At 69.1% G+C, this 40,946-nt stretch carries 36 protein-coding genes; 21 read left to right on the top strand and 15 right to left on the bottom strand.

Features of this window, described 5'->3' with window-relative positions; genetic code table 11:
* Window positions 1-153 precede the first annotated feature (153 nt).
* Window positions 154-1,272 carry a phosphoserine transaminase gene (gene serC, locus C1J00_RS05315; RefSeq protein ID WP_102907858.1) on the top strand — a complete coding sequence of 373 codons (1,119 nt, stop codon included), beginning with the start codon at window positions 154-156 and terminating at the stop codon, window positions 1,270-1,272.
* 60 nt (window positions 1,273-1,332) lie between these two features.
* On the opposite strand, the gene C1J00_RS05310 is transcribed toward serC, so the two are convergent.
* The gene (locus C1J00_RS05310) at window positions 1,333-2,004 is read right to left on the bottom strand and encodes a formylglycine-generating enzyme family protein (protein WP_102907857.1); all 672 of its coding nucleotides are present in this window, start codon (window positions 2,002-2,004) and stop codon (window positions 1,333-1,335) included.
* Window positions 2,005-2,217: 213 nt separating this feature from the next.
* Here C1J00_RS05310 and C1J00_RS05305 point away from each other — a divergent pair, with 213 nt between their 5' ends.
* The 3 genes from C1J00_RS05305 (at window position 2,218) to C1J00_RS05295 (ending at window position 5,549) form a co-directional block, all read left to right on the top strand.
* Window positions 2,218-2,592, top strand: a complete 375-nt coding sequence (locus C1J00_RS05305) for a hypothetical protein (protein WP_146046137.1) — start codon at window positions 2,218-2,220, stop codon at window positions 2,590-2,592.
* A gap of 84 nt (window positions 2,593-2,676) precedes the next feature.
* A complete protein-coding gene (locus tag C1J00_RS05300; RefSeq protein ID WP_245936215.1) occupies window positions 2,677-3,360 on the top strand; it encodes an ABC transporter ATP-binding protein in 684 nt (227 codons plus the stop codon).
* The gene (locus tag C1J00_RS05295; protein WP_102907855.1) at window positions 3,348-5,549 is read left to right on the top strand and encodes a hypothetical protein; all 2,202 of its coding nucleotides are present in this window, start codon (window positions 3,348-3,350) and stop codon (window positions 5,547-5,549) included. The genes C1J00_RS05300 and C1J00_RS05295 overlap by 13 nt, the downstream gene beginning before the upstream one ends.
* Before the next feature lie 166 nt (window positions 5,550-5,715).
* Here C1J00_RS05295 and C1J00_RS05290 read toward each other — a convergent pair whose 3' ends face one another.
* From C1J00_RS05290 to C1J00_RS05280, 3 genes are all read right to left on the bottom strand, one after another.
* A complete protein-coding gene (locus tag C1J00_RS05290) occupies window positions 5,716-7,326 on the bottom strand; it encodes an alpha/beta hydrolase (RefSeq protein ID WP_102907854.1) in 1,611 nt (536 codons plus the stop codon).
* A gap of 227 nt (window positions 7,327-7,553) precedes the next feature.
* Complete coding sequence (locus C1J00_RS05285) at window positions 7,554-9,071, bottom strand: cellulase family glycosylhydrolase (RefSeq protein ID WP_102907853.1); 1,518 nt, start codon at window positions 9,069-9,071, stop codon at window positions 7,554-7,556.
* A 148-nt stretch (window positions 9,072-9,219) separates the two neighbouring features.
* A complete protein-coding gene (locus C1J00_RS05280; protein ID WP_245936214.1) occupies window positions 9,220-10,005 on the bottom strand; it encodes an arsenate reductase/protein-tyrosine-phosphatase family protein in 786 nt (261 codons plus the stop codon).
* Between the two features lie 414 nt (window positions 10,006-10,419).
* On the opposite strand from C1J00_RS05280, the gene C1J00_RS05275 reads away from it, so the two are divergent.
* Window positions 10,420-10,719 (top strand): LPXTG cell wall anchor domain-containing protein, encoded by a 300-nt coding sequence (locus C1J00_RS05275; RefSeq protein WP_102907852.1) that lies wholly within the window; start codon window positions 10,420-10,422, stop codon window positions 10,717-10,719.
* Between the two features lie 247 nt (window positions 10,720-10,966).
* Here C1J00_RS05275 and C1J00_RS05270 read toward each other — a convergent pair whose 3' ends face one another.
* The 3 genes from C1J00_RS05270 to C1J00_RS05260 all read right to left on the bottom strand — a co-directional run bounded on the left by C1J00_RS05270 (window position 10,967) and on the right by C1J00_RS05260 (window position 14,775).
* Entirely contained in the window at window positions 10,967-11,959 is a 993-nt protein-coding gene (locus C1J00_RS05270) for a GDP-L-fucose synthase family protein (RefSeq protein WP_102907862.1), read from the bottom strand.
* Between the two features lie 707 nt (window positions 11,960-12,666).
* On the bottom strand, window positions 12,667-13,530 hold the full coding sequence (locus tag C1J00_RS05265; RefSeq protein WP_180989419.1) for an FkbM family methyltransferase: 864 nt from the start codon (window positions 13,528-13,530) through the stop codon (window positions 12,667-12,669).
* A gap of 135 nt (window positions 13,531-13,665) precedes the next feature.
* Window positions 13,666-14,775: a glycosyltransferase family 61 protein gene (locus tag C1J00_RS05260; protein WP_102907850.1), complete on the bottom strand. Its 1,110-nt coding sequence runs from the start codon at window positions 14,773-14,775 to the stop codon at window positions 13,666-13,668.
* Window positions 14,776-14,986: 211 nt separating this feature from the next.
* Here C1J00_RS05260 and C1J00_RS05255 point away from each other — a divergent pair, with 211 nt between their 5' ends.
* The 9 genes from C1J00_RS05255 (at window position 14,987) to C1J00_RS05215 (ending at window position 25,227) form a co-directional block, all read left to right on the top strand.
* A complete protein-coding gene (locus C1J00_RS05255; protein ID WP_102907849.1) occupies window positions 14,987-16,267 on the top strand; it encodes a nucleotide sugar dehydrogenase in 1,281 nt (426 codons plus the stop codon).
* Between the two features lie 245 nt (window positions 16,268-16,512).
* Entirely contained in the window at window positions 16,513-17,340 is an 828-nt protein-coding gene (locus C1J00_RS05250) for a glycosyltransferase family 2 protein (protein WP_439333385.1), read from the top strand.
* A gap of 4 nt (window positions 17,341-17,344) precedes the next feature.
* On the top strand, window positions 17,345-18,661 hold the full coding sequence (locus C1J00_RS05245) for an O-antigen ligase family protein (RefSeq protein ID WP_102907847.1): 1,317 nt from the start codon (window positions 17,345-17,347) through the stop codon (window positions 18,659-18,661).
* On the top strand, window positions 18,604-19,617 hold the full coding sequence (gene gmd / locus C1J00_RS05240; RefSeq protein WP_102907846.1) for a GDP-mannose 4,6-dehydratase: 1,014 nt from the start codon (window positions 18,604-18,606) through the stop codon (window positions 19,615-19,617). Before C1J00_RS05245 ends, gmd begins: the two co-directional genes overlap by 58 nt.
* A 3-nt stretch (window positions 19,618-19,620) precedes the next feature.
* On the top strand, window positions 19,621-20,520 hold the full coding sequence (locus C1J00_RS05235; protein ID WP_102907845.1) for an FkbM family methyltransferase: 900 nt from the start codon (window positions 19,621-19,623) through the stop codon (window positions 20,518-20,520).
* A gap of 38 nt (window positions 20,521-20,558) precedes the next feature.
* Entirely contained in the window at window positions 20,559-22,001 is a 1,443-nt protein-coding gene (locus C1J00_RS05230; protein ID WP_180989418.1) for an oligosaccharide flippase family protein, read from the top strand.
* Between the two features lie 21 nt (window positions 22,002-22,022).
* The gene (locus C1J00_RS05225) at window positions 22,023-23,168 is read left to right on the top strand and encodes a glycosyltransferase family 4 protein (protein WP_102907843.1); all 1,146 of its coding nucleotides are present in this window, start codon (window positions 22,023-22,025) and stop codon (window positions 23,166-23,168) included.
* 83 nt (window positions 23,169-23,251) lie between these two features.
* Window positions 23,252-24,097: an FkbM family methyltransferase gene (locus tag C1J00_RS05220; RefSeq protein ID WP_245936212.1), complete on the top strand. Its 846-nt coding sequence runs from the start codon at window positions 23,252-23,254 to the stop codon at window positions 24,095-24,097.
* Window positions 24,094-25,227: a glycosyltransferase family 4 protein gene (locus C1J00_RS05215; RefSeq protein ID WP_102907841.1), complete on the top strand. Its 1,134-nt coding sequence runs from the start codon at window positions 24,094-24,096 to the stop codon at window positions 25,225-25,227. Before C1J00_RS05220 ends, C1J00_RS05215 begins: the two co-directional genes overlap by 4 nt.
* On the opposite strand, the gene C1J00_RS48170 is transcribed toward C1J00_RS05215, so the two are convergent.
* The 4 genes from C1J00_RS48170 to C1J00_RS05195 form a co-directional block, all read right to left on the bottom strand.
* Entirely contained in the window at window positions 25,219-25,749 is a 531-nt protein-coding gene (locus tag C1J00_RS48170; protein WP_102907840.1) for an acyltransferase, read from the bottom strand. The two genes, C1J00_RS05215 and C1J00_RS48170, sit on opposite strands and share 9 nt — an antisense overlap.
* A gap of 81 nt (window positions 25,750-25,830) precedes the next feature.
* The gene (locus C1J00_RS05205; RefSeq protein WP_219728324.1) at window positions 25,831-26,484 is read right to left on the bottom strand and encodes a methyltransferase domain-containing protein; all 654 of its coding nucleotides are present in this window, start codon (window positions 26,482-26,484) and stop codon (window positions 25,831-25,833) included.
* Window positions 26,485-26,767: 283 nt separating this feature from the next.
* Window positions 26,768-27,703 (bottom strand): WecB/TagA/CpsF family glycosyltransferase, encoded by a 936-nt coding sequence (locus tag C1J00_RS05200; protein ID WP_102907839.1) that lies wholly within the window; start codon window positions 27,701-27,703, stop codon window positions 26,768-26,770.
* Window positions 27,700-28,701 (bottom strand): UDP-glucuronic acid decarboxylase family protein, encoded by a 1,002-nt coding sequence (locus C1J00_RS05195; protein WP_180989417.1) that lies wholly within the window; start codon window positions 28,699-28,701, stop codon window positions 27,700-27,702. The genes C1J00_RS05200 and C1J00_RS05195 overlap by 4 nt, the downstream gene beginning before the upstream one ends.
* A 192-nt stretch (window positions 28,702-28,893) precedes the next feature.
* On the opposite strand from C1J00_RS05195, the gene C1J00_RS05190 reads away from it, so the two are divergent.
* The 4 genes from C1J00_RS05190 to C1J00_RS05175 all read left to right on the top strand — a co-directional run bounded on the left by C1J00_RS05190 (window position 28,894) and on the right by C1J00_RS05175 (window position 34,194).
* Complete coding sequence (locus tag C1J00_RS05190) at window positions 28,894-29,553, top strand: sugar transferase (RefSeq protein ID WP_102907837.1); 660 nt, start codon at window positions 28,894-28,896, stop codon at window positions 29,551-29,553.
* A gap of 111 nt (window positions 29,554-29,664) precedes the next feature.
* A complete protein-coding gene (locus C1J00_RS05185) occupies window positions 29,665-31,581 on the top strand; it encodes a DUF4012 domain-containing protein (RefSeq protein WP_245936210.1) in 1,917 nt (638 codons plus the stop codon).
* Between the two features lie 134 nt (window positions 31,582-31,715).
* The gene (locus C1J00_RS05180) at window positions 31,716-33,245 is read left to right on the top strand and encodes a tyrosine-protein kinase domain-containing protein (protein WP_180989416.1); all 1,530 of its coding nucleotides are present in this window, start codon (window positions 31,716-31,718) and stop codon (window positions 33,243-33,245) included.
* Between the two features lie 130 nt (window positions 33,246-33,375).
* Entirely contained in the window at window positions 33,376-34,194 is an 819-nt protein-coding gene (locus tag C1J00_RS05175; RefSeq protein WP_102907859.1) for a glutaminyl-peptide cyclotransferase, read from the top strand.
* Between the two features lie 247 nt (window positions 34,195-34,441).
* Here C1J00_RS05175 and C1J00_RS05170 read toward each other — a convergent pair whose 3' ends face one another.
* Together C1J00_RS05170 and C1J00_RS05165 are read right to left on the bottom strand one after the other, a co-directional pair.
* A complete protein-coding gene (locus C1J00_RS05170; protein WP_102907835.1) occupies window positions 34,442-35,263 on the bottom strand; it encodes an ABC transporter permease in 822 nt (273 codons plus the stop codon).
* Window positions 35,260-36,219 (bottom strand): ATP-binding cassette domain-containing protein, encoded by a 960-nt coding sequence (locus C1J00_RS05165; RefSeq protein WP_102907834.1) that lies wholly within the window; start codon window positions 36,217-36,219, stop codon window positions 35,260-35,262. Before C1J00_RS05165 ends, C1J00_RS05170 begins: the two co-directional genes overlap by 4 nt.
* A 108-nt stretch (window positions 36,220-36,327) precedes the next feature.
* Between C1J00_RS05165 and C1J00_RS05160 the strand changes: the two genes are divergently transcribed.
* Window positions 36,328-37,110: a TetR/AcrR family transcriptional regulator gene (locus C1J00_RS05160; RefSeq protein ID WP_102907833.1), complete on the top strand. Its 783-nt coding sequence runs from the start codon at window positions 36,328-36,330 to the stop codon at window positions 37,108-37,110.
* Between the two features lie 100 nt (window positions 37,111-37,210).
* Here the strand turns inward: C1J00_RS05160 and C1J00_RS05155 are convergent, their stop codons facing one another.
* A complete protein-coding gene (locus tag C1J00_RS05155) occupies window positions 37,211-38,185 on the bottom strand; it encodes a hypothetical protein (RefSeq protein WP_102907832.1) in 975 nt (324 codons plus the stop codon).
* A gap of 132 nt (window positions 38,186-38,317) precedes the next feature.
* Between C1J00_RS05155 and C1J00_RS05150 the strand changes: the two genes are divergently transcribed.
* Entirely contained in the window at window positions 38,318-38,992 is a 675-nt protein-coding gene (locus C1J00_RS05150; RefSeq protein ID WP_102907831.1) for an SGNH/GDSL hydrolase family protein, read from the top strand.
* On the opposite strand, the gene C1J00_RS05145 is transcribed toward C1J00_RS05150, so the two are convergent.
* Window positions 38,980-39,732, bottom strand: coding sequence for an aminoglycoside adenylyltransferase family protein (locus tag C1J00_RS05145; RefSeq protein WP_102907830.1), 753 nt, complete (start codon window positions 39,730-39,732; stop codon window positions 38,980-38,982). The two genes, C1J00_RS05150 and C1J00_RS05145, sit on opposite strands and share 13 nt — an antisense overlap.
* 136 nt (window positions 39,733-39,868) lie before the next feature.
* On the opposite strand from C1J00_RS05145, the gene C1J00_RS05140 reads away from it, so the two are divergent.
* Window positions 39,869-40,861: an aldo/keto reductase gene (locus C1J00_RS05140; protein WP_102907829.1), complete on the top strand. Its 993-nt coding sequence runs from the start codon at window positions 39,869-39,871 to the stop codon at window positions 40,859-40,861.
* Window positions 40,862-40,946 lie beyond the last annotated feature (85 nt).

The raw sequence follows: 40,946 nt of genomic DNA, 5'->3' as shown, positions 1-40,946 counted from the left end.
GTCGCCACCCGCCCCCTCCGGATGCCGGACCCGCATCGCGACGACGACTCGGCCGTCTGGCCCGGCCCGCCGACCCACTGATCGGTCCAAACTCCGTCTCACCCGACGGACGACGTTTCGCCCACGTTTCTGGAAACGGCTACGCTCCCCTGCGTGGCTGAGATCCAGATTCCTGCTGACATCAAGCCCGCCGACGGACGTTTCGGCGCGGGTCCCTCCAAGGTGCGGACGGAGGCGCTGGACGCCCTCGCCGCGACCGGCACCTCTCTCATGGGCACCTCCCACCGCCAGGCTCCCGTCAAGAACCTGGTCGGCAAGGTACGCGAAGGCATCAGCGAGCTGTTCCAGCTCCCCGACGGCTACGAGGTGATCCTCGGCAACGGCGGCTCCACCGCGTTCTGGGACGTCGCGACGCACGGCCTGATCGAGAACAAGTCGCAGCACCTCAGCTTCGGCGAGTTCTCCTCCAAGTTCGCCAAGGCCGCGAAGCTCGCGCCCTGGCTGGCCGAGCCGGACGTCATCTCCGCCGACCCGGGCACGCACCCCGACGCTGTCGCCGAGGCGGGCGTGGACGTCTACGCGTTCACCCACAACGAGACCTCGACCGGTGTCGCCATGCCGATCAAGCGGGTGGCGGGCGCCGACGAGGGCTCCCTGGTCCTGGTGGACGCCACCTCCGGCGCGGGCGGCCTCCCCGTCGACATCGCCGAGACGGACGTCTACTACTTCGCCCCCCAGAAGTCCTTCGCCTCCGACGGCGGCCTGTGGATCGGCGTCTTCTCCCCGGCCGCGATCGAGCGCGCCGAGCGGATCCACGCCTCCGGCCGCCACGTCCCGGAGTTCTTCTCGCTGCCGACGGCGATCGACAACTCCCGCAAGAACCAGACGTACAACACCCCGGCCCTGGCCACCCTCTTCCTGCTGAACCAGCAGCTGGAGTGGATCAACGGCCAGGGCGGCCTGGACTGGTCGGTCCGGCGCACCGCCACCTCCGCCCGCACGCTGTACGGCTGGGCCGAGGACATCAAGTACGCCAACCCGTTCGTCACCGACCCGGCCAAGCGCTCGCAGGTCATCGGCACGATCGACTTCACGGACGAGGTCGACGCCGCCGCCGTCGCCAAGGTGCTGCGCGCCAACGGCATCGTCGACACCGAGCCCTACCGCAAGCTCGGCCGCAACCAGCTGCGCGTCGCGATGTTCCCGGCGATCGACCCGGCGGACGTCGAGGCGCTCACCAAGTGCGTCGACTACGTGATCGAGAAGCTCTGACCTTCCCGCGCGGGTGAGTGTCGAGGGCGTCCCGCTCGTGCGGGGCGCCCTCTCCCGTGGTCAGGCCGGCCCCGGGCCGCGGGCGGCCGGCGTCGAACGCGCCACCCGGAACCCCACGTCGTCGATCCGGAACGTCGGATGGCTGCGGCGGCGCACCGAGGCGCGGCAGCTCCAGTGCTCGTCGGACCAGCCACCGCCGCGCAGCACCCGGTACGTGCCGTAGACCTCGGCGTCGTAGAGGTCCCAGCACCAGTCCCAGGTGTTGCCCAGCATGTCGTACAGGCCCCAGGCGTTGGGCTGCTTGCCGCCCACGGGGTGGATGCGGTCGCCGGAGTTGCCGCGGTACCAGGCGATCTCGTCGAGCGGGCCGTAGCGGGGGCCGGTGCTGCCGGCCCGGCACGCGTGTTCCCATTCGGCCTCGGTCGGCAGCCGGTATCCGTCGGCGGTGGTGTCCCGGTCGGCGGCCCCGCCGCCGGGCCGCACCTCGTACGCCGGGGTCAGGCCCTCGCGCCGGGACAGGGCGTTGCAAAACCGGACCGCGTCCCACCAGGACACGCCCTCGACGGGCAGCAGCTCACCGCGGGCCGTGCCCGGACGCTCGCCGGTGACCTCGGCGTACCAGGCCTGGGTGACCGGGAACGCCGACAAACGGAACGCCTCGACCTCGACCGCCCAACGGCGCTCGGTCCGCCGGTCGGACAGCGTCACGGGCCCCGCCGGGACGGCCACCATGTCGTTCAGCAAGTCGCCCCCAGCGTGTGTCGAAATGCCCCGAGTAGCCGCCGGTCGCTCCAAGTCGCGGGCGGGGCAGGGACGTTGTCAACGTATCAAGTGGACAACCTGTGGAGAGCCTGTCATGATCCTTTGGCTCTGGGCCGGGGGTCTGGGGCCGCAGTACAGGTGAAGTCCTGGAGGAACGATCCTCCGGGGGAGGGACGGAACGGAATGAAGAGTCGAATAGCAGGCAGAGCTGGGCGCCTCGCCGCCACGGTGGCCGGCGCCGCTCTCGCCATCGGGCTGAGCTTCGGCAGCGCTCCGGCGTTCGCCTACATCGAAGCCTGGCAGGGCGACGACAACGCCAAGGGCTTCGAAAGTGATCGCCGTCTCAAGGCCTGTGACATGGAGGCCGACACGAACGCGGTGGAGGGCGAGTACTTCCGCGTCTACGACAACAGTTCGAGTCACCTCTGGGACAAGAACGGCGCCGGCCCGGACAACTGCGTGAAGAGCGGCGCGGGTGCGGTCCTCAACAAGGTCCGAGTCTGTGAGCAGCAGTTCGCCAAGCCGGATGCCTGCGGCTCCTGGGCATACCGGATCTGAGGCCGTCTGCTGTGCGCCCGTCGCCGTCGAGGCGACGGGCGCGTTCTCGTGTTCAACCACTGCCTTCCTCGCAAGGGACCCCTGGTGCGCAATCCCGTCCTCCACCTGCGTGACGTCCGGCTCGAACTGGGCGACCGTGTGCTGCTCAGCGGCGTAGATCTCACTGTCGCGCAGGGCGAGTCCGTCGCGTTGATGGGGCCCAGTGGCAGCGGGAAGAGCTCGCTGCTCTCGTGCGTCCTGGGGCTCATCAGCCCGGACAGCGGAACCATCGAGGTGGCGGGTGAGAACGCCATGTCCCTGCGGGCCGGCGCGAGGGCACGACACCGGTCACGCCATATCGGCATGGTCTTCCAGTTCGGTGAACTGCTCCCCGAGCTGACGGCACTGGAGAACGTGATGCTCGCCGCCATGCTGGGCGGCGTCCGAAGCTCCCGCGGACGGAGCGCTGCCGAAGAACTCCTGCACGACCTCGGCATCTTGGACACCTCGGTGACGACGGGATCGCTGTCCGGTGGGGAGCGCCAGCGGGTGGCGATCGCCCGGGCACTGGTCAACAGGCCGTCCTTGATTCTCGCCGACGAACCCACCGGCGCCCTCGACGACGAAAACCGCGACCGCGTCAGCCGGCTGCTGTACGCGCTGCCCTCCCGCTGGGGCTGCGGGCTTCTGCTCGTCACGCATGATCAGGACGTGGCAGCCGGCGCCGAGCGCGTCGCCCGGATCGCGGACGGCCGGATCAGCATGGGGGTTCAGGCGTGGGGCGGCTGAGCGGGCGCGGCCTGACGCGGCAGCTGACGACCATGGGCCTGCGGGCCTCCAAGGGCGGTCCGGGACACCGGCTGCGGAGTCTCGCGCTCATACTGGCCACCGCGTTCCTCTGCTGTGCCGTCGGCACCGTGGTCATCACCATGGCGGCAGACAGTGCCGAGCAGAGCCACGCCCAGGCGAGAGCGCCCCGGTTCACCGGCAAGTTCCCGGGAGAACGTGCCGTCGCCCACTGGCGGGAGAGTGGTGACACGGTCGGCGGACTCCAGCACAGTGTCATCTTCGTCGAGCCGCTGACTCCCGGCGCCTCGCCGCCCCCCGGCCTGTCCGCGTGGCCACGGCCGGGGGAGGCCGTTCTCTCTCCGGCGCTTGCGGCGGCAGGGCAGCGAGAGGGGGTTTCCGAGCGCTACGGACGGGACGCGGGGAGGATCTCCGCCGAAGGTCTCACGTCCCCCTCGGAGCGGTTGGCCTACGTCAGACCGATGGCCGGCAAGTCCCCCGAGTGGGACGAGACGATGGAGATCTCCGGCTTCGGCGACCCCGATCCCACGCCGTTCGGCGACTCGATCAGCGTGGTCGACGCCGATGCGTTCATGGCGGCTGTGCTCGGCTTTCTGGGCCTTCCGGCCGCGGTCCTGACCGTGGTGGCCCTGCGCTGCGGTTCGGCCGCACGTGACCGTCGTACGGCATTGCTCGACGCGCTGGGCGGGACGTGGCGGCACCGGGCCCTCGTCTGCGTGGGCGAAGCACTGGGGCCGGTGGTGGCAGGCGCCTCGATCGGCACGGTGCCGCTGCTGGTGGCGGCGTACACCGACGTCGCCATCCCGCTCACCGACTACACGCTCTCGGCGGCGGCCGTTCGTGACTGGCTGCCGGCCGTCCTCCTCGGCGCGGGCGGTGCGGCTGCCGCAGTGCTGCTCGCCTCGGTGCTGCTGCACCGGAGGAGGGGAGACGGCCGATCCCCACGCACGCTGACCGAGGGCCGGGTGAAGCGGCGTTACGCGCTGCTGTGCGCGCTCGGCCTCGTGATGGCCATGCCGGTCGATCTCGGGCCGCTCGCTCCGGACTACCGCGTCAGCATCGTGCAGTACGCGATCGGCATCGCTCTGACACTGGCGACCCTGCCTGCGCTGATCGCCTGGGCGATGACGGCCCTCGGGCGACGGCTGGCCGACCGTTCCCTGACGAAGCGGTATCCGGGCGGGCTCATCGCCGGCCGTTGGCTGCACGCGCATCCGGGAGTCGTCGCGCGTCTGGTCGTGGCGGTCGTGGTGGGCCTGGGGTTGGTCAGTCAGGTGCAGCTGTGGGTGAGCCGGACGACGGTGGCGGCCACGGAGGCCAGGCAGACGTTCGATGCGCTGGGGAACAGCGTCCTGGTCGTCAGAAGCCGTGTCCAGCCGACCTCGCACATCAAGGCGTTCCAAGAGGACATGGGACCGGAACGCGCCGTGTTCGCTCTGCTCCAGGACCGGCAGGAGCCGGCCGTACTCACGGGTCCCTGCGCGAGCTGGAAGGCCGTTCAAAGGCCCTGTCCGCCCGCTCGGTCCACCGTCCTCCGCGCCGGCGATCGTCGGCTGAGCGAGCTGGGACTCTGGGAGACCGGGACACCGGAACTGCGCGTCGCCACGGGCGACATACCCACAGCGGGGAAACGCGGGGGTGTCGCAGAGGTCAGACTCGTCGTGATCTCCGACCCGGGTGACGCATCGGCCGCCGGCACGGTCCGGGAAGCGGCCTACCGCCATCTGGGTACGGCGCCCCTGGTCAACGTCCTTGCCGGCGCGCAGCTGGGCGGCGCACTGCTGGACGAGACCATCGCGGACTGGGTGACCCTGCTCGGGCTGGGGGGCATGCTCATGGCCGTACTCGCCGCCGCCTTCAGCGCCTTGGCGGAGTTCCAGGTCTTCGGAAGCCGGCTCGCTCCCGTCGGCGTCCTGGCGGGAGACACCCGCGTGTTCCGGTCCACCGCACTGTGGTACCTGTCCGTCCCGATCGGCGTGGCCGGTGTCGCGGGCGCCGTCGTGTCCGCCGTCCTCGGATATCCGATGGTGACCACGGGCGGGGCCCGCTGGGCTCCCGAGCTCACCGCGGTGACGGTGGTGGGGAGCACGCTGCTGGCGGTCTGCGTCGGCCTCGCGGGAGGCCAGGGAGTGGTCGCCCGGGCCAGGAGCTGGAGACCGGGCGCCGACTGATCGGCCTGCTGGGCGTATGGAGCTCCATGTGCCCAGCGCCCGACACGCGGAGCACGCGCATCGCGCGAAGCGCCCGCCGCCGCCCGGGCCCACGCGCGCGCAAGAGGCGCCCGGGAAGCCCCGGGCGCCTCTCCCGTCAGGTCAGCCGCTGCTCAGTCGGCCGAACTCACCGACCGAACCCCAGGATTCCCCGCAGGCCGTCACCGACCGCCGCGACGGCGGGCTGCAGCGTGCTCGGCGCCTTCTGCGTCGCCGGCTGCGGCTTCGGGTCGGGCGTCTTCTTGCACACCGCGTCGGCCACGCCGTTGCCGTGCGGGACCTTGCCGTTGGTCAGGTACGTGGCGAGGTGCTTGTCCAGGCAGGCGTTGCCGCTCAGTGTGATGCCGTGGTTGCCGCCGCCCTGCTCCACCACCAGGCTGGAGCCCTTCAGCAGCCGGTGCATGGTGACGCCGCCCTGGTAGGGGGTGGCCGCGTCGTCCGTCGCCTGGAACAGCAGCACCGGCGGGAGCTTGCTGTTGGCGACGTTCACCGGCTTCAGCGTCTTCGTCGGCCAGAACGCGCACGGTGCGTTGTACCAGGCGTTGTTCCAGGCCATGAACGGGGCCTTCTCGTACACCGCCCAGTTGTCCTTGCGCCACTGCTTCCAGTCGCGCGGCCAGGACGCGTCACGGCACTGCACCGAGGTGTAGACGCTGTAGCCGTTGTCGCCGGAGGCGTCGATCGCCGCGATGTTGTCGTAGGCCTTGACCAGCGCGGCGGTGTCGTGGTCGTTGACGTAGGCCGCGAACGTCTTGGCGAGCGTGGGCCAGTAGCCGTTGTTGTACCCGCCGGGTATGAAGATGTCCTCCAACTCGGAGGCGCCCACCTTGCCGCCGGCCGACTTCTTGGCCAGGGCCGCCCGCATGGCGTACCACTTGGCCTCGACCTTCTTCGGGTTCGTGCCGAGCTTGTACGTGGAGTCGTACTTGGCTATCCATGCCATGAGCGCCTTGTGACGCTTGTCGAAGGCGTAGTCCTGCTGGATGTTGTCGTCGTACCAGACGCCGGTCGGGTCGACGATCGAGTCCAGCACCAGGCGCCGCACCCGCTCGGGGAACAGCTTGGCGTAGACCGCACCCAGGTAGGTGCCGTACGAGTAGCCGAAGTAGTTGATCTTCCGTGCGCCGAGGGCCTTGCGGATCGAGTCCATGTCCTTCACGGCGCTGACCGTGTCGATGTAGGGCAGGACGTCCTTGTACTTCGCGCCGCAGGCCTGGGCGAAGGACTTGGCGCGCGCGAGGTTGGCCTTCTCGAGGGCCGGTGTGCTGGGTACGGAGTCGGGGCGGACTGGGTCGAAGTAGCCCGGCTTGCAGTCCAGTGCGGGCTGGCTCTCGCCCACTCCGCGCGGGTCGAAGCCGATCACGTCGTACTGGGCCGCGACCCTCTTGGGCAGGGACGACGCGACGAACGGGGCCAGCGACAGACCGCTGCCACCGGGGCCGCCCGGGTTGACGAGCAGCGGGCCCTGGGACTTCGGCGCGGTGTGCGGCACGCGGGACAGCGCCAGCGTGATCTGCTTGCCCTGCGGCTTCGCGTAGTCGAGCGGCACCTTCAACGACCCGCACTGGAGCGTCGGGGCGTCGTCCGTACCGCACTTCTTCCATGTGATCTTCGCGGCGGCGGTCGTCAGGGCGGCGGTGTTCGCGGAGCGTGCCGCGCCGGCGTTGGCGGGGGCGGCGGCGAGCGTCCCGGCCAGGACGACTGTGACGCCGCACAGTACGGCTGCGCTTCTTCTCATGGAGTTCTCTCGCAACGGTGAGGGGGGTCGGGCCCGTGAGTGACACGGGCCGTGCCGCATCGTTTCGGAAGAGCGCGCCACACGTACGGATTCGACCAAGACTTGACCGAATCGAGTCATAGTCTGCTCTCATACACCCCTCAGAAAAGGGGAGTTCCGGCAATCCAGACACGCCGACCGGCATGGGCACGCCCGGCCGGCACCGGGCGCCCCACTCACCCCCGCGATCACGTCGCGGTGCAGCTCACACCCGTCGCACCTCCGCCCCCGGGCGCACCGCCCAGGCCGAAGCCCGCCGAACCTCCCACGGGCACGCTCCCGTTGTGCGCCGCATTGACCGCGGTGACGGTCGCCCCGTTCTGGGTGTGCGACGCGTTCCACATGCTCATGACCTTCTGCGAGCCGCTCCACGTCCACATCACCTTCCAGGACTTCAGCGGCAGCGTGCCCGTGTTGGTCACCTTCACCTCGGCGTTGAAGCCGCCGCCCCAGTCGCTGCTGACCGTGTACGCGGCGGAGCAAGCGGCTTTGCCGCCCCCGGGGTCGCCGGGACCGCCCGGGCCGGGGCCGGGACCGGGGTCGAAGCCCGGGGCCTTGACGGACGCCAGATACCCGTCCTTCACCGTGTCGACCGTCTGCCAGTCGTCCTTCAGGATGCCGCCCGTGTCACCGGAGTTGGGGTTCCAGGACCAAAACGTCCAGTGGAAGCTGTCGGCGCCGTTCACCGACGTCGAGCGCAGGTACTTCACCAGCTCGGCCAGCCACTTCTGGTCCACCGAGGGCTGGAGCGTCGTACCGAACTCGCCGAGCCACACCGGGGCGATGTTCTGCTTGAAGATGTAGCCCCAGTACTTGTCCCAGATCCCGGGCATGTTGGCCGGGAAGGACGGGTCGGAGAACCAGGACTGCTGGGCCACCGACGTCGCGTAGTCGTGCGCCGAGTAGACCAGCCGGTTCGGGACGTCCAGCTGGACCGGATGCTGGGCCACGCCCATCAGGTTGCCGCCCCACCAGCCGTTCGTGCCGTTGTACGACTGCACGCCCTCGACCATGATCAGCAGCTCGGGATTGACCGAGAGCACCACGTTGCCCGCGCGCTGGGCGGCCAGGCGCCAGTCGCGGGAGGTGTCGCCGCAGCCCCAGCAGGCCGGGTCGTGGGGCTCGTTGTGCAGGTCGATGCCGACCACGGTGGAGTTGCCCTTGTAACGCGTCGCCAGGGCCTTGAGGTTGGTGATCCACGTCGACTCGGGGACCGACGCCGTGTACCAGAGCGCCGACTGGCCCGCCGCGTCCGGCCGGTGCCGGTCCAGGATGATCTTCAGGCCGGACTGGCCCGCGTAGGCGACGATCCTGTCCAGGACCTGGAGGGATGTCAGCCCGCGCAGGTCCGTGTTCTTGCCGTCGTGACTGATACTGTCCGGCATGGTGCCGGGCTTGAGGATGTCGTCACTGTAGGGCATCCGGATGGCGTTGTAGCCCAGCGACTTCATCTGGTCGATCATGCTCTTGTAGTCGCGGGCCCACAGTCCGTGGACGACGTGGTTGGCGGTCTCGAAGCCGAACCAGTTGACGCCGGCGATACGGACGGGCTGTCCGGCTGCGTCCTGGATCTGCCGGCCACTGGTGTGCCAGTAGCCGTCACCCGCCTGCGCGTCGACGTCGGCGAATGCCGACGACTGCGTACCGGCCAGGGGCAACATGAGCGCCGCGGCGACGCACAGCGCTCTTCGCAGAGTGCGGAACATGGCTGCTTCCTCTCGGGGGCGGAGGCGCGGCCCCGGAACACGGATGGGACCGCTCCCATATGTGCCGCACCCTTTCCAGGAAACTGTCACGCCATGAGCGCGTCAAGAACCCGCACCCGGTCCGGACAGGAGTTGACGAGGCCGGACGCTATCCGGTCTGCATGGGTGCGGCGATCCGCTCCACGATCTCCTCGATCTGAATCAGGCACTCGTGTACTCGTGGTGGAGGTGCGCCGAGAGGGTCGTTTACGTCGACGTCACCCATACGTGTCGACACGGCACCACGGCGAGCGGCCGCGCCTTGGACGAGGGCCACAAACCGCGCGGCCGGATCCACCACGCCTGCGGCGTCCTCTGCACGCACCAACCGGGCAAACTCACGGAAGGTGAATGCACGGGGCAATGCACGCACAGGGGACAGCCGCACAGCGGCCTCACGATGCTCTGTCGCAGCGCCCAACACCAGGTCCGCACTTTCGACCATCTCCTTGGTCAGCCGGCGGGAGCCCACCCCGCAGGGCCGCACGCCACGTCCGAGAAGGAAGGAGGCGACAGCAGCCGCCATTGGCACACCCGTGACGGCCCGGGTGCCGGCACTGCCCAAATGGATCACTTGCCGATGCTCGACCAGTCGGTGCCTGAGCAGGCACTCGGCAAGCGGGGAGCGATAGATGTTGCCGGTGCACACCACAAGTACGCGGAACGGGGACACGCACCCTCCAGGAGGGGAAGCAGAGGAGACGAGGACGTGCGGCGCGATGTCAGTATTCATTGACACCGGTTCCATCAGGAAAGGCGCCACGTCGGCCGGGTCCGGTCCGCAGTACGCCAGCGCCTCTGAACGGGCAACACGTGTCGGATCGACGTGCTCGCCACTCTCCACCAGCCATGGCCGAGCCTCGGTCGACCGGGCGTCGCCGACCAAAGCGGTCACCACGGGACGATCAACCTAATGGCACATATCAGGCGTCTTTGCCTCCTGCGTCCGGGGGACTGGCGGCCGGTCCGGTGAACTGCATACGCCATAGGGATCCTTATCCCCCGAAAATGCTTAGCGAGCGCTATCCAGTGCTATCCATGCACATACCGTACTCGCGGGCCGGACCATGCCGTCGCCCGATTCCATTTGAGGAGCGTGAATGCGATGACGGCCTCATCGAAGTGTCGTGCCGCCTTCGCGGCCACGGCAGCCGCTGCTGTCCTGGCCGCAGTCCCAGTCGCAGGGGCGCAAGCTGCCCACGCCCAGCCGTATCCACCCGACTCGCCGAGCCTCACTCTCAGCGCCACCACCGTAGACGCAGGAGACGAGCTCAGCTTCACGGGAACCGGGTTCGATCCGAACGAGGGTGTGGCCGCACTACTACTCTCGAAACCGATCAAGCTGGGCCGCTTCACCGCCGACAGCAACGGCACGGTGCAGGGGACCGTCACCATCCCCAAGTGGACCGACCCAGGCCGGCACACCTTCCTTCTCAAGGGCAAGGAATCGAAGCTGAAACTCTCAGCCAAGATCACCGTACGCCCGAACAAGCCTCACCTCGCCGACACCGGTGAGGACCGCTCGCTCGTCATGGTGGGCGGAACCGCGGCGCTGCTGGCGCTCGGGGCCGGCACGATGATGGCCGTCCGGCGGCGGAAGCACAACTGACCACCCCGCTCCATCGGGCAGTTGCTGAGCCTTGGCCATACCCGCGGCCGACAGCGGAACCCCCGACGCATGACCTCACGTCGTCGTCGGGGCACCCGCTGTCGGCCGCTGCCGTCCCACCCGCCTGAAGCAAGCCCCGCCGGGAAGGCGGTCGAAACCCAGGCGGCGGGAGGGTGGGCGCCCATCCACTGATGGCACCGCGGGGCGATTCGCCCGCGGCCCCCGCCCCCAGCCGCCGTGGAGTCAGTCAGCGCCGCAGCGTCCCGGACTCGAGGTTTTCCACGTACCAGGCGTACGTCCGGGCGATCCCTTCCCGCAGGCCGATACGAGGAGCCCAGCCGAGCATGGTGAGCCGGGATACGTCGAGGAGCTTGCGCGGAGTACCATCCGGCTGCTTCGTGTCCCACTCGACGCTCCCCCGGTACCCTGCGACGTCCGCGACGAGCTCCGCCAGCTCCCGGACGGTCAGGTCCGTGCCGGTGCCGACGTTGACCGGGCCGTCGGCGTCGTAGTGCTCGATCAGATGCAGACACGCCCGTGCCAGATCGTCCGTATGGAGGAACTCCCGACGGGGTGTGCCGCTGCCCCAGTTCACCACCCGTCGCGCACCCGACTTCTTCGCCTCGTGGAAGCGCCGGATCAGGGACGGCAGCACATGAGAGTGCTCGGGGTGGAAGTTGTCGCCCGGCCCGTACAGGTTGGTCGGCATGGCGGAGATCCAGGGCAGGCCGTACTGGCGCCGTACCGCCTGCACCTGCAGAATGCCAGCGATCTTGGCGATGGCGTAGGCGTCGTTGGTCGGTTCCAAAGGCCCCGTCAGCAGCGCCTCCTCGCGGATCGGCTGCTCGGCGAACTTCGGGTAGATGCAACTGGACCCCAGGAACAGCAGCCGCTCCACCCCGTGCTCCAGAGCCGCGTCCAGCGTGTTCACCTGGATGCGCAGGTTGTCGGAGAGGAACTCGGCGGGCCGGGTGGCGTTCGCCTTGATCCCGCCCACCCGCGCAGCGGCCAGCACCACCACGTCCGGGCGCCTGGCCGCGAACCAGTCGAACACCGCCCGACGTTCCCTCAGGTCCAGCTCCGCCGAGCCGGGCGCGACCACATCGGTGAACCCCTTCCGAGCCAGCTTCCTCCGCACCGCCGAACCGACCAGCCCTCGGCTCCCGGCCACGAACACGCGCGCCGAACGGTCCAGGGGGCGGTACACCTTCCCGTCTGATGCCGCGACAAAGGCATTCACCCCGTAGGCAGCGGCGGTCGGGAGCGTGACACCGGTATTCGTAGAATCAGCCATGAGTTTCGCCTTCCTTCTTCACTTCCGCATTGTGATCCAGGCGGAACCGCTCCACATCGAGTGAACGCGACACACCGTCACGGTGCGGCACCCGAAGACAGTTTGCGTATCCTTACCAAGCGCCCGAGCCGCCGCGTTTCGGGGCGGATGCCCGCTCTGAGAGCTTCGCAGGATACGGACTCCGGTTTCGAGGAAACGAGGCCTGCAAAAAGCGCCGCGGTACGCGGCCAGCGAGGAACCAGTATGTTGGAGACAAGAATCGGCGACCGCCCCAAGGCGGGGCCCCCTCGCTCACTCGGCTCGCCCCAAGCGTTGGGACGAACTGTTCCTTTGCGTTCCCCATCTGTCCGACCTGCGCGGGCTCGATCTCGGTGGCGCTCCATCCGCCCGGGCCAGCGCACCCGCCCAGCCTGTGACGCCGTGACAGCGGATCTTGACCCGCGTATTGCCCAGCAGGCGGAGTCCGGTATCACGCCGGTCGTGGTGGACCCATGCGATCTCTCCCCGCCAGGGGACGTGCCGACCAAGCGATTCGACCTCGTGTGCTCGCATTCATGCGGTTCCACCTCCCCGATTCCAGCGTATGGTTCGAACGTTTTCGCCGGACTGGCTAAGTAGTTGGCCGCGCGGAAGCCACGGGCATTACAACCGTGTCAGGAAGTGCCTCCCGAACGTCTTGCGGCCACTGAGTCCCGGGTGATGAGGAAGTTCGCATAGCGGCCCGGTGGGACGAGGTCCGCCGTCACGGGTGCCGGTCCCCTGCTGCCGAGATGCTGAATGTGACGGTAGCCCAGGTCGAAAGCGGTCTCCCGAAGCTTGCTCAGCGCTGCCTTGTCCAGGCACTCCGCGATGATGGCCGGGTGGTGGGCGCGGATACTCTTCTCCATGCCGCGCAGCACCTGCGGTTCGAGCCCCTCCACGTCAATCTTGATGAGGTCAACCGCAAGCCCGTCGAGCACCTCGTCCCCCGTCGTGACCTCCACGTCGACGACGCTCCGGGCGGCCCGCCGGTCCAGGAGCGAGGCCGCGGTCGTGTCGGCGGGGATCCGCAGCCGGGTGCGCCCCGGCGTGTCCGAGAGTGCCTTGTCGATGATGGTGACGCGGTTTTCGAACCGGTTGGCCCAGACGTTGCGGTTCAGCATGCGGGTGGCGACCGGGTTGGGTTCAATGGCCACTGCCTCCAGGTGCGGGTTGGCCCGGCAGGCGAGGAGGGTGTAAATCCCGGAGAACGCCCCGATGTCGACGAACCGGCGGGCATTTCGGGCGAGTTGGTAGACGAGCGGGTGGGTGGTCTCCTCCCAGTGCCGCATGTTGGTCCAGATCAGGCTCCGGGCCAGGATGTCCGCGTCGCTGCTGACGTAGCGGAAGCTGCGCCCGTCGGGGGCCCATAGGCTCCACTCCCCCGTGGGATGCAGGCGCCCCCACACCGCGCGGGGCACCACACCGCGCAGGGCCGCGGCGCGGAGAGCCTGCTGGCAGCCCGGTACGCGGATGAAGAGGTCACGTGTGCTGGACAAGATGGCTTTGGAGGGCACGGACGGCAGCATAATGAGGGCATATTGCGCATAGCCCGCCTACGAGGTGTGTTGTTGCGCGGGGGTGGCCGAGTTCACTCCCGTGCCGCACTCCGGCACCCCACCGTTGCGCGCAGCTCAGCACCCGGCGGTCGCACCCTCGTTCAGAAGCGCGTCGAGCCGATCCAGTGGTGCGACGCACCTTCCTTCTTCGGTGGGCGACGCCACGACGTAGTCGTAGTCGATGCCGAGGTTGCGGCTCAAGCGGGCATAGCAGTCGTTGAACCAGGCAGGAGGGAACACCTCGATCACACGCTCGGCCCGCTGAGCCCACACCAGGTTGGCCAGACCGGCGCCGTGCGGAGCAATGACCGTACGGGCGCCGGCGAACAGTGCGCGCTGCCGCTCGAAGGACAAGTCCTGGGCGTACACCACGGTGACGCCCGCCTCCCGCATCGCGCACTCGACCTCCGCCTCGTTCGACAATGCTCGCTTGTGGTCCTTCAAGCGGCTCACGTAGATGGCTTTGGCGTCGGTGGGGTCCGTGGGGAAGGCTGTACGCAGTCGGTCGATCTCGGCACGCTGGACGAAGCCGGACATGGGCTCGACGGCGGCGAGGAGGCACGTGTCGACGTGCGCGATGTCGTCAAGGCGGAGGATCCTGGCAGGCCCGACCAGGTGCTCGGCAGCTGCCAGTACATACGCCGGCACGTTCTCCGGCATCAGGAGCAGCGCCTCGGGCTCGACACTGAGAGCGAAGACCGCGGCGGGGAGCACCTCGAGCAGCCAGTGGTAGTAGCCCGTCGGCGCGAAGGCGACGACGGGACGACCGGTGAGTCGTCTGACCGGAAGCAGCGGTTCGTGGCGGATGTCGCCCCAGCCGAGCGATCGGATGAGGGAGCCGTAGCTCTCTTCCAGGACCGGACCACCGGGCAGCCAGACGAGGCCGCTGTGCGGGCTGACCAGCACATCGTGGAGCCGGTGCGCATGGCGTTCGTCGAACGCCTTGGACCGGCGGAACTGCGGTGGGAAGTCGGCGGGGAAGTCGTAACGCTCGACCGTGGCTTCGGTCCTGGTCACGGACTCGCTCACATGTCTGGCGATCCTGGGCTGGTAGATGCGCTCAGCAATGGAGCGCACGTACTCCCGCGGAATTCCCCCCGAAACCGGTCCGAGCAGGGCCTGGTTGGCGGTCGTCGCCAGCAGAACTCGGCCGCGGGCTGTCAGATCGCGCAGCTTCGGTGTCATACCCCGGGACGCTAAGACCTCGGAGCTGCCGTCGTTCGGTTACGCGCCCACCATCGGGCGCGTATCCACCCATCGTAACCGTGCCGTTATGCGCCGATTACTGAATCAGAGTGATCCCCGGCAGACACACGTGGCGAGGAGGAAATCGGAGTGACCGGGCATGCGACATTGGGATCGTGATGATCCATTCTGAGGATACGGGGTGGTAAGTATGGGTCAACCCCCAATCCGGGCTCAGCGCAAGTTGATCGTCGTCGGTCAGGGATACGTGGGTCTCCCGTTGGCCATGCGCGCGGTGGAAGCGGACTTCTGCGTCGTCGGAGTGGACACGGACGAATTGCGGGTCAAGCGTCTGGCCTCCGGCGACTCGTACATCGAGGGAATCGGCAATGCGCGTCTAATCAGCGCTCTGGACAGTGGCCGCTACGAGGTGACCACCGACTACGACGCGATCTCCGACTTCGACGTCTGCGCGATCACCGTGCCGACGCCGCTGCGCGAGGGCGTGCCGGATCTGAATTTCGTGGAATGCGCTGCCCGGAGCATCGCCCCTCATATCACCAGTGGCGCCACTGTGGTTCTGGAGTCGACCACATATCCCGGCACCACGGAGAGTCTGCTGCAGCCGCTTTTGGAGGAAGGCAGCGGGCTGAAGGCCGGCGTGGATTTCCACCTCGGGTACAGCCCCGAGCGTATCGATCCAGGGAACCCCCAGTGGCAGCTGGAGAACACCCCGAAAGTGATCTCGGGGATCGACCCGGCGTCGCTGCACGACATCGAGCGCTTCTACGCACGCATCGTCGAGCGCACCGTGCCAGTGTCCTCCTGCCGTACCGCAGAGCTGACCAAGTTGTTGGAGAACACGTTCCGTCACGTCAACATCGCCCTGGTCAACGAGATGGCGACGTTCGCCAGGGGGCTGGGGGCCGACATCTGGGAAGCCATCGAGGCCGCCGACACGAAGCCGTTCGGCTTCATGTCGTTCAGGCCCGGCCCAGGTGTCGGCGGGCACTGCCTGCCGGTGGACCCGTCCTACTTGTCGTGGCAGGTCAAGCGGCTGCTCAGGCGGAACGTCCGGTTCATCGCGCTGGCGAACGACATCAACGATCATATGCCGGATCACGTCGTCTCGCGGATCAGCCGCGGCCTGAACGAACGCGGCAAGTCGGTCAATGGCTCCCGGATCCTGCAACTGGGCCTGGCCTACAAGAAGAACACCGGCGACATCCGCGAGTCACCGTCCATCGCACTCGCCCGGTCACTGCAGAATCTTGGTGCCCGTGTCGTTGCGGTGGAGCCGCACACCGACTCCCATCTCCGTCCCACGGACATCACCTGTGTGGAACTGACCGAAGCAGAGGTCCGGGCGGCCGACGTGGTCGTCGTGGCAACCGACCACGACGATTTCGACTATACGCTCGTCGAGCGGGCCGGGGCGTACATTTTCGACACCCGCAACCGCTGCCGCGGGGGACACCTCGAGGTATTGTGATCCCGCCTTCCTCCGGTAATCGACCAATGGACGAAATCGTGTGAACCGGTGTGACAAATACCGAGCGCCAGGCCGCCGCAAAAACCTGAGCAGCCCGGCATGGGAATCGTCGGTAGGGCGGCAAATCTGAAGTGGCAGTTCCGATCAGAGACCGGTCTGACTGAGTCTTTATGGGCAATGCATCCGGATGATGAGGTCTGCCAGTTGAGGAGTTTCACGTGCCACCAGTCCGCATCGCGGTGCTGATGACCAGTCACAATCGCCGCGCCAAAACCTTGTCCGCGCTCGCCGCGCTAGCCGGACAACGCGAGCTGCCGGAGGACACCACCGTACGCACCTACCTGGTCGACGCCGGCAGCACCGACGGCACACCCGAGGCCGTCCGTGCGGCCCACCCCGAGGTGGAGGTCACCACGGTCGGCACCGACGTCTACTGGAGCCACGGCATGCGGATCGCAAGCCGCACCAGTCGGCGATCCGGCGAACCGCCCTGGGACTACCAGCTTTGGCTCAACGACGATGTGACGCTGGAGGAAGATGCCCTCGCCGTACTGCTGGACACCGCACACGCGGTCGGCCCCGGCAAGGTCGTGGTCGGCGCCGTACGTGCCTCGGCCGAGGACCGCACCACCTACTCGGGGCGCCGCGGCCGTGCGCTCGCACTGGTCGAGCCCACCGGTCGACCCGAGCCCTGCGACACGTACAACGGCAACGTGGTGCTGTTGCCCAGGACGGTGTGCGAACGGGTCGGCGACATCGACGAGGTCTTCCAGCACGGCATGGGCGACTACGATCACGGATTCCGCGTCCGCCGGGCCGGCATCGCCGCCTATGTGACGCCCTGCCACGTCGGCATCTGCGACCACAACCCTCCGCACACCGGGTCCCGAGAACCGGGCATCGGCGTGCGTGAGGCGCTGCGCCGGATCACCTCGCAGCGCGAACTTCCGCCCCGTCAATGGTGGGTCTACTGCCTGCGGCACTGTTGGCCGAGGGCTCCGCTGCTGATGTTCTCGCCCTATGTGAAGACCGCGGTGCGATGCTCTGTCCGTCGCTTTCCCGCGGGGGGATGACCCCTTGCTGCTCGATCCCACGACACTGCTGCTCGGCTGCGCCGCGCTCATCGTCTGCGCGGCGCTCGTCGCGAGCTTCGTCCGCTGGCCCGTTTGGGCAATCGGCCTGTATATCGCCGTCCAGCTCTGGCAGACGCGGCAGAACATGCATCAGCCAGTCCCGGGCGCGGGTCTGGTTCTGTTGCCCACCGATGTGCTGGCCGTGTGTCTGCTGGTCGCTGCCCTCATCATGCTCACAAGGAATCGCGGGCGCCGGGCCCCGGCCCTGCTCCTCGCCCTGTTGGGTCTGACCGCCTACGCGCTGATCCGCGGGGCCGGACTCTTCGGCCTCCAGGCGGCCGGCAATGAAGCGCGAATCCATTTCATCCAGCTCTTTTGTGTGACACTTTTCGTCGCCGTCCTCTCCCCCGGTCGGAACCTGGCGCGCGCGTTCACCCTTATCTGGGTGCTGGCCGCCTGTGCTCTGTCCTGCCTTGCCGTGGTGGGGTGGTTGAACGTCGGTATCGGCTCCAACTCTGACCGGATCATGGTCGACGGAGCACTCACCGGCACCCGGCCGGTAAGCGCTGCCGAAGCAATGATTATCGGCCAGGCGGCCACGATACTGCTGTGTGGTCGCCGCTCTGTGCGAGGGAGAGCGCTGGCTTGGCTGCTCCTGGTGGTCGTCATTCTGGCCCAGCACCGCACCGTCTGGCTGGCCACCGGCGTCATGATCACGGGCTGGTTGCTGTCTCGCCACCGGCAGACTGGATCCCGTACTGCGGCTCTGGGCGTTCTGGGCTCCCTCAGCATGCTCTACTTGGGGGCCGTTTCCTGGGGAACCGCCGACGAGGTCACCTCAAGTCTCGCCGCCTCCAGCGAAGATGATCGGACGCTGGTATGGCGGATGGAGGGGTGGCACGCTCTGCTGCCGCAGCTCGCAGAGGTGCCGGACTGGCTACTGGGTCTGCCCTTCGGTTCCGGGTACGACCGTGTGATCAACGGAGCATTCGTCGCTGTTTCACCCCACAACTACTATCTCGAGGTCCTGATGCGTCTCGGCCTCCTCGGTGTTGCACTACTCCTCCTGGTGTATGCCACGGCATGGCGCGCAGCAGGAGCGGACAGCGAGCACAAACTGATGCTCCGGTTGCTCATCTGCAGCCAGTTGGTCTACATGATCACGTACTCCCTCTCCCCCGAACAGGCCGTGATCCTCGGTCTGTCGGTGGCCTGCGAACAACCGCGCGGCGCTTGTCGTCCCCCCAGCCTTGAGGAGTCGCCATGTCTGACAAAACCGCACTCATCACCGGCATCACCGGCCAGGACGGCTCGTATCTAGCCGAGCTCCTGCTCTCCAAGGGCTATCTGGTGCACGGCCTCATCCGCCGCTCCTCCACCTTCACCACCCAGCGGATCGACCACCTCTACCAGGACCCGCACGAGCCCGACGCCCGCCTCCGGCTGCACTACGGAGATCTGGCAGACGGCTCCCGTATCGCTGCCCTACTGGAGGGCATCAAGCCCGACGAGGTCTACCACCTGGCCGCCCAGTCGCACGTCCGGGTCTCCTTCGACGAGCCCGAGTTCACCGGAACCACCACGGGCCTGGGCACCACCCGTCTCCTTGAAGCCATCCGGATGACCGGGCTGCCATGCCGCTTCTACCAGGCCTCCAGTTCCGAGATGTTCGGGACGACCGCGCCCCCGCAGTCGGAGTCGTCGCCCTTCCATCCGCGCTCGCCGTATGCGGCCGCCAAGGTGTACGCGTACTGGATCACCCGGAACTACCGTGAGGCGTACGGCGTTCACGCCGTCAACGGAATCCTCTTCAACCACGAGTCCCCGCGCCGCGGTGAGACCTTCGTGACCCGCAAGATCGCCTGCGCTGCGGCCCGCATCGCCCGCGGCGAGCAGGACGTCCTCCACCTTGGCAACCTGGAGGCCCGCCGGGACTGGGGCTACGCGCCAGAGTACGTCGACGCGATGTGGCGCATGCTCCAGCAGGACGAGGCCGGTGACTACGTGGTCGCCACCGGCACCAGCTACAGCGTGCGCGACTTCCTGAGCTTCTGCTTCGAGCACGCGGGCCTCGACTGGGAGAGGCACATCCGCTTCGACGAGCGTTATCTGCGCCCTTCCGAGGTCCCCGACCTGGTCGGGGACGCCTCGAAGGCCGAAGGCGAACTGGGCTGGCGGGCCACCGTGCACGCTCCCGAACTCGCCCGGATCATGGTCGACGCCGAACTGGCCGCGGTTCCCATTGCGGCCTCCGAGCGTTCCCTGACGGGAGCCTGAGCGATGATCACCACCACCGCGGTCCCGCGGGTGAGCCATGTCAGGCCGGTGCTGCGCGGTGCCCGTGACCTGCTGATGCGATCGCGAACCTTTCAGCGGGCAGTACGGGCCGGAACCGTACGTGGCCAGGTGCCGCTCACCGTCTGGCAGCATCTGCGCCCCACCGGCGTCTGGCAGCTGCACGCACCCGACGGCAGCACATTCCGCTACTACTGCGGCCCGGACGACGTACTCGCCGGGCCGGTGGTCTGGACGGATCTGCGGCTGTGGGAGGAGGCCACCCATCCGCTCTTCTACCGCCTCGCCCGCACCGCGCGCGTTTTCCTGGACGCCGGAGCCTACGCCGGCCTCTACACCCTGCTGGCATGTCAGGCCAATCCGCGGCTGCACGCCGTCGCGGTCGAGCCCAACCCGGTCGCGGTACGGATGCTGCGCCGCAACCTCGACGTCAACCATTTCGGGCCCAGGGTGCACGTCGTCGCCAAGGCACTCTCGCAGGCGCCGGGCCGGGCACGTCTCACCGTGCCCGAGCGTCTCACCACGGCAACCCTGCGCGAGGGAGCCGACGCCCCCGGGCGCAACGCCGTCGACGTGGAAGTGACCACGGCGGACCTCGCGGTCGGTGACCGGCCCGTCGACCTGGTGAAGATCGATGTGGAAGGCTTCGAACCGGAAGTGCTGCGCGGCATGTCCCGGATTCTCGCCGCCCACCGCCCCGTCGTGATCGCCGAGTGCCTCGACCGGCCCGCTTTGGAACGGCTGCGTTCCACGGCCGCCGAGTTCGGCTACCACCACGTCCACCACCTCGCTCCGCACGCTCCTCTCGCCGTACCGCCCGGCTTCGTCCCTCCCCCACGCCACCAGAATTTCCTGCTGACCACCGACCCCTTCACCCCCTCATGACCGATACCCCGAGATCCGCAGGTAGCGTCCTCTCTGCGGTGAGCTGGGGTTATGGCGGCGCCGCCGTGTCGGTCGTCCTTCAGCTCGGCTACACCGCCTGGACCGCGCGGGTGGCGCCGCACAGCGCCTTCGGTGCCTATGCGATCGCTCTCTCGGTGACGCAGGTGCCTGGGCTGATCGCCACGGCGGGCCTAACGACCTGCGTCCTGCGTGCCGAGCAGCTCAGCCGCTCCCTCTTCCGCGCCGCACTCCGGCTCTCGCTGCTGACTGGCGTGTGCTGCTGGGCGGTCGTCGAGGTCGCCGCCCCGTGGTGCGCGGCTCTGTGGGAGATGCCGGAACTGACGCTCTTCCTCCGGCTGTTGAGCTGCCAGTATCTGGTGGCGCCGACAGGCTGCGTGCTGTTGGCCGCGCTGCGCCGAATCGGCCTGCCGGGTTATGCAACGGTCGCCGAGCTCACCGGGCAGGTGGCCGGCTGCGTTGTCGCAGCCGTTGTTCTCGCCCATACCGGCTCCCCTGCCGCCCTCGCCCTGGCCCTTCCGGTCGCGGCGTTCGCCACCTTCGGTCTCTCTGCGGGCGCATCGGTGGCGAAGCTCGTGCTGGCGCGGGATTCGGGCACTCCGCCCGGCTCCCTGCTGGGGCTGTCCGGGTTCCTCACCGGCTTCGCGCTGCTGCGCACACTCGGGGCCAGTGCCCCGCTGTGGATGGCGGGCCGACTACTCGGTCCCAGCGCGGCCGGGCTCTGGTCTCGCGCCCAGCTGCTGTCCGACGTACCGGTGAACGTCCTGATCAAAGGGCTCAACCAGGCAGCCGTACCGTTGCTCGCCAACCGCCGCAACCAGGGGCTGCCTCTGACCCGGCCCGCGCAGCATCTGCTGTACGCCGCCTCCGCCGGATTCGTTGTCTTCGGCGCCCTGGCCGGCGCCGGACCCGCCGTGCTCGCCCTGTTGCTCGGCCCCGGCTGGGAAGGGGCGGTGGCGCTGGTGCCCGCGTTCGCCGTGGGCGCCGCGCTTCAGGTGGTCTACGCAGCCGGATGTGCGCTGGACCTTGCCCGCGGCACTCACCGTGATCTCATACTCACTCAGCTGGTTCTGCTCGCCGTCACCGGGGTGGGGCTCGTCGGCGCAGTCGGCTCGCGCGAGCCACTGCCGTTCATCGCGGCTGGAGCGGCCGGGCTGGCCGTCGGCCACGCGGTTCAGTTGGTCCGCTGGCGCAGGACGGACACGCTCGACGCGGGCGCCGTGGTCCGCGCCCATCTCACGCACCTTGCGGCCGGGGTCTGTCTGGCCGCGGCCGGCAGCTGGGGCGACTCCGCGCTGGGCGGCCTATCCGGCGCGACGCTCGCCATGTCTCCGGTACTGCTGAGCTGTTGGCTGCTGCGCGGTCGGCTGCCGGCCTACCGGGCAGCCGCCGGGATCGGACTGCTGGGCCGCCCGGGTCGGCGAGCGAAGAAGCCCGTGACCGTACCCGTCTCCCGGCCGTGAAGGAGCCTTGGAGGAATCCCCATGCACATCGGCCTCACCGGACCGGTCGACCTCAGCCCTCTGCTGCCCACGCTGGACGGCCCGCTTCCCGCCGTCCCGACAGGGCCCTCCACCGGCTGGCTGGCCCGCACCTGGCTCGACCAGGGCCACCGGGTCACCGTCTTCGCGATGAGCCACGAAGTTACCTCTCGCGCGGTGTTCGGCTCGGGGCGCCTGCACATCGTCGTCACACCGATGCGCCCCTCCAAACAGGTGCGCGATCTCTACAGGTACGAGCGACGGCAGTTGGCAGCCGCACTGCGTGAGCACCCCACCGACGTGGTCAGCGCGCACTGGACGTACGAATACGCACGCGCGGCCATCGCCAGCGGCCGTCTCGCCTTCGTCACCGCCAGGGACGCTCCGCTGCGCTGTGCCTGGGAGATGCGCCACGCCTACCGCTGGTTGCGAAACACCCAGGCTCTGCCCGCCGTGCACCGTGCCACCGCGCTCAGCGCAAACAGTCCCTACACGGCACAGCACTTGAGGCGCTGTCTGGGGGTACGCCGCCCGATCGAGGTGATCCCCAACGGAGTGCGGACCGACGCTCTGCCCACCTTCTGCGCACCGCCGCCCGGCGACACGCCCTTGTTCGCCGCGGCTCTGCAGGGCTGGGGGCCGATGAAGAACACCAAGGCGCTGCTACAGGCGTTCGCCTTGGTACGCACGCGGATCCCGCGCGCCAGGCTGCTGCTCCTGGGCTCGGACCATGGTCCCGGCGGCCCGGCGCAGGCTTGGGCGGCGGCCAGGGAAATCACCGCCGGGGTCGAGTTCGCCGGACAACTGCCGCATGCCGCAATGCTGGACCGTCTCGCTACCGAGGCGCATGTGCTTGTCCATCCGTCCCGTCTCGAGTCCTTTTCCATGATCTGTGCCGAGGCCATGGGCATGGGTCTGCCGGTCGTTGCCGGACGGCGCAGTGGCGCCGTGCCCTGGGTGGTCGGCCACGCCGGCCTGCTCGTCGACATCGACCGACCCGACCGCATCGCGGAGGCGATGACTGCGCTGGCCCGGGAGGACGAACGGCGGGTGGCTCTTGGCACAGCGGGGAGGGCCCGGGTCCGTGCGCACTTCTCGCTGAACGACATCGCGCGCGCGTACACCGACTGGTTCATGACGGGCGGTTAGGTAGATAGAGGATGAAATGCCGGATATGTCGTCCCGATGTGTCAGACTGTCACGCGGGTCTCGTGGCGATACGGAAGCACGCGGTGGAATGGCTGTTCCGTCAGTGCAGTTGGACACGGCTGCCGTGGTTCCGGACGGATTTTTCCGGCGTCCCTCTTTTTGTCGACCGTTTGCATAGGAGCTCTGACGTGACCGTCCTGCACCGGATGCGCAATGCCGGACGCCGCCTCGGCATCGATATCGCCCGCTACCCGGCCACGTGGTCCGGGCCCCAGCTCGTGCAGCTCATGGAGGCCCACCGCGTCGACGCGGTGCTCGACGTCGGCGCGAACTCCGGTGAATACGGTGTCATGCTGCGGCAGAGCGGGTACCGGGGGCGCATCGTCTCCTTTGAACCGCTGGCCGGCCCGGCGAAGGTGCTGCGCCGACGGGCCAAGTCGGATCCCCGGTGGATCGTGCTGCCGTACGCGCTCGGTGACGAGTCCGGCGCCGCCACGGTCAACGTCGCCGCAAATGCTGGCGCCAGCAGCTCTCTGTTGCCGATGCTCGACCGCCATGCCGACGCGGCGCCACACGCCCGCTACATCGGAACGGAGACCGTGCCGCTGCGACGGCTCGACGAACTCTGGTTCGAGATCACCAAGCCGGGGGAGCGGGTCTTCCTCAAGCTGGATGTCCAGGGCTATGAGGCGCATGTGCTGCGCGGCGCGGGTTCGTACGCCAAGGACTGCGTCGGTCTGCAGGTCGAGACCTCGTTCGTCCCGCTCTACGAGGACGGCCTGCTCATCAGCGAGGCACTCACGCTCGGCCAGCAGGAACTGGGACTGACCCTGATGGCCACGATTCCCGGCTTCACCGACCCGCGCAGCGGACAGATGCTCCAGTGTGATCTGGTGTTGTTCCGCAGTGAGGAGATGGAGCGGTCATGAACCGACGACCGCGCGTCACCGTCGTGCAGCCGTATCTGCACAGCTACCGGGTGCCGTTCTACGAGTCCCTCCATGCCGACCTGGCGTCGCGCGGTGTCGAGCTGATCCTGGCCCTCGGATCCCCCACCGGGCAGATCGCGCACCGCTCGGACGCCTGCGCTCTCGCCGACGCGGTCCAACTGCCCCAGCGGGCCCTGCGGCTGGGGCCAAAGCAACTGCTCTGGCGGCAGCTCGGCGAGCTGGCTCACACGTCCGACGTCCTGGTGTTGCAGCACATGCTGCACTGCACGGAGTCGTACGCGCCGCTGCTACGGTCCCGGCTGCGCAAGGGGCCACCGGTCGCACTGTGGGGGCAGGGCAAGGCGTACAGCTACCGCCCACTGCCGCTGGCGGCAGCCGCGAAGACCGCGATGACACGGCTGGCGGACTGGTTCTTCGCCTATACAGAGCAGGGTCGCCGTGATGTCGAGGGCTGGGGCTTCCCGAGCGACCGCATCACCGTGGTTCGCAACTCGACCGACACCCGGGCGGTGATGGCCGCTGCTGAGCGCACCACGCCTGTGCAACTCGCCGTGCTGAACGAGCAGTACGGCCTCACCCCGGGCCGTACCGCGCTGTTCATCGGTGGTCTCGACGCTCCCAAGCGCATCCCCTTTCTTCTGCGCGCCGTGGACCGGATCGCAGCTCAGCTGCCCGGCTTTCGGCTGTTGGTCGCCGGTGACGGTGTGCAGCGCGGACTTGTGGAAGAGTCGCGCACCGCCGTATGGGTGGGGAGAGCCTCCACCGAACAGAAGGCGCTGCTCGGTGCCGCCTGTGAGGTGATGCTGATGCCGGGCGCGGTGGGGTTGTGCGCGGTGGATTCCTTCGCGCTGGGCACGCCGATCGTGACGACGCACTGGCCCTTCCACGGTGTGGAGTTCGGCTATCTGGAGCACGGCAGCAACGCCCTGGTCGTGCCGATCGAGGACGACGGGAGGTATGCCGATGCAGTGGTCGGACTGCTACGGAACCGTGAGCGGCTGCGGCGGCTTCAGGACGGCTGCCGGGCGGCGGCCGGCAGCTACTCTGTCGAGGGGATGAGCGGCCGCTTCGCCGACGGTGTGGAACGGATGCTGGCGCGGTCATGCTGAGCGGGAGATCAGCCTCTCGTGCGCGGCGATTTCCCCCTCGGTGAAGCGTCGTCCCACCGGCCGTGCCGGGTTCCCGGCGACGATCTCGTACGGCCGCACATTGCATGTGACCACCGCACCGGCTGCCACCACCGCGCCTCGCCCGACCGTGATGCCGCTCAGCACAACCGCGCCGTAGCCGATCCAGACGTCGTCTTCGATCCGCACCGGTTTGCTGAGCCTCTCCGGATGGTGACCCACCCAGTCGGCGTCACGGATCAGTGAACCCACCTGTCGCAGGGCGTGGTCGGTGCGGCCGACGATTCCGACGCGGTTGGCGATGAGGACGCCCGTGCCGATGGAACCATCCACCTGGATGGTGCAGCCCTTGCCGATGTGGACGTTGCCCCCGACGGTCAGTTGCCGGGGCGCCCAGAGCACTGAGCCGAGACCGATGTGCACATCAGGGCCTACACGGACATTGCCGCGTACGGCATAGCAGCGGTGGAGTCGCTGCGCGAGGCGCGTAAGGAGCCTCGTCACGCGCGGGCCGCCGGAGTACGGACACGGCCGGGCGGTTTCAGGACCGAGCGCATTTCTGTGTCTCCTCGAACTGCCAACACGTCAGTTGCCCGGATGCGCGGTGCTTACCGCAACCAGTGACTTCGGCAGTCCAGCGATGCGTTCAGGCCAGATCTCGGAGTGGGGGAAGCACCGGCGCATCCCGGTGAAGTCCAGCAACTCCACCCATGCCGCGTCGTCGACCGCAGCTCCGAAGCCGGTGGACCTGGTGTGGCCGAAGGGCCAGCGGATCGAGACCTCGGCGCGTGCCCTGAGGGGGAGGAACTGGAATCCGGGGAAGAGCCAGTGTGGTTCGACGGGAAAGTATCGGTACGGGGTCTGAATCCAGTGCTGGTCCGACATCGTGTGTACTGTCTCGGCCAGGCGCAACCGGTTGGCGTGGCCGCCGACATGCTCCAGGAGAGAGTTCGAGTACACGAGGTCAAATCGCTCCTTGGCCAGCAGGGCTGGGAGCGCGCAAGCGTCACCGACGACGGCCGTGACACCCGGCTCGTCGGCCGACAGGGTCTTCGGGTCCAGGTTGACGGTGACAACTTGGGCCGGTCTCACCGGGACGAGTCGCCACGCCTCGGGCACTCCACCGAGGTCCAGCACGCGCATGTCGCTCAGCGTCGGGAACCGTCGCAGCAGTTCTGCCCAGCGCTTGGTACGGGCCCGGTGGGAGAGGGAGCCCGGCCTGCCGGGATCGCTGACCACGTTCCGGATCGACGTGCGTGCCGAGGCCGTTGCTGATCTCATGCGTGAGCCCGCGGAAGGGGATGCGGCGCCGGACGCCCGCGCGCTGCCTGCCGCGTCTGTTGCTTCTGTTGCACGCGTGGTCACGTCAGGCCTCCTGGGTTTGGTGCCATGGCCGTTGCCATTCCTGATGCGGCGATTGGCCGATCACGTCGGGGTTCGGCGACTGCCGTACAAGGGCCAACGCCGCCCGGGGGCAGCGCGACCGTCAAACGAGGCGCCTGGCGGGGCTTGCTGCGCCCTGTCATTGAGCCTCGGACACTCGAACACTCGGACCGGTGGGGCGCCCGGCGTCACAGGTCTCCATTCCCCGTACGGTCCGTGGGCTCGCGGTGCTCCCGCCAGCCGTAGCCTGCCAGGTCACCCCCCACAGGAACCGCGCGTTGCCGAACACGTACCGCCGCCACAGGCGGCGCGGCTCGCAGCCGAGACGGAACAGCCATTCCAACCCGTTGTGCTGCATCCAGGGCGGCGCCTGACGCTTGGTGCCGGCGATGAAGTCGAAGGCCGCACCCACGGCCACGGCGACCACAGGCAGTTCGGCGCACAGTTCGGCGGCCCAGCGGTCCTGTTTGGGCGTGCCGAGGCCCACCCAGACGATGTCCGCTCCCGCGGCGCGGATGTCCGCCGCTTGTTGCCTCAGTTCTAGGGAGGTCATCGGGCGAAAGGGCGGGGAGCAGGTGCCGGTGATCCGTGTCCGGGGGAAGCGCCTCTCCAGTTCCCGGTGCAGTTTGTCCAGTACGTCGGGCGTGGAGCCGAGGAGGTAGTGCCGCAGGTCGGTGCGCTGGCTCAGGGCGAAGACGTCCAGAAGGAGGTCGGGGCCGTACACGCGGGTGCCCGGGAGGGTGTCGTCACGGTGGAGAAGCTGGCTAGCCCAGGCGACTGACTGCCCGTCAGGCAGGTTCAGGGAGGCCGAGCGGAGGATGGCGTGGAGTTCGGGGTCCCGGTCGGCGAGGGCGAGCGTGTAGGCGTTGGACAGGTGTACGTCACTGCCGCGCTGGATGCAGGAGGCGCCGGGTCCGTCGGTGAGCCCATCGCGTGCCTCGCGCATCCGACCGGCCAGATGCACGACATGGCGGGCCGCGCTGTCGCGGGTGTGCGCGGTGATGGGCACACCGAGGCACTCGACCACGGGAGCCGCCGACACCGGTGTCGTCCGGCTGCTCGGAGGGGTGGTCATGAGCGGACGGCTTCGGTGCTCGGCGTGGACCCGGCGGGCCGCTGGCCGCTCCCGGCGAACTCGCCGGGGGCCAGACGCCGGCGGAAGTCGGTGATGGTGTCGCATAGGCCGCGTTCCACGGGAGTCGTGGGCTCCCAGTGCAACAGTTCGCGGGCGAGGGTGATGTCCGGACGCCGTCGCTCGGGGTCGTCCTGGGGGCGCGGCGTGAGCATGATTTCGGAGCCGGACTGGGTGAGCTTGCCAATCCACTGCGCCAGCTCCAGCATGGGCACCTCGTGGGGATTTCCCAGGTTCACGGGTCCGCAGTGGTCGCTGGCCAGCATGAGAAGCAGGCCTTCGACCACGTCGTCGACGTAGCACAGGGACCTGGTCTGGCTGCCGTCGCCGGTGACCGTGATCGGCTCGCCGCGCAGCGCTTGGCGGATGAAGGTGGGGATCGCCCGTCCGTCGTCCGGGCGCATCCGCGGCCCGAAGGTGTTGAAGATGCGCACGATCTTGGCGTCCACACCGCGGCTCCTGCGGTATGCCATCGTCAGTGCCTCAGCGAAGCGCTTCGCTTCGTCGTAGACCGAACGCGGGCCCACGGGGTTCACATGCCCCCAGTAGCTCTCCGGCTGAGGATGGACCAGGGGGTCGCCGTACGACTCGGAGGTGGAGGCCAGCAGGAAACGGGCACCCTTGGCGGCGGCCAGGTCCAAGGCGTGCCAGGTGCCGACCGAGCCCACTCGGAGTGTCTCCAGAGGCAGTCTCAGGTAGTCCGCGGGCGAGGCTGGTGAGGCCATGTGAAAGACGGCGTCCACCGGCCCCGGCTCGTCCACGCCCTGGGTGATGTCCCCGTGGCGGAACTGGAAGTGCCCGTCGCCCATGAGGTGCTCGATGTTCTCGGAGCTGGACGTCAGGAAGTTGTCCACGCAGATCACTTCGTGGTCCGCCTGAAGCAGCCGCTCACACAGATGGGAGCCGATGAACCCGGCCCCACCCGTCACTACTGCACGCATGCAGGTCCTCTCGGCCGCCCCGCCCAGGCTGGTGGACGAGGGCAAGCGTCGGTGTCATTGCCGAAGCTCGGTTTGATGTCGTGTTTCTATTCATTAGTCAGAATTGAACCGATTGAGACGTAGCGTGGGTCGAAATGCTCCTAGTCAGGGTAGGTTTCACCCATTCTGCCGTAGAAGGCGAAGGGATGCGGAATGCCGGTATCCACTGCGAAGACGCCTCATCACCGACCGGCTCCGTGTGGGCGGGCGCGCTGGGGAGTCCGCGCGGCCAAGCGGTACATCGACTGTGTGGGGGCCGCCGTCCTGCTCCTGTTGGTGGCGCCGGTACTCTTCGCCGCCGCCGTCGCGGTGAAGCTCGACACTCCGGGCCCGCTGCTGTTCCGCCAGCGCCGGACCGGCTGGCGAGGCAAGGACTTCTACGTCCTTAAGCTGCGGACGATGCACGTCGGTTCGGAGCGGTTGCGCGCGGCCATGGAGGTGCGCAACGAGGCGGACGGCCATCTCTTCAAGATCCACGAGGACCCGCGGGTGACCCCGGTCGGGCGGTGGTTGCGCCGCTACTCCCTGGATGAGCTGCCACAGCTGGTCAATGTGCTGCGGGGGCAGATGTCCCTGGTCGGTCCCCGTCCGCTCCCGGTCGTGGACTCGGCGTTCACCGGCGAGGCCCGCCGCCGCCTGCTGGTCCGGCCCGGGATCACCGGACTGTGGCAGGTGAGCGGACGGTCCGATCTCGCCTGGGAGGACGCCCTGCGCCTGGATCTGCAGTACGTCGACACCTGGTCGATCAGGCTGGACCTGGCGATCCTCTGGCGGACCCTCCCCGCCGTGCTGCGCGGTGACGGCGCCTACTGAGCCGGCGCCCGCGCGTCGCACGGAGGGACGCACATCCACACGCGGCGCCCGAAGGGCGTTGCGCGGGGGCCACTGGGCCCTTTAACGAGATCAGCCAGGGAGTGACACCGGATGTCCGAGACTCGCCATGGTGCGCCGCGTGTGCAGGAACCCCCGCTCAGTGCGGAGCGGGCCGAGCGGATTCCGCGCCGATGGAAGGAGCGGGTCCTGCCCGCCGTCGTCGTCCGTCGCCTGCGCGACCGTCGCGTGAGGCTGCCGGTGTACGCCACGGCGGGACTGCTCCTGGCCGGTACCGCCTGGATCGCGGTCACCGGAGTGCTCGCCCGCGATGAGCTGCTGGCCGCCCAGCGGAGTCTGGAGACGCTGCGGCGGCAGCACCTCGCGCAGCCCGCCGCGGCCCCGGCCATCGCGGCCGGCCCGGAGGCGACGCGGACCGCAACAACGCAGGACGCGGTGCGCAGCGCCGCCGGCCATGCCGCCCGGGCGCATCGGCTCACCACCGGCCCCGCCTGGTTCCCCGCGGCCCACCTGCCCGTTCTCGGCGGCCCTTTCCGTACCGTACGCGGTATCGCAGAGGCCTCCGACCGGCTGACCCACGACGTGCTCTCTCCCCTGGTGCGCACCGTCGCGGAGCTCGAGTCCACCGGGACGAACGACGGCCGGCACCTGAACCTCTCCGCGCTGCGCCGTGTTGCTCCCCTTCTCGAACAGGCCTCGCGCAGCGCATCGAAGGTGCGTGCCGATGTCGACGACCTCCCGCACGGCACCTGGCTGCCGGCCACCGACCGGGCACGCACGGCACTGGCCCGGCAGCTCGACCGGATCACCCCTCTCGCCCACGATGCCGCCGCTGCGGCCCGGTTGATGCCCTCGATGCTCGGAGCTGACGGGCCGCGACGGTATCTGGCGGTGTTCGAGAACACCGCCGAGGCTCGTGGAACGGGGGGGCTGCCCGGAGCCTTCGCGGTGCTCAGGGCAGAGCGGGGCCGACTGAGCTTCGAGCACTTCGGCAACGACACCGAACTGAGCGAGGCCTCTGCGGACGTCGACCTGGGAGCGGAGTTCAACGGGCTCTACGGCCCCAGCGCCCCGACCCGGACCTGGGTGAACTCCAACATGAGCCCGCACTTCCCGTACGCGGCGCGTATCTGGGCGGCGGCGTGGCAGCGGCACAGTGGCCAGAGTGTGGACGGCGCCTTCGGTCTGGACCCCGGTGCGGTCTCCGGGCTCCTCGCCGCCTCCGGCCCTGCCCGGCTGCCCGACGGGAGCGCCGTCACCGCCCACAACGTCGTGGATCTCAGCGAGCGCGCCAGCTACGCGCTCCACCCGAACTTCAGGCAGCGCAAGGCGTACTTCCTCGACGTGGCGCGGGCGGTGGCCATCCGGCTGCTCGGTGCCTCGGCCGAACCCGCCCGCCGCGCCGACCTCTTCTCGGCACTGCACCGGCAGCTGGGCGAGGGGCGGATCAAGGTGTGGAGTGCCCACTCGGTGGAGCAGCGCGAGCTCCTGGCGCGGTCGTTCGGCGGAGCCCTGCCCGGAGGATCCGCTCCGCTGGCCGGACTGGTCGTCAACAACGCGGCGGGTACGAAGCTCGACTACTACCTTGACCGCCGACTCGTGTGGGCACCAGGCCGGTGCGTCGATGGCCGGCGCGAGGTCACCGTGACCGTGCGCCTGACCAACCGGGCCCCGGTGTCGGGACTCCCGCCGTACGTCGTCCAGCGGGTGGACGACCCGCCCTACGAAACCCGGCCGGGTGACAACCGCCTGCTGGTGTCCTACTACGCCAGTGCGGAGGCCACCCTGTCCGGTGCCACCCTGGACGGCCGTCCCGCTCAGCTGAGTCACGGCGCCGAGCGGGGACACCCGGTCTTCACCCTCGGTGTCGAGCTGCCCGCGGGTGTCACACGCACCCTCGTACTCCACTTGCTGGAGCGCCCTGAGGACCGTTCTCCCTTCGTGCTGCGTCAGCCGCTGGTGCATCCCCTGCACGCCAGGGTGCTCCCGAACGGTCCGTGCGTCGGGTGATCCGGCTCCCCGGCGGTACGGGGCTCCGGTCGACTCGGCGGAAGGTGGTCCCTCATGCGCGTTTTCACCGCATATCACGGATACGATCACTTAGCTAACGAATGTCAATATTGTTGCTTCCTTGCACACCTGGGATGGATACCTTGAATCTGTCCGACTACCTTCGGTTCCTAGTCAGGCGCTGGCGCATCATCGCGGCGCTGGGCCTGCTGGGAACAGCGGTCGGCGTGTTCGTCACACAAACCACCACACCGCAGTACCAGGCCACCTCGACACTCTTCGTGTCTCTCCAGGACAGGGACGACACAGTCAAGCTCAATCAGGGCAACACCTTTGCTCAGGCTCGCGTCCGCTCCTACGCGGAAGTGGTCACCAGCCCCCGCGTGACCGAGCCGGTCGTCAAGTTTCTGCGCCTGGACATGACGCACTCACAACTGGCCCGGAAAATCACCACGGAGGTACCTCTCGAAACGGTGCTCCTCAAGATCACCGTCACGGACACCCGACCCTCCCGGGCGGCCCGGATCAGCGACGCGATCGCCCACCGCTTCGCCGAGGTCATCGCCGAGATCGAACGACCGGAGGGCGCCCGGAGCTCGCCCGTCCGGCTGAGCATCACCGAGCACGCCACCAAACCCAGGACGCCGACTTCCCCGAACCTGGTGCTCAACCTCGCACTCGGGCTCGTGGCCGGCCTGGGCCTCGGTACCGGCCTGGCGGTCGCGCGGGAGTCGCTGGACACCTCGGTGCGCAGTCGCAGCGACCTCACCCGGTGTCTCGCCGACACCGGCGGACCGGCCGTACTCGGCAGCGTCGTCCTCGACCAGAGTGCCTCCCGGCACACCGTGGCGGCGGACGACGACGCGTTCGGCCGGCGGGCGGAGGACTTCAGACGGCTGCGCACCAACCTACGGTTCGTGGACATCGATGCCCCGCCCAAGGTCATCGCGGTCACCAGTGCGGTGCCTGCCGAGGGGAAGACGAGCATCTCGATCAACCTGGCGTCCTCCCTGGCCGAGTTCGGTTCCTCGGTCTGCCTGGTCGACGCCGACCTGCGGCGCCCCAGTGTGGCCTCTGCTCTCGGCCTGGTACAGGACGCCGGACTGACCACCGTGATGATCGGCCAGGCGAACACCGAGGACGTGATGCAGTCGGCTGGTGCATTCTCGGTGCTGGCCAGCGGGGTGCTGCCGCCGAACCCCGCGGAGATGCTGGGCTCTGAGCAGTTCCGCACCGTGGTGCGCTCGCTCGCCGACAGGTTCGACCATGTGGTGATCGACACCGCGCCGGTCCTCCCGGTCGCCGACACGCCGGCGATGGCCTCGGCGGTCGACGGCTACCTGCTGGCCGCCCGCTACGCGAAGAGCTCCCGGGGCCAGGTCACCGACGCCGTGCGCGCCCTGCAAGACGTCGGCGCCACTGTGCTCGGCAGCGTCCTCAACATGGTGCCCGCCAAGCGCGACGGCGAGCAGTACGGCTACGGGTACCGCCCCAAGACATCGGGACGCCGGGAGCGGCTCCGGCTCCTGGCCCGGCTCATGCTCCGGCCACGGCTCCGACGCCGCGGCAGGACGGCGACGATCGGCGTCTTCCCCGCGCCGTCCGCCCCGACGGTAAAGGACACCACGCCGGTGGCTGCCCAGGAAGGCGGAGACCATCACTGACCGAGGAGGGGATGCTGCGGCCGGCCCGGGCCTCGTCCGGCAGGGGCCGAGCCGTCGGCCCGGCGGTCGTCGGCGCAACGGACCCGGCATGGCGGTTCGCGGCTCCCGGCCGATGGCCCGGTGCGCGCGGATGCGCGCACTCCCGGCCCTGACGGCCGCGGTCCTGGGGGTCTCGGCACTGCTCACCTCCTGTGCGGCTGACGACCGGTCACCGGTGCGCACGCAGGCCGCGGCCGGGTCTGCCGCTGGGCCGGTCGAGCAACTGAGGGTCCGGGTCCTCGACGTTCTGGCCCACGACCCGAAGGCCTACACGCAGGGCCTGGAGATGGCCGGGCGAACCCTCTACGAGGGGACGGGCATGGCCGGTGAGTCGTCGATCCGCAGGGGCCCGCCCGGCCGGCCTCCCGCCGTCCGGGCCGACCTGCCGGCGCCACTGTTCGGGGAGGGGGTCACCGTCCTCGGGCGGACGCTGTGGCAGTTGACCTTCCGGGATCACATCGCAATCGAACGGGACGCCGGAACGCTGGCCGAACTGCGTCGTCTCCCCTACCTGGCGGAGGGCTGGGGCGTATGCCACCAGCCGGGGCGAGGGCGGCTGGTCACCAGTGACGGTTCCGCTCGCCTGACCTTGCGGGACCCGCGCACGCTGGCCCCGACGGGTGAAATCCTCGTCACTCTTCGAGGCCGTCCGGTGGCACAGCTCAACGAGCTGGAATGCGTGGGCGACCGTGTGTACGCCAATGTCTGGCCCTCCGACCGGATCGTGCGCGTCGACACGGACACCGGCGCGGTCACCGCTCAGATCGATGCCTCGGGGCTGCTGCCCTCGAAGGAGCGGCAGCCCGCCGAGGTGCTGAACGGCATCGCCGCCATCCCGGGCACCGATGAGTTCCTGCTCACCGGCAAGCGGTGGCCGAAGATGTTCCGCGTGGTTTTCGTCGCCAGGTGATCCGGCTCTCGTCCGTTCGGCGGGGCCGCGCGGCGGGGGCCGGAAGGGCGTCTCAGGGGGTGCTCCGCCGAGTGCCGATCGGCCTGTCGGTCCCGGCCGGTACGGTCCGAAGCGATCTCGCCGCGCTGCAGACCACTGCGATGACCGGCGGGCGGGGCACCATGAGGTGTCTGGTGGCAGATGCCCCGGGCCAGGCAAGGTCCACCCGGTGGCGGGAGCGACGCTCACCACACCGCCCCCCGGGCACTCACCGGCTCAGCTTCCGGAACCGTCGTACGGCCAGCGGCAGGAAGATCGCCGTCAGGATCACCGGCCACACCCCGGCCATCAGCAGCGCGTGCTGCTCGACCCAGGAGTCGCCGCTTCCGACCGGCGTCCCGAAGAGCTCGCGGGTCGCCGCCGCCGTGGAGGAGATCGGGTTCCAGGCCGCCACCCAGCCGAGCCAGTCGGGCATGAGCTGCGGTGCGACGAAGATGCTGGAGATCATCGTGAAGGGGAAGGCGACCGCGAAGAGGCCGCCCGCCGCCTCCGGGTTGGGCACGATCAGGCCGAGCCACACCCCGATCCAGATCAGCGAGAACCGCAGCCACAGCAGCAGCCCGAACGCGCCGAGGAAGCCCAGGCCGCCGTCCGGCCGCCAGCCCATGGCGAACGCGGTGAGCATCATGATCGCCAACTCCGCGCAGGCGACGATGATGTCGGTGACCCCGCGCCCGGCCACCACTGCGGAGGAGGCCATCGGCATCGAGCGGAAGCGGTCGATGACACCCTTGGTGGAGTCGTAGACCACGACGGTCGCCGTGTTGATGAAGCCGAACGCCATGGTCATCGCGAACATGCCCGGCATCAGGAAGTCCTTGTAGTCCCCACCGCCCGGCACCTTCATGGCGCTGCCGAAGACATAGCCGTAGAGCAGCACGGACAGGATCGGGAAGCCCAGCTGCCAGGCGATGTTGACCGGCTGGCGCTGGTAGTGGGTCAGACCGCGGCGGACGATGTTCCAGCAGTCGGCGAACACCCAGTACACAGCGCTCCGCGTGCCGGGTGTGCTCAGGTCGGTGGCGCTCATGCTGCGGACTCCTTCTCGGTCCGGTGGCCGGTCAGGCGCAGGAACACGTCGTCGAGGCTCGGCCTGCGCAGCCCGATGTCCTCGACGCGGACGCCCTCGTCCTGGAGGGTCCGGGCGACCTCGGTGAGGGCGGCGACCCGGTCGGTGACCGGGGCGTGCACCCGCGACTCCGGCTCGTCCGCCTCCGGTTCGCCGTCCGCGACGCGGGCGACGACCTTCACCACGCGCGGGATGTCGGACCGCTCGGCGACCACGACCTCGACACGGTCGCCGCCGACCAGGCTCTTCAGCCCGTCCGGGGTGTCGTCGGCGATGGCCCGCCCCTGGTCGATGACGGTGATGTGCGAGGCGAGCTTGTCGGCCTCCTCCAGGTACTGCGTGGTCAGCAGCACGGTCGTGCCTCCGGCCACCAACGCCCGCACGGATTCCCAGACTTCCCCCCGGCTGCGGGGGTCCAGGCCGGTCGTCGGCTCGTCGAGGAAGAGGACGGCAGGGGCGAGGATCATGGACGCCGCGAGGTCGAGGCGGCGCCGCATGCCGCCGCTGTACTTGCCGACGCCGCGGTCACCGGCGTCGGTCAGGTCGAACTGCTCCAGCAGTTCGGTCGCCCGCAGCCTGGCCCGCTTCCCGCCCAGGTGGAACAGGCGGCCGAACATCTCCAGGTTCTGTCGGCCGGTGAGCACCTCGTCCACCGCCGCGTACTGTCCGGTGAGCCCGATCCTGGCCCGGACCTCGCGTGACTGCCGGGCCACGTCGAGCCCTGCGACCGTCGCCCTGCCCCCGTCCAGCCGGATCAGCGTGGACAGGATGCGGACGGCGGTGGTCTTGCCCGCCCCGTTCGGCCCGAGCAGGCCGTGCACCGTGCCCTCGCGCACCGCCAGGTCGAAGCCGTCGAGTGCGCGCTTCTCGCCGTACCTCTTCTCCAGCGCCTCGGCCCGCACCGCGTATCCGTCCATGCCGCCCCCTCCCCTGCGCTCGCGCCCCTCCGGCCCGAACTGAGTACAGCGTACCCGATGACGCGTACGCCGTACCCAATTTTCTCGCGGGGACCTAAGCTGGGCTGCATGACGAGCGGCACGAGTGGCACGGGCGGTACGGAGACCAGCGGCAGCGGGGACATCGCCCGCACCCTCGAACTGCTGTGGGACACCGGCCGCCGCCCCAGCCGCGGCCCCAAACCGGCGTTGACCTTGGACCGGATCGTGGAAGCGGCCGTCCGACTGGCGGACGCCGAGGGGCTGGAGGGGCTCTCCATGCGGCGCGTCGCCGCCGAACTCGGCACCGGCACCATGTCGCTCTACCGGTACGTCCCCGGCAAGGGCGAGCTGCTCGACCTCATGCTGGACCGGGTGCAGCGCCCCTCCGAGAACCCCGCCGACCTCGGCGACGGCGGCTGGCGCGCGGCCCTGGAGGCACTGGCCCGCGCGACCCTCGCCCTCTACCGCCGCCACCCCTGGCTGCTCCAGGTCAACCAGTCCCGGCCGATCCTCGGCCCGAGCGCCCTCGACGGCATGGAGAGGGTGCTGACCCTGATCCGCCCGATGGGACTGAGCGACCCCGAACTGGTCTCCGCGATCATCATGATCGACGGATATGTCGTAGGGGCCGCGCGTTCGCAGCTGTACGAGCGGGAGGCGGAGCGCCGGACGGGCCTGACGGACGCCGAGTTCTGGCAGGCGCAGGTGCCGATGCTGGAGAAGGCCATGGCGTCGGGCCGTTACCCGGTCATGGCGTCGCTCTCCGAGGACGCCTTCGGCACGGCCTTCGACCACTTCGAGTTCGGATTGCAGCGGATCCTGGACGGGCTGGAGGTCCTGGTGGCGGCGCGCAAAGCGCAGGGGGCTTAAGGGGCTGTTGACGAAACCCCGCGGAGGTCACGGCCGGGCCGTCGGGACCGGGGACGACGAAACCGGGATCGAGGATCTCGTCGGCCCGGCTGAAGTCGCCCTAACCCCGGCGCATCAGCCGCCGCAGGCCGAACAGGGCGACCAGGACGGCACCCGCGGCGATCGCGCCGGTCTTGAGATTGCCGCTCAGCCCGTCTCCCCCACCGTCGGACGTGGCCGAACTCCCGCTTCCCGAGTTGGAGTCGGAGCCACCGCTCCCGGGAGCGTCCTGCGGCTCCACCGGGCTGTCCGCCCCTTCGGCGCCGTACATCAGCTTCTCGCCGTCCGCGGTGTAGGTGACGGACTCCCCCTGCCCCAGGAACGGCACGCCGAGCCGCTCCTCCTTTTTGATCTTCCCGCCGTTCCAGTCGTACGCGATCGCGCCGAAGTAGCTGCGTACCACGAGGTGTTCGCCGTCCGGGGAGAGCGTGGCGTCGGTGGCCTCCAGGTCGGGTACGGCCGCGACGGGCCGGAACGTGTTCGACCCGGCCGGGGAGAGCCGCGAGGGGCCCTCGTACAGGTGCCCGCCCTTCTCGTTCTTGTCGACGATGTAGACACGGCCGGTCTTCGGGTGCACGACGAGGGACTCGGCGTCCCGCGCGCCGTCGGAGTACTTCACGACGTACTGCGTGGCCTTGATCGTCTGGTCGCGCAGGTTCTTCGGCTCGGGCAGCCGGTATATCCAGACGTACGGCCAGGTGCCACCGAGGTTGTCGCCGATGTCGCCGACGTAGATCTGGTCGTCCGGTCCGATGGAGACCGCCTCGACGTCGCGCGGGCTGCCCACACCGGACATCGTGATGGTGGCGACCGTCTCGCCCGTCGCGCTGTCGACGGCGTAGAGGTACGCCCCGTCGTCGCTGTCGTTGTGCGTCCAGTAGATGCCGGGGTGCTGTCGCGAGGCCGCCAGGCCGCTGGACTCGGTGATGCGCGGGTCCTTGATCGTGAACTTCTCGTCGCCGTCGGCGGCGGAGGCGGGCACGGCGAGGGCACCCGTGAGGAGGGCCGCGGCGAGAAGGGCGATCGGTCTGCGCATGCCCCAAGCCTGCCATCTCGCCCGACGGTTCAGCGGCGGTTCACCGCGGCCGGGGATCAAGGAGGACGGCCGGACACCGGGCGTGGCCCGACTCACACCCCGCCCGGTGACGTGATCGTCCATGATGAGCGGATGCTCAGGTTCATGCCCGTCGGTGACTCCATGACGATCGGAAGCACGGGCGAACACACATGGCGCTACCGGCTGTGGCAGCACCTGTGCCGTTCCTACGGCGGCCCCTGCACCCTCGTCGGGCCGCGCGAGACGCTCTACGACAAGCTCACCGAGGCCCCGGTGTCGTACGCCTACGCCGAACCGGACTTCCCCCGCGCCCACCTGGCCGGCTGGGGCGAGGGCTGGCAGCACATGGCGCCGCTGATCGGCGAGGCGGTGCGGTCGTGCCGCGCGGACGTCCTCCTGGTCTCCCTGGGCCTGATCGACCTCGGCTTCTACACGAACGCTGAGCAGACCGCTCAGAACGTCCGGGCCTTCACGGCGGAGGCGCGGGCGGCCAACCGCCGGGTGGGGATGGTATGGCTGCCGGTGATCCCCAACGTGCGCGCCCAGACGGACGCGCCCTTCGCCGTCGAGGTCGCCCGCTTCAACGAACTCCTCGCCAAGACGGCAGCCGACCTCGACGAGCCCGGCTCCCCCGTCCTGCTGGCCTCGCCCCCGCCGTCGTACGACGTCGCCACCGACACCTACGACGGCACCCACCCCAACGCGAGCGGCGAACACAAGATCGCGGCGGCCTTCGCGGAGGCGATGCACCAGGGCTGGGGCCTGGCGGGTCTCTACGAGGCGTAGCCCTCGTCGATCACCCGGACCAGGTACTCCGCACAGGACCGGACGTCCAGGTCGCCCCACCGCTCCTCCTCGTCCCCGAGATAGACACCCCGGGCACGGGCGAGGACCGGCCGGTGTTCGGCGGGCAGCCGGCCGGCGGCCCACTCGGCGGCGGCGTCCTTGGACCGGATGCCTCCCGTGTCGAGGGTGCTCCACACGCGGGCCAGGGTGAGCAGCACGTTCCGTGTGTCCGCCGCGAGCTGTTCCATCAGCTCCGGCACCCCGGCGACGATCGCCCGTCGGAGGTCGGCAGCCGGAACCGGGTCGAGCAGTTCGGCGGGCCCGGGCCCCAGCAGCGGAGCGTCGGCGAGCAGCACCATGGTGAGGACGGGGGCGAGGTCCGGGTTCGGCCCGGGGGCCGGGGTCATCCCGCGCTCGAAGTCCTCCCGCAGCCACTCGCCGTACAGGAACTCGCAGGCGGGCGGATATCGCCAGGGCCGTACACCGTCCTGCACGACGACGGTCAGCTCGACGGGCCGCAGCCCCTCCCCGACCCCGGAGACCTTGAGCAACTCCTCCGTCAGCAGACGGCGTTGCTCATGACTGGTCGGCTCCCGCACCACGGCCAGGACGTCCACGTCACTGTGCGGACGCAGGCCGCCGAGGGTGGCGGAGCCGTGCAGGTAGACGCCGAGGAGGGAGGCGCCGAGGATGGTCCGAAGGAGCTGGACGAGATGGTCGGTGTGCGGCTGGTCCGGCATGTGCGCTCGCATCCGTGTCGTGGTCACCGTGCGTATCGTCGCACCGCGCGGCCGTCACGGGACTGGGGAGCTGTTGACGGCAGTCCCGAATTTCGTGCTTGCCTGGAGCGCACTTCAAGACGTTGGCTTGGGGACCATGAAGTACACGCAGCTCGGACGCACGGGACTCAAGGTCAGCCGGCTCGTCCTCGGCACCATGAACTTCGGCCCGCAGACCGACGAGGCCGACAGCCACGCCATCATGGACGCGGCGCTGGACGCAGGCATCAACTTCTTCGACACCGCGAACGTGTACGGCTGGGGTGAGAACAAGGGCCGCACCGAGAGCATCATCGGCAACTGGTTCGCCCAGGGCGAGGGACGGCGCGACAAGGTCGTCCTCGCCACGAAGGTCTACGGCAACATGGGCGCGGACGGTCCGGCCTGGCCCAACCACGACAAGCTCTCCGCGGTCAACATCCGGCGGGCCGTGGACGCCAGCCTCAAGCGGCTCCAGACCGACTACATCGACGTCTACCAGTTCCACCACGTCGACCGCGCCACTCCCTTCGAGGAGATCTGGCAGGCGATCGACGTGCTGGTCCAGCAGGGCAAGATCCTCTACGTCGGCTCGTCGAACTTCCCCGGCTACAAGATCGCCCAGGCCAACGAGATCGCCGCCCGGCGCGGCGGGACCATCGGCCTGGTCAGCGAGCAGTGCCTCTACAACCTCGCCGAGCGGCGCGCCGAGATGGAGGTCATCCCGGCCGCGCAGGAGTACGGCCTCGGTGTCATCCCCTGGTCGCCGCTGCACGGCGGGCTGCTGGGTGGCGTGATCAAGAAGGAGGTCGAGGGCGGTCGCCGCGCCTCCGGCCGGGCGGCCGACGCGCTCGCCGACCCCGGCACCCGCGCGCAGATCCAGTCCTACGAGGACCTGCTCGACAAGCACGGCATCGAGCCCGGCGAGGCCGCCCTGGCCTGGCTGCTCACCCGCCCCGGCGTGACCGGCCCGATCGTCGGCCCGCGCACCGCCGAACAGCTCGCCTCCGCGGTCCGCGCGTCCGAGCTGGAGCTGTCCGAGGAGCTTCTGACCGGCCTGGACGAGATCTTCCCGGGCCCGGGGCCGAGCCCGGAGGCCTTCGCCTGGTAGGTGCGCCCCTTCAGGGGCGCGGGGAACTGCGCGACAAGCCCCCACCGGCCCGCAGCCGAAAAGCAGCCGTCCGCAGTTCCCCCAC

Source organism: Streptomyces cahuitamycinicus (assembly GCF_002891435.1).
Classification (GTDB): Bacteria; Actinomycetota; Actinomycetes; order Streptomycetales; family Streptomycetaceae; genus Streptomyces; species Streptomyces cahuitamycinicus.
The sequence above is the reverse complement of the archived record's forward strand: the minus strand, read 5'-3'. Positions and strand labels throughout refer to the sequence as shown.

What these genes read in the sequence shown, in the direction of transcription:
- C1J00_RS05310 (WP_102907857.1), bottom strand. Translation starts at nt 2,004, where the DNA reads ATGGTGGCCGTCCCGGCGGGGCCCGTGACGCTGTCCGACCGGCGGACC.
- C1J00_RS05305 (WP_146046137.1), top strand. Translation starts at nt 2,218, where the DNA reads ATGAAGAGTCGAATAGCAGGCAGAGCTGGGCGCCTCGCCGCCACGGTG.
- C1J00_RS05290 (WP_102907854.1), bottom strand. Translation starts at nt 7,326, where the DNA reads ATGAGAAGAAGCGCAGCCGTACTGTGCGGCGTCACAGTCGTCCTGGCC.
- C1J00_RS05285 (WP_102907853.1), bottom strand. Translation starts at nt 9,071, where the DNA reads ATGTTCCGCACTCTGCGAAGAGCGCTGTGCGTCGCCGCGGCGCTCATG.
- C1J00_RS05260 (WP_102907850.1), bottom strand. Translation starts at nt 14,775, where the DNA reads ATGACACCGAAGCTGCGCGATCTGACAGCCCGCGGCCGAGTTCTGCTG.
- C1J00_RS05255 (WP_102907849.1), top strand. Translation starts at nt 14,987, where the DNA reads ATGGGTCAACCCCCAATCCGGGCTCAGCGCAAGTTGATCGTCGTCGGT.
- C1J00_RS05250 (WP_439333385.1), top strand. Translation starts at nt 16,513, where the DNA reads ATGACCAGTCACAATCGCCGCGCCAAAACCTTGTCCGCGCTCGCCGCG.
- gmd (WP_102907846.1), top strand. Translation starts at nt 18,604, where the DNA reads ATGTCTGACAAAACCGCACTCATCACCGGCATCACCGGCCAGGACGGC.
- C1J00_RS05235 (WP_102907845.1), top strand. Translation starts at nt 19,621, where the DNA reads ATGATCACCACCACCGCGGTCCCGCGGGTGAGCCATGTCAGGCCGGTG.
- C1J00_RS05225 (WP_102907843.1), top strand. Translation starts at nt 22,023, where the DNA reads ATGCACATCGGCCTCACCGGACCGGTCGACCTCAGCCCTCTGCTGCCC.
- C1J00_RS05215 (WP_102907841.1), top strand. Translation starts at nt 24,094, where the DNA reads ATGAACCGACGACCGCGCGTCACCGTCGTGCAGCCGTATCTGCACAGC.
- C1J00_RS05200 (WP_102907839.1), bottom strand. Translation starts at nt 27,703, where the DNA reads ATGACCACCCCTCCGAGCAGCCGGACGACACCGGTGTCGGCGGCTCCC.
- C1J00_RS05195 (WP_180989417.1), bottom strand. Translation starts at nt 28,701, where the DNA reads ATGCGTGCAGTAGTGACGGGTGGGGCCGGGTTCATCGGCTCCCATCTG.
- C1J00_RS05190 (WP_102907837.1), top strand. Translation starts at nt 28,894, where the DNA reads ATGCCGGTATCCACTGCGAAGACGCCTCATCACCGACCGGCTCCGTGT.
- C1J00_RS05185 (WP_245936210.1), top strand. Translation starts at nt 29,665, where the DNA reads ATGTCCGAGACTCGCCATGGTGCGCCGCGTGTGCAGGAACCCCCGCTC.
- C1J00_RS05180 (WP_180989416.1), top strand. Translation starts at nt 31,716, where the DNA reads ATGGATACCTTGAATCTGTCCGACTACCTTCGGTTCCTAGTCAGGCGC.
- C1J00_RS05175 (WP_102907859.1), top strand. Translation starts at nt 33,376, where the DNA reads ATGCGCGCACTCCCGGCCCTGACGGCCGCGGTCCTGGGGGTCTCGGCA.
- C1J00_RS05170 (WP_102907835.1), bottom strand. Translation starts at nt 35,263, where the DNA reads ATGAGCGCCACCGACCTGAGCACACCCGGCACGCGGAGCGCTGTGTAC.
- C1J00_RS05165 (WP_102907834.1), bottom strand. Translation starts at nt 36,219, where the DNA reads ATGGACGGATACGCGGTGCGGGCCGAGGCGCTGGAGAAGAGGTACGGC.
- C1J00_RS05160 (WP_102907833.1), top strand. Translation starts at nt 36,328, where the DNA reads ATGACGAGCGGCACGAGTGGCACGGGCGGTACGGAGACCAGCGGCAGC.
- C1J00_RS05155 (WP_102907832.1), bottom strand. Translation starts at nt 38,185, where the DNA reads ATGCGCAGACCGATCGCCCTTCTCGCCGCGGCCCTCCTCACGGGTGCC.
- C1J00_RS05150 (WP_102907831.1), top strand. Translation starts at nt 38,318, where the DNA reads ATGCTCAGGTTCATGCCCGTCGGTGACTCCATGACGATCGGAAGCACG.
- C1J00_RS05145 (WP_102907830.1), bottom strand. Translation starts at nt 39,732, where the DNA reads ATGCCGGACCAGCCGCACACCGACCATCTCGTCCAGCTCCTTCGGACC.
- C1J00_RS05140 (WP_102907829.1), top strand. Translation starts at nt 39,869, where the DNA reads ATGAAGTACACGCAGCTCGGACGCACGGGACTCAAGGTCAGCCGGCTC.